This window comes from Aureimonas sp. AU40 (assembly GCF_001463785.1).
Taxonomy (GTDB): Bacteria; Pseudomonadota; Alphaproteobacteria; order Rhizobiales; family Rhizobiaceae; genus Aureimonas.
Genome location: NZ_BBWL01000056.1, coordinates 49,967 through 102,681 on the forward strand (window position 1 = coordinate 49,967; position 52,715 = coordinate 102,681).

The following is a 52,715-nucleotide window of genomic DNA, read 5'->3' on the forward strand; positions in this document are numbered from 1 at the left end:
GAGGTCGTCGGCATCGCGCCGAGCCGCCCGAAGTTCCCGATCTCCTGCAAGCGCGTCCACGACGGCAAGGGGTTCAAGTTCCCCGCCGCGAACGTCCTGAACGGGCTCGCCCTCGAGCCGCCCGTCGTCGCGCGCGCCGCCTGATCCATTCCAGACACGAAGGAGCCGCCCATGCGCGTCCACCTCGCTTCCATCACCCATCGTCACGGCACCAGCCAGTATGCCGGCAGCTCGCGCGAGGAGCTGATTGAGAAGCTCGGCGTCTACTGCCGGGAGAACGACGAGAACAAGCTCCTCGACCACGCGGTCAGCGACGAGGAGATCGTGTCCCGCTACTTCTCGGAGGAGAACTACGGCTCCAACGAGTATGTGGACTTCGCCGACGACGAGGAGATCACCGTCGACGTCTCGACCATGGTCCGCATGTTCGCCGCTCTCGGCAACCCCGGCATGGCGGAAGGTTCGGTGGATCTCCACGACGCGATCGCCAAGGCGACGCTGCTTTCCGAGCCGATGATCGACTACGAGGGCGCAGCCCGCGCGCAGGGATGGCAGCTTCTCGACATCGCGGGCGGCGGGCAGACGTTCCTGCGCGAGAGTCAGGTCGGCGGCGACACGCAGATGGACCGCTGCGCTCCCGACTGGTCGAGCCTATGCGGAAACCACGACATCGGCACCGATGATTTCGAGCAGCAGCCGACGGGCTTCTTCGCGATCTCGCAAGGGCTCGCCGACTGCCTGCCGCTGGAGGAGCGTGTCGTGCGCGACCTCGCCGGCATGATCATCTGGGCGCGCGCTGGGGAGACGGTTCGTGGTCTCGCGCGCTGACCTGGCGCCCCACGAGATCCACGTCGTCCTGACCGGGCGTGTCTACCACGACGCCGAGGCGAAGACGCTGAAGGATGGTCCGGTGGACACCTTCCACAGCGTCTACCTCGATCGGAAGATGGCGCTGAAAGCCTGCGTCATCCTCAAGCACGAGGACGAGATCAGCGGCGACAATTTCAGCCTCTACCGGGTCGCCGACGACGTGACCCAGACCGAGCTGCCCGAGCAAGACCCCGGCATGTGCCCGATGTCCGACGCGGAGCTCGAAGAAGCGATCCAGGAGCTCCTCTGATGGCCTTTCGTCTCAACCCACCCCGCATCCCGCTCGACAAGCTCGTCTGGGACGAGATCGGCGAAGACGACAACCCGCGCTCCCGGCTGCTTGCCCATATCGAGATTGGCCCGGTCAGCCTGCACCTCGAGGCGTGGGAGGTCACGGAGCGCGACGACGGCAACGGCAGCGAGCAGGTGGCCGTCGAAGGCTCCGCGCGCACCGACGACCTCGACCGGCTCCAGACCATGATGGACTGCGCCTTCACCACCCTCGACATGAACGGGCGCTCCTACGTGCTCGTCGCCACACCCTACGGAAGCTGACATGCGCGTTATCGAACTCCAGGCGCTCCTGCATCACCACGTCCAGGTCGATGCGTATCCGCACCAGTCGCCGGCCTACAACTCGGCGATCGCCACGCTGATTAACAAGGGCTTCATCGAGCGCGGGCCGGAAGGCATCACGACGTCCAAGGCCGGCGCCGCGTTCGTCGAGCAGCTCAAGGCGGTCGGCGAGCCGCAGACGCCGGCGCAGGCCGCGCTGTTTCCCGCACCCGAGATCACCAAGGCGCAGCTCCGGAAGGCTGACCAGGACGCGCGGTCGATGACGGTCGGCGAGGCCGTGATCGGGCTGTTCCGCATCATGGGCGGCACGCTCCTCGTCATCTTCGTCATCGTGGCCTTCATCTCATTTCTGCAATGGCTGCACCCATGAGAGAGAAGCCCGAAATCATCGTGGTCGGCGCCTGTTCGGTGCTGGGCCATCTGGAAGCCCTCCAAGCCCTCGTCGATCGAGGGACCGGCGTTGGCGTCATCGTCTGCGACCTGGAGATGACGCCTGACGAGGTCGCCGCGCGCTTCGGCCAGGAACACGAGCGCGTCAGCCATCCGCCGCTGCCTCCCGAGCCGGTTGAGATCGAGCTGAAGCCGCTTTACGATCCCGTTTTGTTCGATCGGCCGGCGCCGACCCATCCGACTTCACCGCGCGCATCATGGAGGCGCAGACGATGACCGACATCCTCATGTTCCGGCTTGGCGAACGCGACACGCAGCGCACGGCATCGGTCCACGACGAGATCCGCGAGAAGGGCACGTCCTGGGCCGCTGACGAGATCGCGCGCCTTCGCCTGCTCGAGGGTCCGCCGTCCTATCGGGACGTCGAGAGCGACCCGCAGACGCTCCGCTCCTACGTCTTCTACAAGCTGCGCACGTCCATGGCGATGCAGCGGCTTGTGGACCTGCTGCGGGAGAAGAACCTGTCGGCCGACGAGATCGTCGACCACGTCATCCACTCGGCGGGAGCGCGCGGGCTGTGAGCACGCCGCTCGCACGTCACCTCGACGCGATCCTCGAGATCGTCGCCAGCTCCGGCCAGGCCGAGCTATCGGACCAGCTCGCGGACTACCGGAGCCGCGGCGAACTCTACGACGACTTCCTGACCGACCTCGCCAACCTGATCAACGCCTCGAGCGCCGAGTGGGACGAGAGCATGAGAGGAGACCCGCATTGAGCCTGAAAGCTCGCCTGCGCTACCGAGGGTCTGAAGAGTCGATCGAGGTCAATCTCCACCTTCTCCCGCGGAAGGGGGACATCGTGCGCTACGACGGCATGGATCCGAACTTCATCCACAGCGTCGCCTATTTTTGGCACACTTTCACGGCGTCCGGACAGGAGGTCGATATTTTCCTGCTTAAGACGCCGAGGACGTGAGCATGAGGGGAGATCCGCGTTGACCCAGACGACTTCGAACGAGCTCCGCTACGCCCGCAAGCACGCCGTCCTCAAGGCGCTGCGCGAGCATGGGTTAGACACCGACGACGGCTCCAAGAACGACGACATCGCCAACGTCGTGGTCGATGCGCTCTTCCCGTCGGCCGGTCCCATCACGGGCGCCGAATACACGATCCAGGCCGGCGACACGCTGCGCGGGATCGCGGCACGCCTGCCGGCCGGCATCGACTGGACCTGGCTCTTCAAGCGCAACCGCGAGGTGCTCACGAAAGCCGCGAAGGAGCGCGGCTTCCGGGAGGCGGACTGGAACAAGATCTGGCCCGGCACGACGATCCGCGTCACTGCCTGACCAGGCGGATCGAGGCGCGCCGCTCCTGGCGCACCAGATAGGCTTCGGTCATCTTCATGGCGTCCTCGTAGAACTCCAGCTTGTCGACCGCCTCGCGCATGAGTGCGGCCGTCTCGGGCGAGGCATTGTGGGTGGCATCCTTCAGACGGTCGATCAGTTCCGGCCGGGCCATTCTTCTCTCCTTCAGTATCGCCGGACCATGCCTGGTCTGGGCTTCCATTGCGCCAGTGCCTCGCGCGGGAGGATGTCGAGGATGGCGTAGCGAACGTATCGGGAGAGCTTGCCGCAGGTGGTGCAGCGCCACCGGAGATCCTCGATCTCGGCGCCGCCCTGGATGTAGCCCATGAAGTCGTAGCAGCGGTAGATCACCTCTTTTCCGCAGCCGCGACACACGATCCGGATGCCGAGGTTCTTCCGTAGCCCCTCGTCGAAGCTTCTGACCCTCTGCACCACTGCGAATCTCTCCGTTCCGTTCGTAGGAGAACATACCCAGAACAAAACGGTTGCGGGAAGATCGCAGGAACAAATTCCTGTGGACGCACATCGACTCGCATCCCGACCAGGGGTCGTCTATATTCAGCATCAGGAGAGCAATCATGAGCGCAGAAGAGAAGCCAAACCTCGGGAACCGTCGTCGTGGCCGCATCGGCAATGAGATCACGGGTCCGCGTGGCGCCGCCGCGGTGATCGGCACCAAGGACGGCCAGGTTTCGCCGCGCACCTACGTCGTTGAGACGCGCGACCTCAATGCCGGCCCGCGCATCGTGGTTGAAGGGACGTCCCGTCACCTAGCGATGGACCCGTATCCGCCCGAGAAGATGGACCCGCAGTCCTCCAAGCTGATGGCCGCTATCTTCGGCGAGAAGGAAGCGCAGACCACGCAGCGCGTGGCGCGCGCCGATGACGACCAGGTGCGCTCGGCCGCGAAGCGCCTCCTCAAGAAGCGCATGGGCCTCATGACGGCGCTCGCCCACCGCTGATGATCTTCCTCACTGTCGAACAGGTCATCGGGGCTCACGACATGATCCTCGAGGCGACCGGCATAGGTGTGCCCGGCGTCAAGGATGCCAACACGCTCGCATCGGGCGTCGACCGGGCCGAGACCCGCGCCTATTACAACGAAAGCGCTGACGCGGCTTCCCTGGCCGCGGCAGTGTGCTTCGGCATTGCCAAGGCGCATGGATTCAACGACGCCAACAAGCGCACCGCGGCCTTCTGCTGCGAACTCTTCCTGAACCTCAATGGGCTGGATCTCGATCTCTCGGACAACCTGTTCGAGGACATGATCGTGAACCTCGCGGCCGGCGCGCTCAACGAGGAGGGCTTCGCCAACATGATCCGCCCGCTGCTACGGCCGGCGAGCGACGACCTGGAAGAGGTCGAGGATCACGCGCCCGGCCCGTGACCCCTCATAGGGTCCGTCGAAGAGATCGCCGATCGCCGCGCGCTTGAACCAGTTGAACCAGCGCCGGCGAATGTGCTCGGGCGCGTCGTGCAGCATGTGGCAGCGCTGGCAGAACGCGCGCAGGTTCGCCGGATCGTTGTTCGTCGGGTCGTGGTCCACATGGGCGCAGGCCAAGCGCACCGTGTAGGTCTTGGAGATCTCGGTGCCGTGCGCGACACCACAACCCTCGCAGCAGCCGCCCGCGCGCTTGAACCGAATGGCCCAGGAGAGCTGCGGCCAGTCGACGGGGTAGAGGTCGCGGTCTTCAGGACGGATCGGCATGTAAGAATCGTAGCGAGCGCGGGACTCGCCGTCGAGACCGCACGGTCAGCCAAGGCCGCTATGCCGTAGGACGATCTCGTAGATCACATCCATTGCTGCGAGCACTTTCGAGACCTCGATCACGATTGTCGCGAACTGGCGCCAGCGGTTCTTCTTGGGGGAGGGGTTCTCGGGCATCGACGGACTCCTTCATTGATGAAAAGGAGATCCGGTCCGGTCTGATGATGTGGGCCTATCGCGGAGGGCTTGTAAAGACCCTAAACTGCGGCTGGCACAGCCTGTGCTCCACCCGCGTTAAAACGATGGGGAGTTCTCGGGATAACCTGTTGATCTTGCAGGCACGTTAAGCGACCCGCGCTTCCAAAGTTTCACCCGCGAGTTGGGAAAGCAGGTGTCGTCAAGGGCTCTTTTGACCCCGACTCGCTCAATGGTGTCGAGCTGAAAGCCCGGCACGAGGCCGGGCTTTCCAAGTTTCAGGCGGCAATCAGCGCCATGTTGAGGACGTCGATCGTGCCGCCGATCGTCCTGCCGTTCAGCGCCCGCGCGCCGAGAATGATGCGGGGCGTTGCCGCCGTCAGCACGAAGGCCGGGGTCAGCATCAGGCCCGGCCCCACGCTCGCCGGCAGGTTGCCGGACGGGTTGTCGTTCGCCGAGCGGTCCGCCGCGTGGGCGTCGATGTAGCTCATATCCGCGACGCCGCCCGAATAGACGGACGTATTCGGGTTGATGCTCGGGCTGATCGCCTCGACGTTCTGGACGCCCGACCAGCCGTCGAACTCCACTGCGAGGCGCACCCGGTCGCCCACCGAGCGGCCGGAGAGGTTCATCAGGAGGAGTGCGAACTCGGCGTTCGACATCATCGTCCCGCCAAGCACGATGCGCTGGACCGGACGCCCGGTGTTCGGTCCCGTCACCTTCGAATAGGCGCGCGTGTGGCCTGTGTCCGCACCGTGGCCGCCGATCCATCCGGACGCGACCGTGCCGCTGCCTCCCGTGCCTGGCGTCCCGCCGCTCGAATCCAGCGCAGGGTTCGAACTTCGACTGCCGCTCGGATTGTAGACTGCATCGAAGCTGTCGGTGTTCGTCATAGCGGTGAGGCCAGCCGAGATTGGGAAGCGAGCCTGGAACACCGGGAGAAGACGAAGAGCGCGCTGATACGCGCCAAGGCCCGTTGTGTGCAGAGGCGCGGCCGCGACACCGCCCGCCCGGCTTGTCACCATACCATCGAGAGCGCGCCCATCGCCGGAAGCAGGGTTCGCATAGCCCGGCTCCATATCGACCACGCAGACGCCGGGCTTGCCTCGGTAGATCTCGCGCATAGCTCGACGGACGTGAAGACGGGCACGGTTCATGTTGGCGTTCGGAAAGACGCTGCCGCTGCTGTCACCGCCAGCCGAGGGGGTCTCCAGGATCAGAAACCGTCCTGCGGCGCGGCAGAGCTGATAGGCAGTTTCGATCGCCCCAAGTTCCTCGGATACGACGTTCGGATTGTTAGCGAGGAAGCCATTGATCGAGGACGGCATAACGATCGTATCGGCGTCGTCTTTTGCCAGAATGCCACGAAGGCGTGCAACGATCTCGGGCGTCTTCTGTCCGACGATGCCATAGTTGCCGGTGCCGTCGAAATCGAAGGACTGGTGCGTGAGGTAGCGCAACCAGTTGAGCTCCCCGACTACAAGATAGCGATTGCCGCTCCCTCCCGCCGCACGGTTCCAAACGCCGCTCCCGGACGAGAACGTGTGCCGGAACATGAAGCTGTCTCCGACAACAATCACTCGTCGGTTGCGGGCGGCGTCCAGCGCGAGTGAAGAGACGCCGCTACCGGAATTGCCGCCGATGAAAAGACCAGTGCCGATCATGTCAGCGGTTCCACGCCGGCCGCGGGCTCGCCACCTTGCGGAAGACGAGCGGCGAGACCTTGATCTGGAACGCCTTGGACGCCTCGCGGCGCCAGGACATCGCGAGGTTGAAGAGGTCCATGTAGGAGCTCACGCCCGTCGCAGCGTCGAGACCCTCCATCTTGTGCGGCAGGGTGCGCAGCAGGAGCTTCTCACCGTTGCGGAACGGGATCGGCACGCTGTTCTCCGCGCCCCGACGGTTGACGCCGCCCGTGACCGGCATCGTCAGCCCGCCGCGGTAGCGGAGCTGCAAGGACGCGCCGACGAAAATCGTCTCCTCGGACAGAAGCTCGACCTCGCAGAGCGCTTCCATCCAGTCGCCGGCGACGATCCCGAGGGCCGAGTAGCTCGGCATGACCGGCGTGAGCGACAGCGAGTTGACGCCAGCAGCCGGAGCGGCCGGGGTGATGGTGAAGACCTGCTTCTCGGCAACGCCGGCCTCGATCACCTCCTTCGAGGCGACGATCGCTTCGGTCTGGCCGGCACCGCGGTTCACCGTGACGCTCGTTGCGACGCTGCCGGTGATCCCGCCGTTCTTGGTGCCGTTGGTGCCGAGGAACCCGCCCGTCGCGAGCAGATTGCCGGCGCGCGAACGATCCACGAAATCGCCTGCCGTCACCATGGAGCGCAGCACGTCGAGGAGCATCCCCGGTTCGGAGTTGCGGATCCAGTGACCGACCGACGTCATGTGGATGCCGTCCTCGAGGATCGGCTGGCCGGACGCGATCGCGTCCCGGATGAGCTTGCGATCATCGACGACCTTCACGCCCTCGCGAGAGCCGAGCGTCGCGCACCAGGCGCCGAAGTTTTCGAGCGTCACATGGCGCGGATCGCCGACCTTCCAGTCGGTGCGCGGGGTCGGCATGAGGACCACGGCCCAGATGCCGGCATAGCGGAGCATGGTGAGGATGCGATCGAGCCGGAGCTTCAAGGTCTCGAGCGTGATCGGGGTCTTGCCGTCGGCCTGGCGCCGGCTGTTCACGTCGTTGGTGCCGATGTCCACGACCACGATGTCGGGCCGCATGTCGATCGTGCGCTTCAGGCGCTCGTAGCCGCCGTTGAGGTCGTCACCGCCCAGACCTGCCTGCGATCCGGCGAAGCCCTTGGCGTCGCCCGCGCGGTTCTGCGCATAGTCCTTATCGAACCAGGAGTTGACGTTGAAGCGCCCGTCCATGGACTGAAGAAGGCCCATGTCGCCGAACGCCGCGCCGGTGTTGATGTCGATGCGGTTGTGGAGCGCCGGCGGGACCGCGTTGCCGAAAGCGTAGCCCGAGCGCGCGATGAAGCTGTGGCCGAGACCCATGACCTTGGCGCCGGTCTTCAGTGGAAGAGCGGGAAGAGTGCGCGGGGTCGCGAAAGGAGCGCTGGTCGGCAGAACCTCTGCGGTGAGAGACGCGCCGTCGGGATCGGCGGGAAGGGTAAGCTTCCAGAAGCCGAACTCGTCGGCATGAATCGTTCCGGCGAGCGAGGCGCCGGCCTTGACCGTCACCGGCACGCCAGCACGCGCCCGGCCCGAGACGACGAACGTCTTGACGTCATAGGCGTCGATCGTGGGAACCGTATCAGCGGGGATCTTCGAGTAGGGACCGTATCCGGACATCGATCAGCCCTTCGTCACGATTGCGGAGCCCGGCAGACGCTTGGCGCGGGCATAGACGGTCTCGGTGGTGAGAGAGCCGAACGAGAAGGAGCGATGCGCGCCGGCGCCGACCGTATGGGCCTCGTCGTTCTGCGGATCGGGAAGCTCGCTATCGAGGCGAACGAGGATGTCGGTGCCCTCGCTCTCGACCAGGAGCTCCGAGACGCCAGAGGCAATCTCGGTCCACTCGTCGCGGGTGAGGTTGAAACGCTTGGTCGGCTGGAAAGCCATGATGAACTCCATTGGGAACAGGAGCCACCATCATAGCAAGTAAGCGCTTACTTAACCAAGGGGAACCATATGGAAAGAGGGAAGAAGGCAGGCTGCGCGGGCACCAGAATCAGGAGAGACCCGGTGAGCAAAGACCTGGACGAGTTCGATCGCCTTCTCGCGGCCTACACGGAAGCGGCCTACAAATACGGAGCTGCCGAGGAGAGCAAGAAGATCAAGCGCCTGGCGGACGCATCACAGGACAGGGGCCTGACACACAACGAGCTCCGGACATTCGTCGCCGATCGCCTCAAGAGGCTCGAGGAAGCAGAGCGCTACTAGCGCTTCGATTAAGGGCGATGGACCTTTACACAGAGGTCCAGTCCGACCCAGGCCAGGCTGACAAGCGTAAACCAGGCGGTTGACGCAAACCCTTGTGAGACTGGAAACGACCTTTACGCGAGCTTTACGCCCGGAGAACCTGAAACCTCGATTTCGGGAAAGACGTAAACGTCGACCCGATCGCGCGCACAGACCAAGAGAACAGACCAGCGCAGCGCAAAGAGCACCAGAAACGCACAGAGCAGCTCACCAGCGCGATCCAAGCGTCTGACGCGCACAGAGAGAGCGAAACACTCGGGAAGCTATTCAGCGACGAACCCTGACGATTTCGAGAAAACAGACCAAACGCATACCCCGCAGCATCGAAAACATATCCGAGATCATCACCCATAGAGAGCGACAGAGCACGCAGACCCATAAGAGACGCATGAGCACCGGAAAGCAGCACAGCACCCATAGAGAGGGACAAGCGCACGCTTCCGGCATGTGAGAGCAGAGAGCACGCATAGAGGGGCATAGGGGGAGATAGTGAGCTGGTCTGGTGGGGTTGGCGCCTCGCCACAAACAGCCTCGAACTTCCAGACCGACCACCTCAACCCGAACGCACGCGCCGTAAGCATCCGCTTTCAATCCACACGCGCTCATGAGACAAACGATCAACGACGCTTGCAGAGCTGGGCGAGCGTTCGTGTGTTGCTGACGGCAACGTCGAGGTCCACCAGCTACCAGCCGGTCTCCGGCTACCTGATCCGACAACGCCACAATTTCAGGGCTCGCTTGATCCTACGGGGTCGGCGAGCCTCTTTTTTGGCTGACGGAAAAATTAGGAACGGAGGCACTCCCCTGTAGGAGCATAGCCGTCACGGGGAACCCATGCCCCGCGTCCTTGGAACGCCGATCCCCACACGAGCCGGAGATCCATGGGTTTCCACGGCGCCCCGTGGTTTTCCGAGGAGGCCCGCGGGGTTTCCCGTGCCGGAGACGTCCGCCCCTAATCGCCTCTCGTCTACATTAGAAACCTGTCTAGTAGATAACTTACCTTTGTAGGTGAGTGGCATTTAGCTCCGGCGCGATCCTTTGCACGGAAACGCGCTCACGCACGACGGCTCCCGGCCCGCTCCTAAGTAATTCCTTCCGTATATCCGCCCGAAACGCGCCGACAAGACCCCGCGACTACACGCTTCAAGCCCATATCGTGATGCTTCATATTCACAATGCAAGCAACGAAGAAAACAAGAGCTTGCAAGCGATAGCAACGCACACACAAGGGTTTATCAAATGTCGAAGCGCACCGCGAAGAACACCGCCGCCCAGATCGAGAACGTCGTCCTCGAGGGCGAGATCATCGCTCCGGTCGTCGAGCAGATCACCGAGACCAACGAGCCCACGGAAGCCGAGCTCGACGCCATCGAGACCGCCGAGGTCCAGTCCGAAGCCTACCAGGCCCAGGCGTCCGAGATCGACGAGGTCAACCCGGACCAGGCACCGGCAGGCGACGAGCCCGAGCTCCTCACCGACGAGCCGGAGCAGAAGACGCTCGCCCAGATGATCGAGGGCATCGAGCGCGACCACGCCGTCGCCATGCAGCACCACATCGCCGCGGAGATCGACGACCGCATGGACTACGAGAGCGACAAGGGGAACGAGACGATCCAGCGCTCCTTGAAGAGCTCCCGCGCGAAGATGACCACCGACCTCCTCGCCGCCTACGCCTTTGCCGCGACGAGCGTCGACCCGTCGGTCTTCAACGTCGGACGCGCCTCGACGAACCGCTACAACGTCTACGCCATCGACAAGGTCGCGGACCTGGCGCGCTCGCTCGCCTCGGGGCACTTCATGAAGAACGCCATCAACCGCGCTGTGTGCCGCTCGCTCTTCACGTTCCGCCACTCCGGCGAGCGCTTCACGATGGAGATCGCCAAGGCAGCGTGCTCCGACAAGATCCGCGTGTCGCCGGCGATCTCGCGCCATCTGATCCGTCACACGGTCTCGGCGTCGACCGCGCCCACCCAGGCGTCGTCCACCATGCAGGCCCTCGAGACGCTCGGCATCGTCAAGAACGTCGGCACCGCCCGCGGCGCCGTCTACGAGCTGACCGACACGGCGCAGGCGCGCGCCCTCGAGGAGCTCTGCACGAAGGCAGCGTAAGGGAGAGGAGGGAAAGGTGCTTCGGCGCCTTTTCTTTGCGCCTGGCTCGCGGGGCGGTTTGGTATGGCTGGGACTAAATGGGAGCCGCCCTGTGTCGCGGGGTTTTTAGGAACGGGGCGCTCCCCTGTGTAGGCGAGGACACCGTCGGGCCGGCGCGGTAGACAGAGGAAAGCCGTGGGTGCCCACGGGAGCCGCCGAGCCGGAGGAATGCCATGGAACTGATCCTCGACATGCAGGCAGAGGAAGGGGAATCGCAGCAGGAGTTGGACGCTCTCATCACCCTGGCCTTCATTTACAAGCTGAAGGTCAAGACGGAAGGAGGCGGGAAAGCAGAGCGCCCCTTCGCACGGGTTCATGGGGTAATCGACCCTGCCGTCTTGCATCGGATCCTGTCGGAGATGCAGCCGGACCCGAAGCCTGAAAGCCCCTGAACAAGCGTCTGTGACCCCATAGCGAGCAATGCGACTCTCATCGTGTCAGCAACACGAGAGCGAGACATCGCCATGCAGATCGCACAAGCTCCCCAGACGCCCGCCGAGATCGCTGCCCTCCGGATCTCCCTCGACTTCCTGTCGTTCCAGCAGGGCCACTTCGAGCCCTACAACCCCAAGCGCGTCGCGCGCACCATCGGCGAGATCCGGCGCCGGCGCGCCCTCGAGCTCCAGACCCAGCGTGCCGCGCACCTCATCAAGCGAATGTGCATGGGACTGGTCCTAGTCCTGGCAGGCGCAGGCGTGGTCTCTCTCCTCTAGGCGCCTGTCACAACCTGCAGGCGCTCAACGCGGGCCAGGCGAGTCACCCAACAGCTCGACCTGGTCCGCACCCGTCCAGGCCCGTCCAGGTCCAGTAAGGCCAGGCACGGGTCTTTTCGCGTCAGGCTGCGCCCCGCGGGCCTCCTCGGCGGCTCCCGGCCGAGCTCTTCCCCACCAGACACCTCTCGACCGCGCTCAACGTGCCGTCGCTGCACGCTTATAGCCCGTAAGTCGCTGATTTATATTCATAATTGTCAGCAACACGAAACGAGAGAGTTTCACATGACCCGCACTGCTTCGCTCAACGCTTCCGCCTCGATCGTCGCTCGCTTCGCCGATGCCATCGAGCTTGCCGATGCGTTCAAGGTCGATCATGTGCCCGCCAACATCGACGCCGACCTGTTCAAGCGCTCGTCCGAGGGAACGCTGCGCTCCGCTGGCGACCGCTTCCGGCTCGCGATCCAGCATTCCGGACTGTCGCCCGACGACATGCCTGCTATTCGTGACCAGGGGATGCAGCTCGTCGAGGAGCGCAAGCGCATTCGCCGGGAAGAAGCCGCTCACCGTGCCGCCAAGCGTGAAGCCGCGCTCGCGAGCCGGGAAGAGCGCGAATACGCTTAGATCCAGCCTAGCGGAGAGCGTCGCGTCACAGCGGCGCTTTCTTGTGGGCTGGGCGAGCGGGACGGGTCGGGGCGGAGACGGATCAAGGGGGCGGGGAGGGGACGCGCCTGCCTCGAGGAATTTTGGAACGGCTGGGCTAAATGGGACTCGGGGAAACGACTGCGGGGCGTCGTTTCCCCTTGTTGCCGCCGGCCCACCTCCGACTGCCCCGTGGGTGCCCGCGGCGAATACCGTGCCAACGGAAATTAGGAACGGGGAGGAAAGGACGTGGGCGCCCAAGATCCGGACGGGGATGGGCCTATGCGGCGCCCCGAGGGCGCCCGCGGGGCGGGGGCGCGCGTAGGACGCCCCGCGACGGGGAGCAAATCACAAAACCGGGGCAACGCGTAGCTGACTACGGGTCAGTCGGGGCGCGCGACTAGGACGACGCGCGTCGGGGAGCAAGTCACGAAAGCGGGGCTCACAGGGGCGTGACGCAATTCATTTTCGTTCGTCGCGACTCATTCCTTTTCGTTTTTGCGTAAGTAAGCGCTTGCTTATTCATGTGCGTCGTATAAATTCATTTGTGTCGCACACAGACGACATCAGCAACACACAAAGAAAGACACTCACATGACGCAGATCGCTTCTAACGACTTCGCTGCTAAGCTCGCTGCATACGCTGACGCTGCTAAGCTCAACATCGTGACGCGCAAAGACAAAGTGTCTGACGCGAACGCTAAGCACTTCGATCGCTCGATCGCGATGCTTGCGAATGAGACGATCGCACAAGCTCTTATCGCTGCTGACGTCGATGCGTCGCGCTACACGTCGCAAGTCTATGCGTTCAAGAAAGAGAACGCTATTCTTGACTATCTCTTCAATAATAAGACGATGCAGAACTATATCGCAGAGATTTTTGTCAGCGCGTTTCGTAAGCATCACGTCAAGAACGCAGCGTTGACGAAGAGCGAAGCGAAGCTTGCGCTTAACAAGTCTGCGAAGCTTAGCGAAAGCGAAGCAACGTATATCGTGCAACAGTCGAAAATCATCGATGAAAGCACTGTGAACGCGCAGCATAAGACGACGCTAGACGCTTTCGTCAATCTGCGTATGTTCTCGCAAGTCTCGACGTTCGAAACGCGCGACGCTTACGCAATCAATCTCGAAAGCGACATGACGCAGCGCATGATTGCGCGTCTTAACATCGCTGATATGTTCGCTGCGTAAATCGACACAGACGCTCGCTGACGCGCTTCGATAGCGCGTCAGCTACTCGCGAAGCTCTCACGCTCAAACGCTCGCTCTTGAGCTTCTATGACGATCCCAGAGCGTGAGACACCCCAGCCACAGCGCGCGACACTCGCCCAATCCCTCCTCGCGCATCGCGTGACATCGGGGACACAGCCCCAGGGGACGACGTGTGCTGGGTGGACACACTCTGTTGCACGGGGACCATGTGGCGGGAAGGACACGAGGTCCTAGAAGCCCCGCCACAGGTCGAAGGGGATGCCTTTTGAGGGCGAGACACTCCCCGGCCTGGACCCTTAATCCTACATCGACTTAGAGTAGATCGGAGGGGCTGCGATGGATGGTTTGGCATCGCTGTTTAACACGCTGAAGACGCCGTCGTTTGCGGCTGGCTTGGTCTTCCTCATCGGAGGCATATTGGTTCGGTTCGGGATCTACCTCGGCGAGATCCAAGAGTCGGCATTCGATGGAAGCATCCGCACCTACGCCGGCATATCGATAGCCCTCGGAGCGACGATCTTCGCCGTTGCGCTCCTGCTCCGAGCCGCTCACTGGTTGCGAAAAGTGCCCGCGATCAGGGCAGCACGAGCGAAGAACATACGGGAGCGTGAGATCGTCCTGGAGGCCTCGCGCGCACTCAGCATGGACGCCACGACGATCCTCTACGGATTGCTGCGAAACGACAGTAGGACATCGCGCGGCTTCAGCGCGCCGGCGATGAACGAGCTTCAGCAGCTCGACATCATTCGCCCTGCCGGGGACTACAAATACAAGATTAACGAGTCCGTCATGATCGAGATCACCCCTCAAGTCTGGGATCAACGGGATCGGATCAAGCTGGAGCTCGTAGAAGCGCTCAAGGATTATACGGGTAATCCGCTCTTCGATGACGAGGCATACGAGATCCTCGTCGCTCAGCAGATCGCTGCCAGAGATCGGCAAGGCAGAGGTCGTCAGCATGACTGGATGGGGTTCTGATTGCGCTGGGAACGACGCTCTGGGGTAGGCGCCCCGATGCCCCGTGGATCTGACCCTTAATCCGCCGCTGCCGCGCGCCTGCGGCGCACGGAGCTCGAGGGCTACTGCGACAAGGGCATGTCACCGAGGAGCTGGTCGACCTTCTGGCGCGTCTCCATCCGCTTGGCGATGTCCTTTGCCACCTCGGCACAGTAGGCGTCCCTGATGCCGACGTCCTTGCCGAACTCGCCCTCGACGTATCGACGCGCGAAATCCCAGTGCTTCTTGAGATTGGGCTTGGTCAATGAAGCCGCAACGCGCTTGAAGGTGGTCTCCTTCTCAAACGTCATCATGGCGTCAGTGACGGACAGACCCTGCGAGTTACAGATCTGGCGCTGCTGGTAGAGGATGAGCTCCCTACCTTGCCATGAAGCTGGCATCTCCTGCGCGAGAACCGTCTCTGCAAGGAATGCGAGCACCAAGAGCGCCGCGATGGCGCCCAGCACGATCCGTTTGATCATTGCGGAAGCTCCCCGATTGCGGCCGGGAGTTCTTCCGACACCAGCCTCCTATCGATGAGCGATTGGGCGAACTCGGCGCAGCGCTCCTTCGGAGACTTCTCCTTGGCGTATTCGGTCTGGCTCGTCCTTGCGGTTTCGGCCCAAATTTTCTGTCGCTGCTCCTGCGAGAAGTTTGCGAAGAGCCGCTGCTGTGCATCGACGACCTTTCGACGCGACTCCTCGACCATTCCATCGGTGATCGAGAACTTGTCCGCGTTGCAGAGCCTCATCACCTGATAGGGCAGGAAGAGCTGACGCAGCATTTCATCGGAGAGCTCTTCGGCGAGCGCCGGGACAGTTCCGGCTAGAATCGCCAGCGCAGCGCCGGCGACCCTCATTTCATGTGCTCCTTCGCCCAAAGCTCGAGGCTCTGCTCGAGGATGTCCACCATGGGCACGCCCGTCGAGGCCGAGATCATCTTGTAGCGCTTGTGGAGCTCGGGCGTGACGCGGAACCCGAACGAGATCTTCGCCTCGGACGGACGGGTCATGTTGTCGGCGGGCGCCTGCGGGATCGACAGGTTCGCTATCGAGCCAGCGCGGGCCTTGGACGGGGGCTTGGGAATGCTCATGCTTGGTCGAGCTCCGGCATCAGGGAGGTGAGCTTCTTGGCGATCTCGTTGGCGACTTCGGTGGCCCGCTCGTTCAGCGTGCCGAACGTCGTCTCGGCTGCGGACCTGCCCTGGTTCTGGGCGAGCTGGTAGCCGGTCTTGGACGTCAGGTCCGTCTTCGCCACCTCGTAGCCGCCGCTCTCGAGGAAGGCGCGTGCTTCCTCCGTCGCCGACGTGCCAGGGGCGGTCTTGTTGATCACGAAGAGGATCTTGCGCTTATCGATGCCCTTGGCGACGAGCTCGTTGGCGAACATCACCTGGGGCTTGAGATCGTCGAAGGTGGTTCCGGTCGGGACCACGACGAGCCGGGATGCCTTCGCCAGCTCCAGCGAGGTCTGGTCAGAGTCCGGCCGGCCGTCCGCGACGATGAGGTCGTGCTTCTCGCGAGCCAGCGCGCGCACCGTCGAGAAGGCTTCCGCCTCGATCTCGGGCTCGATGCCGGCGGCTTTGCGGGACGCGGCCCAATCCACGGCCGTCAACTGCCGCACGTTGAAGTCGGCGATCTTCACGCTCCAGCCGCCCGCCGAGAACGTCTGGGCGATGAGGCGCGCGAAGGTGGACTTGCCGACCCCTCCCTTCTGGGAGAGGCAGGAGATCATGAGCTGGTCAGCCATCTAGATTTCCAGATTTCCAGGTTCCGCGATTTCGAGAAACCTAGACGGCAGGGCGGTTAATTTCCAGTGAACGGAAACGGAACGGTCATGCCTCCTGTATGCGATCTGCATGAGCCCGCTCGATTTTGGCGTTCCAGGTATCAGCCAGATCGTCCAAGAGGGCGTTCTCGTTTGGAGTGAGTTCTTCTCGGGCTTGGGCACGCAAATGGTCGGCCATCAAATGCGGACGCTCCCGAACAAGGATTGCGGCCTGCGCTCTGAACTGCTCGACCGTCAAAACATTCGTGCCAGTCAGCAGAGCAACGGCGACCATCCAGCCTACGCCCTTCATACTAAGCTCCGGCGGCATCTGTAGTGTTGCTATACAAATAGCCAAAAACAGAGTGCTGGTGGCGATCAATACGTAGACCATCGCGCCAACGTTCGCGAGAAGAAGCCGTGTGGGATTTCGATCGACCAACTCGAGCTGGATGCGAAGCGCAACGAGAAGCTTCTTCCTGTATCGCCTGTAGGGTGTGCCCTTGATCCTGCGGAATAGCTTAGGCGTGGCTGCGAACGCGAGACCTACCAAGACTCCCGCGAAGAGTGGCAGTCCTGTGAGGGACCGCTCTGCGGCAAGATAGCAGGAAACGATGCTGTCGCAGTTCATGGGTTCCCGTCCATTCGAGGTCAGAAACCACTAGCAGAGCGCGTTCTCGACCGCTATCAGGCCGCTTCCGCCCGGCGCATGTCCTCGCCGACCTGGTGCATGAGGTAGGCGACCTTCTGACGTAGATTGTGGAGCGCGTCCTGGGGCCGCAGGCCGTAGGCGAGGGCGTTGTTCTCGATCCGGTAGTCGACGATCGTCCGGTCGTAGTGGTCGAACTCGTAGGGGCTGTCGTCAGCGAGCGGGTTCACGACCTCGACGACGATCCCGCCATGGGCCTTGTAGTAGGCGCCCTGGTCGCGGCGCACCGAGCCGAAGGAGTAGCAGCGGTCGGGCGCAGTGTTCGCCTTGGCGACGGCCATCGCGGGGATGCCGTGCATTCCGAAAAGATCCTCGATCCGGTTGCCGATCTGGCCGAGGAGGTCGCGCACGACCCACTCCTTCCCGGCGATCGTCACCGTCTCGAGCTTGCCGGCCTGCGTGTAGACCTGGCGCTCGTCCAGGCCACAGTGGCGCATGGCGAAGTCCCGGATCGGGAAGCCGTCGTCGTAAGGGCGATAGTCGAACTCGGCCGAGAGGATGCGCTGCACCTCGCTCTTGCCGGCGCCGGGGTTGCCGCACAGCGCGATGAAACGAGGGCGGTGCTTGTGGGAAGAGAACATCGGGGCTCCGTTGCAAAGTAAGTGCTTACTTACTAGCGCAGCCCGCGAGCAGCGTCTATCGAGGAGACGCGCTCTGGAGGGTTAGTGGCTGGTCGTCGAGACGTCGCTGGGGAACATCGTCTTCTCGCCCGCCAGGAACTTCCCGATCTTATCGGCGAGGTCGAAGGCGAACGGCGAATGGAACGCCGCCTGGGGCCAGTCCGTCGGAATGAAGCCGTAGATCGCGTCGCTCTCGTCGGTGTCCCAGCGGCCGACAACGGTTCCGTCCTTTAGGATCACGTCGCCGCCGCCGACGCCCGTCTTGCCGAAGTCGATGAGGTTGACCGGATGACGAAGAGCCTGCTTTCGCATCAGTGGATCACTCCAGGGGTTTCGGCCCGGTCGGTCTGGCGGATACGCTCGGCCGCGGAGAGCAGCCGGCGCTTGAGCTCGCGGTTCTCCTCCTCGAGGCGCTCGCAGCGCTCGACCAGGTGCTCCTGCGTGAGCAGGTTCAGCCCGGCCGAGTTGAAGAAGTTGGCAGCGTCTCGTTGGCTCATGCAGCCAGATCCTTTCTCTCGAACTGCGACCAGTCGAAGTCCTGGCCGTCAGGCAGAATGTTCTCCGCGAAGCCGGGCGTGGCCTCGACGATGGCACGCCGCTGGCGCGAGTGATCGCCTAGCGACTTGTTGTTGGAGACCGAGTAGTCGGCGATGAACGCGACGTTCGGTCCAGACCGTTTGGCGCGCAGCCCGCGCCCGATCCGCTGGCGCAGCGAAATCTCGGCTTTGTAGCCGCCGGCGAGCTGCACCAGCCCAACAGAGGGCACGTCAACGCCGACGTCCAGGATGGTCGTGCCGATCACGACGTCGATTTCACCGCGGCCGAGCTGGCGAAGGGCCTTCTTGCGCGCGTCCTGGTCGTTCTCGCCACGGATGAACTCCACCCGCAAGCCCAGATGCTCCATTTTCGCTTTGAGCGTGTCCCCGTGCTCGGTGCGAACGATCAGGGTCATCACCGGCAGGCCGAAGCGCTTTGCCATCAGCGCGTCGCGGATGATGTCCTTGTGCATGAAGGGGTTCTTCATGTAGCCGAACTCGTAGGCACGCTGAAAAGGCGAGGTGCGCCGGAGCTTCTCATGCGGCTTCGATGTCACGAATTTGAACACCGGCCGGGCGAGCACGCCCCGCGCGATCAGCATCTCCTCCGTGATCTGGATCAGCACCGGGCCGAACGCGGCCATCAGCCGGAGATTGTCCTCGGCGTTCTGGCGCATGAAGGGCGTGGCCGTCAGCGCGACGCGGATGCGAGCCTTCTTGCAGTGGCGCAGGATCTCGTAATAGCTCGAGCCGCCGGCCTCGTGGGCTTCCTCGCCGATCACGACCTCGACCATGGACAGGAACTCGATCGCCTGGCTCCGGCGCTTCAGCTTGCGGTCGTAGACGACCTGCGCCTTCTTCGCGGCGATCTCGCGCTGCTTCTCGGGCGCGACGCTCTCGTCGTAGCCCTTGGCGATCACTTTCCGGATCTCCTTGTCGAGCGAGGGCTCCTCGAGCCGCTTCACGAAGGTCTGCACCATCCCGAGGTTCACGCCGCGCACCAGCTTGAACTCGCCGTCGCCGATCTGGCCGGAGTTCATGCCGATCTCGTTGAGCTGGTCCTGCATCTGGTAGAGCAGCACGCCCCGCGTCGTCAGGAAGAGCGTCGGGCGCCGGTAGCGCGCCATGATGAGCTTGGCGATCTTCGACTTTCCGCCGCCTGTCGCGACCTGGATGATGCCGGCGCCGTGCTTTTCGACCTGCCGCAGCGCCTTGAGCTGGAAATCGTAGCGCGGATCGTCGTTTCCGAACTCGTCCACGATCGGACTCTCGGGTCCGAGCGGCTGGGGCAGGGGATCGCGCACCAGATGGACCTTGCGGCCGGCCTTCACGAGGTTGGCGCGCACGACGTTCACGAAGCCGGCCGGGAACGTGCCGTTCTCGTGGCTGTAGAACGACGACTTGCCCGACCAGGTGCCGGTCTGGAAGGCGTGCATGAACTCGTGCCCCTCGACCGTATAGGACAGGAGGTCGGAGACGATGTTGTCCACCTCGCGGTCGCGATCGACCAGCTTTGCGACGGTGGCGTTATGAGCGAGGCGGATATTCTGCATGAAGCCTAGTGGATCTCGTTTGGAACTGTGATAAGTAAATGGTTACTTACCACAGGGATGCCTCATGACGAAGCCGCAATTCCTGGAGCTCCCGGTGGGCGATCTCGCTCCGAACCCCTGGAACTCCAACTTCCTCACCCCGGACGCTGAAGCCCGGCTCGACGAGAGCCTGAAGCGTTTCGGAACCTTCAAGCCGATCGTCGTTCGCGAGTTCAACGGCGGATACGAGATCCTCGGCGGCAAGCACCGCTGGGAAAGCGCAGGCCGCATCGGCCTCGCGACCGTGCCGGTGATGAACCTCGGACCCTTGGACGACAAGCGCGCCAAGGAAATCTCGCTGGTCGACAACTACCGCTTCGGCACAGATGACGCGCAGGCGCTCGCCGAGCTGGTCAAGTCGATTGGCGAAGAAGAGATCCAGATTTACCTCCCGATCGATGAGGACGATTTGTCGATCATCATGTCTACTGCGCATATAGCGGTGGACGATCTCGATATTGACGAGAATTTCGACAAAGACGTCGATCCGCAGTCCGAAAGCGACGACGACGAGAAGCCCGAGCGCGTGCCCAAGACGCACACGCACATGCGCTTCAAGCTGACGCTGGCCGACGCCGAGACGCTCACGCGCATCATCGCGGACACCAAGCGCGCCCAGGGCTTCACCGAAGAAGACGACCTCACGAACGCCGGCGACGCGCTCATGCACCTGCTCGTCTCCGGACATAAGCAAACGGTTACTTCATCCGCTCCGCGGCCCGAGCCGCAGACCGAAGAAGACGTCGAGGCGGCGCTCGCCCGGCTCGATGACATCGACGACGGCGATCTCTGATGCCGGCCGTCTTCGACCCCAAGCCGAAGTTCCGGGACTGCCGGAGCTGCACCTTCTTCAAGCGCGGCAACACCGCGCCCGAGTGCGGCCTCTGCGACTCCGGCGAATTTTACGAACGCAAGCGCTCCGTCCGCGAGATCCGCGAGATGAACGACAGCGAAGCGATGACCTTCCTCCGAAATGAGATGACCTACGATGACTAAGATCCCGCAGGTCGAGCTTCGCGATGTTTCCGAGCTCGTCCCCTACGAGAAGAACGCCAAGAAGCACTCCGAAGCCCAGGTCGGGAAGCTCGTGAAGCTGATCCTCAAGGTCGGCTGGACGCAGCCCATCATCACCGACGGCGACATGGTGATCATCGCCGGCCACGGCCGGCGCCTGGCCGCGCTCGAGATCGCGCGCCAGACGGGCGTCTCCAAGATCCCGGTCGTGGTCCGCTCGGACCTCACCAAGGAGGAGGCCGACGCGCTGCGCCTCGCCGACAACCGCGTCACGTCCACCGAATACGACATGGGCATGATCGAGGAGGAGCTCCGGCGCCTGGCCGCGGCCGACTTCGACATCGACATCATCGGCTTCGACGCGGCCGAGATCGAGTTCACGACGGCTGACCTTGCCGCCTTCGACGAGAGCGCCTTCGTCGAGGACGTGTCCTCGGCCGTCGAGAGCCAGCAGGAGGGCAACAAGGCCGCGGCCGAGAAGGTCGACGAGACGGCCGCGCCCGTCGTCGACGCCCTCGGCTTCAAGCGCATCACGATCGCCGAGAGCCGGCAGCTCCGCGACCTCGTCGGCCGCATGGAGACGCGCACCGGCAAGCAGGGCATCGCCGCTCTTCTCGAGCACCTGGGAGCAACCGTCTGATGAGCGACGACCGCAAGATCATCTCGCTCCGCTCGCGCGAGCCCCTGAAGATCCTGTCCGACGAGGAGTCGGCCGCGCGCGTCCAGAAGGACATCGACGAGCGGCGCCAGCTCACCATCAAGGCCGAGCTCGCCGCGATCGACGCGCTCCGGCTCCAGGTCGAGAAGGGCGACGCCACGGGCATCGTGCTCGTCGCGCGCCACACCCCGACGGGTCTCTTCCACACGCACCTGGTCCCGGACTTCGCCGACCAGCCGGAGGACACGACCGCCCAGACGGCCTCGCTCTACGCCGGCGTCTTCACGATGATGCGCGACGAGCTCCTGAACATGGCCTCGGTCGATCCGATCATCCACTTCGAGGAGGACGGCTCCTACAAGGAGATCTATCCGCTCGGCGGCGGGGAGATGGAGGACGGCGATGACTGAATACGTCGTCGATCGTCACTTCACCTCGTCCGTCGAGCGCACGGCGCGCGTCCTGGACCTGGCCGAAGGCTTCGGCCTCGGTCTCTCGGACAAGCGCTTCACGGTCTACGACAACCTCAAGATCGAGGTGCGCGACACGGATGTCGTCTACATCACCGGCCAGTCGGGCTCGGGCAAGTCGCTGCTTCTCAAGGATCTGATCGGCCAGATGCGGGCCGGCGGCAAGCTCGTCGCCGATCTCAACGAGATCGAGCTCGAGGAGCGCCCGGTCATCGACCTCGTCGGCCAGACCATCAACCAGGCGACCGAGCTCCTCGGTCTCGCGGGGATCTCCGACGCCTATATCTACCTCCGGAAGCCCTCCGAGCTCTCGGACGGCCAGCGCTACCGCGTGAAGCTCGCCAAGGTGCTGGAAAGCCCCGCTGACGTCTGGGTCGCCGACGAGTTCGGCGCCGTGCTCGATCGCGAGACCGCGAAGGTGATCGCCTTCAACGTCCAGAAGGTCGCCCGGCGCATGGGCAAGACGCTCATGGTCGCAACGACCCATACCGATCTCGGCGAGGAGCTCGGGCCGGACCTCACCGTCACCAAGCGCTTCTCCGAGCGCGTGGACGTGAAGGTGAAGGAGCGCGTGTCGTGAGCGGCGGGTGGATCGGCGTCGATCTCGACGGCACGCTCGCGCACTACGACGGCTGGAAGGGCATCGACCACATCGGCGCGCCGGTGCCGGCGATGATGAAGCGCGTGCGCGGCTGGCTCGCGGCCGGCAAGACGGTGAAGATCATGACGGCGCGCGTCTGCTCGGCCGCGCCCGACCGCGGCATGGCTCGCTGGCACATCCAGAACTGGTTCGAGCGCCAGGGCCTTCCCCGGCTCGAGGTCGTGTCCGAGAAGGATTTCGGCATGGTGCAGCTCTGGGACGACCGGGCGATCCGCGTCGAGGAGAACACCGGACGCTACTACGACCAGATCTCGGGGTGTTCGCGATGAGCCGCGGCCTGATCCTCGCGCTCTGCGCGCTCCTGTCGTGCTGCACACCGCTCGCACCCGTCTTTGCGAGCGCTGTGACGCTTGCGGAAAGCGTCTCACATTGACCAGGATGCTCACCAGCGCTGATTTCGAGTTCCCGACGCACACGACGAGCGTCGAGCGCGTGGACGCGCCCAGCGCCCGTTTCTCGCTGATGGACGATATGTTCGTCGAGCGCGGCACCAAGGCAGATTGGGAGCTGCTGCACCATCTCCACTACAAGGCCGAGAAGCTGCCGATGGGCGCGCGCTTCTGGCGCCTCGATCTCCACGGCGAGTCGATCGGCGTTCTCGTGACCGGATGTCCGAAGGGCCTCCTCAAGGAGCGCCACATCGCGTTCCCGGCGATCAAGCCGACGGGCGGGGACACCAAGCTGACGAACACGAACCGCTACAAGTGGATCAACGCCAACATGCGCGTCGTCTCCCGCTTCGTGGTCGACACGATGTTCCGCGGCATCGGCGCCGGCTACCGGATGATGAACCTCGTCTCGCGCCTCGAGGGCGCGCCCATCATGGAGATCCAGAGCTCCATGTCGAAGTTCAACATTTTCGGGCAGAAGGCCGGCTTCCGGTTCGTCACGCCCCAGAACGCCAACAAGTTCGAGGCGGGGCTCCGGTTCTTCCGGTCGAACTTCGAGGCGAGCCCGCAGGACTTCGAGGCGATCGTCGCCGAGATCGATGCCATGCCGGAGAGCCAGCGCCAGGCCACGATCGTCAGGTGCAAGGACTTCTACCTGCGCAACTCGGCGCTCGAGAACACGGGCAAGACGCGCGAGCGCGGCGCATCCCGCGTGGACGCCATGACGGCGCGCGACACCATCAAGGCGATCCAGCAGATGAGCCTGGCCTCGCCCATGTATGGCGTCTGGCGCAATCCGGACGCGGGCCGGGAGATGCCTGCCCGCCTGCCGCTGCGCGCGTTCGACTGGCAGGCGCCGACCGCGCCGATGGTGTTCCAGGGCGGGTTCGTCGAGCCGGGCGCATCCGTGCCGAGGATCGTCTGATGGGCAAGCCTGCAAGGACGGACAAGCAGCGCGAGATCGTCGGCGTGATCCTCGCCGCGGCCGACAAGGGCGAGCACCTGACGGTCGGCGAGATCATGAGCCGGTTGAGCTACAAGCCGAGCCGGCCGGCGTTCTCGTGCTCGCTTCGCTATCTCGAGGGCAACGGCATCATCAGCCGGGAAGGCTGGAACGGGAAGCGCATCGTGAAGCCGACCGGAGATGCCTACGCCTGGTTCCGATCGACGCCCCTGACCGGAGGCAGCTAATTGCCTCCGATCTACATTAGAATCTAACTCTAAGAGATAGATATAATTTCTAATGTAGGTGAGAGGCAATTAGCTCTCCGGCCCGGAACGCCTGGGTTGCATAATAAGTAAGCACTTACTAAAATGACGAGCATGAGCGCAGACGAAGAGGACATCACCGGCCCGGAGAACGAGGTCGAGGAGGAAGAGGAGGTCGAGACCGAGGAGTCCCGGTCTGCCGGCTCGCGCCTGTCCGAGGAAACCTGGGCCGAAATCGAGAACGCCTACGAGCTCGGCACGAAGAAGATGCCCGAGCTCTCCAAGGAGTATGGCGTCTCCCGGCAGTCCATCTCGCGCCGCTTCAAGACCCGGAATATCTCCTTCGGCACGCGCGCCCATGAGCTGCGCCAGGCGCAGGCCAACGGCGTGAAGGCTGCGGCCGCGTCCAAGGCCGGCCAGGCTGCGATCCAAGCTGCCGAGAGCTTCGCCGACCAGCGCCGCGAATGGGTCGAGGAGAGCCGGGTCGACGGCTACAAGTCGCTGCACCAGGTCCAGCTCATCGCCAAGAAGCAGGTCGCCGAGGCGATCCGCAACAACCGGCCGATGGCCTCGATCGACGACGACCTGAAGGCGGTCGCCCGCTACCAGAAGATCCTCATCGACAACGTGAACACACGCCTTGGCATCCTCAACGCCGATGCGATCGTGGACGAGGCGTCGCTGCCGGAGCTGCTCATCCGCGACATCACGGACGAGGAGATCCACGCGATCCAGACCAACGCCGACCAGGACGACGACGACGGCGAGATCATCGACGAGGTGATCGACGCCTCGCTGCGCGACGCATGAGCGACCTGATCGTCCATAACGGCCAGAAGGAGGTTCTGAACCACAAGGCCCGCTACAAGGTCATCGTCGCCGGCCGGCGCTGGGGCAAGACGCTCTGCGCGCGCACCGCGCTCATGAAGGCCGCGACGCGCGCCCCGCGCCAGCGCGTCTGGTATGTCGCGCCGACCTACGGCCAGGCCCGCCAGAATATGTGGGACGTCCTGAAGGAGTCGATCCCGCGCGAGTGGATGCGCGGCGAGCCCAACGAGACCCGGATGGAGATCCGGCTGATCAACGGCTCGGTGATCTCGCTCAAGGGCGCCGACCAGCCCGATCGCCTGCGCGGCGTCGCGCTCCACTACGTCGTTCTGGACGAGGTCCAGGACATGAAGCCGGAGACCTGGGAGAAGATCCTTCAGCCGACGCTGACCTCGACGCGCGGCGGCGCGATGTTCATCGGCACGCCCAAGGCGTTCAACTGGTTCTACGACCTCTACATGAAGGGCCAGCGCGGGCCGACCTATCGCGCTGACGACGGCTCACTGCGCCGCAACCCCTACATGAGCTGGCAATACCCGACGATGATGTCGCCCTTCATCCCGAAGAGCGAAATCCTCGAGGCGATGGAGAACACGGACGAGAAGACGTTCAACCAGGAATACAACGCCCGGTTCGAGACGATGTCGGGCCGCGTCTATCACGCCTTCGACCGCAACGAGCACGTCGGCCGCTACGAGTTCAACCCCAAGCTCCCGATCTACATCGGCCAGGACTTCAACATCGACCCGATGTCGTCGGTGATCATGCAGATCCAGCCGAACGGCGAGATCTGGTGCGTGGACGAGGCGATCCTCTTCGGCTCGAACACCCAGGAGGTCGCGGACGAGATCTCGAGGCGCTACCACCGGCAGATGAAGCAGATCAGCTTCTACCCCGATCCGGCCGGCGCCAACCGCACGCAGGCGCGCGGCGAGTCCGATCTCGACATCCTGCGCGAGGCGGGCTTCCGACGCATCCTCTACAAGAAGAAGCACCCCGCGGTCGCCGACCGCATCAACTCGGTGAACCGTCTCCTGCGCTCGGCCGACGGCCAGGTGCGTTTTCGCGTGGATCAGCGCTGCCGGCACCTCATCAAGGGCCTCGAGCAGACGATCTACAAGGAGGGCTCGCGCGAGGTCGACAAGACCATGGGCGTCGAACACCCGTGCGACGCGCTCGGCTATTTCACGGACTTCGAGTTCCCGGTGCGCAAGGTCCAGATCCTCGGTCTGTCGATTTGAGGTTGCAGATAAGTAATCGGTTACTTATCATGCGGGGATGAACACGGAATGGGTCAAAGCATGAGCGGAACATCAAATCAGGACGTGCTGACGGCTTTCATTGCACGTCGCCATCCCGATTACGCCGTGATGCTTCCCCATTGGGAGTTCCTCCAGGCAACCTACCGCGGTGGCCGGGCCTGGTTCACCGAGAACATCTTCAAGTTCTTCAAGGAGGGCACGGACGAGTTCCGTGACCGCCTCAACCGCGCATATCGCTTCAACCACACGCGCGAGACCGTCGATCTCGTCACCAAGTATCTCTTCAAGGCCAAGGTCGAGCGCAACGACAACAGCGCCACCGAGGCCGTGAAGCGCTTCTGGAAGCGCTCGACCAAGTCGGGCATGACGATCGACCAGTTCGCCAAGCACCTCGCCATGTCGACGTCGGTGTTCGGCCAGGTCGGCGTCGTCGTGGACTCCAAGCCTGTCGACGGCGCGGTCTCGGTCGCCGACGAGAAGAAGGCGCCGAACCCCATCTACGCCTACATCGTGAAGCCGATGGACATCCTCGACTTCGCGCTTGAGGACGACACCGACGGCAAGCTCCTGTGGATCCTCATCCGCGAGTGGGTGCGCGACGACGAAGACCCGCTGCTCGGCACGGGCCAGCTCAAGCCTCGCTTCCGCCTGTGGCGCCCGCACGAGTGGGTGCTCTACGAGGAGGTCGACGCCGGCCGGCGCGGCAAGGTCGTGCGCGAGATCTCCCGCGGCGACAACCCGATCGGCGAGATCCCTGTCGTCTTCGCGCGCCACACGATCGGCGAGAGCCACTATTCGGCGCCCGCCCTTATCGACGACACGGCCTATCTCGATCGCGCGGTCGCCAACTACCTGTCGAACCTCGACGCGATCATCCAGGACCAGACCTTCTCCCAGCTCGTCATGCCGGCGCAGGGCATCCTGCCGGGCGACGACAAATACAAGCAGCTCGTCGAGGCGGGCACCAAGCGCATGTTCACCTACGACGGCAGTCAGGGTGGGGCAGGGCCGGAATACATTTCGCCCGACGCCGCGCAGGCGCACGTCATCATCGCGGTCGTCGAGAAGATCATCAACGAGATCTACCACACGATCGGCCTGGCTGGTGAGCGCACCAAGCAGGACAACGCCATGGGCATCGACAACTCGTCGGGCGTCGCCAAGGCATACGATTTCGAGCGCGTGAACTCGCTGCTCAACGCGAAGGGCGAGGCCCTGGAGAACGCCGAGAACGAGATCGTGCGTCTCGTCTCGCTCTACGCCAGCGAGCCTGTGCCGGCCGACCGTCTCGTGAACTACCCCGAGACCTTCGACGTCGCGACCCTCACCAACGAGCTCGATACCGCCGAGCGTCTCGCCAAGATCCAGGCGCCCAAGGAGCTGCGCCGCGAGCACGCCAAGCGGATCGTCGAGAAGCTGTTCCCGACGCTGAAGGAGGATCTGAAGAAGACCGTCCTCGAGGGTGTCGGCAAGTGGCTCGAGGCCGAGCCCTCCCAGCCTGGCGCACCAGGCGCACCGAAATCTCCCGCTCTCCGGCCGACCAACACGAACCCGCGTCAGGGTCAGGTCACGCCGCAGACCGGGACATAAGCCGAGCCGAGTGACTGGCTCACGCAACACGAAGGCCGAGAGACTGGCCGAAAGGAAGACCACATGACCGAACTTCTGAACCGCCTGACCAAGACGTCCGGCTCGATCGCATCCATCGCTTCCTTCGGGACGGGCTTCGGCCTTCGCTTCCCGCAGATCGCGTTCGCTCCGGAAGGTGGGGCGGGCTCGGGCGGCGGCTCGGATGAGGGCGAGGCTGACGAGGGCGACGACGAGGACGAAGACGACGCCGGCAACGAAGGCGGCTCGGACGAGGGACAGTCCGACGACGACGACGCTGGCAACGAGGGCACTGACAAGAAGCCGACGGATCGTGAGGCCAAGCTCCTGAAGGAGTCGCTGTCGCGCAAGAAGGCGCTCAAGGATGCCCAGAAGGCGCTCGCCACCGCGAACGCAGCCCTGAAGGCGTTCGAGGGGATCGACCCCGCGAAGGTCCGCAAGCTGATGAAGGACCAGCAGACGGCGGAAGCCAATGCTGCCGAGGCGCGTGGCGAATACGAGGAGTCCAAGCGCATCCTCCAGGAAGCGCACACCGAGGAGCTGAACGCCAAGGACGTGCTGCTCGCCGAGAGCAACACGACGATCAAGGGTCTCCAGGACCGGATCAACGAGCTGACGATCGGCGCCAAGTTCACGAGCTCCAAGTTCGTGAGCGAGGAGCTGGTGCTGACGCCGACCAAGGCGCGCCAGGTCTACGGTGCGAACTTCGAGATCGCCGAGGACGGCACGCTGACGGCCTACGACCGGCCGGCCAGCCAGGAGGGACGCAAGAAGCTCCTGAACAAGAAGAGCGGCGAGCCGGCGACGTTCGACGACGCCATGCGCCAGCTCATCGACGCCGACTCGGATCGCGATCATCTCCTGCGCTCCAAGACCAAGGGTGGTGCCGGCTCCGGCACCAAGGAAAACGGCGGCAAGACCCCGGCGAAGGCACCCGACACGTTCGGTCTGTCCCGCATCGAGGCCGCGCTTGCCGCTTCGCGGAAGAAGTAAGTAAGCGATTACTCACTTTTTCCTTTGTTGATCGCCGCCTGCGGGTTATACTGCCCAACAGATTTTCGCAGTCCCGCAGGCGGGCACAGAAAGGAAGAAATCGACCATGCCTCTTCTCGTTGAAGAAGCCGAAAAGCTCTCCGAGATCGACCTCGTCCGCGGCGTCATCGAAGAGATCATCCACAAGGACGAGCTGTTCGCTCTCCTCCCCTGGGTTCGCACCGAGGGCAAGTCCTACGACTACGTCCGCGAGCTGACCATCTCCGAGGGCGAGTTCCTGTCGGCCTACGAGGACGTGCCCGAGGGCGCTGCCACGTTCGACGAGGTCTCGACCAAGTGCAAGGTGCTGGCAGGCCAGATCCTGCTCGACAACTTCACGACCGAGTCCATGTCGGACCTCAACCCGCAGCTCGGCATCCAGATCCGCTCGAAGGCCAAGGGCCTGGGCATCAAGTTCCGGCGCACGCTCGTCAACGGCGACTCCAGCCAGAACAAGAAGTCCTTCGACGGCATCAAGACGCTGACGCCGGCCGGTCAGACGCTCGTCGCGGGCGCCAACGGTGGTGCGGTTTCGCTCGAGGCTCTCGACGAGCTGAAGGACGCGGTCCTGCTCGGCGCTGACGCCTTCATGATGCGCGAGGGCACCTGGCGCGGCCTGAAGTCGATCCTGCGCACCTTCGGCGGCAACACCGCGCCGATGATGATGATCGAGAACTTCGGCATGGTGCCGGCGATCGACGGTATGCCCGTCATCATCAACGACTTCATCCGCGCGGACGAGGTCCAGGGCACCAACGACAAGACGACCTCGATCTACGCGCTGCGTCTGAACGAGGCCGACGGCTTCCACGGCCTCTGGGCCGGCGCGCAGGCGGGTATCCGCTACGAGCATCTCGGCACCTCGCACGTCAAGGACGCCGACCTGCACCGCCTCAAGTGGTATTGCGGCACGGCCCTCAAGGCCACGCACGCTCTGGCCCGTCTCAAGGGCGTCACCAACATTTAAGCTTGGTGATAAGTAACGACTTACTTTAGAATGGGGCAGGGCAATCCTGCCCCTTTCTGTTTGAGAAGGTCATGAGCCGCATTATCGAGATCTACGGCCGCAGCAATTGCGGCTTCTGCGCACGAGCCAAGGAGCTCGTCGCATCGGAGGGCCTGGCCTTCCGCTACCATGACGTCGCCGACCCCGCCTTGAAGGCCGAGATGGACCGGCGCGCGCCAGGCGCCCGAACCGTGCCGCAGATCTTCGCGGCCGGCGAATACATCGGCGGGTTCGATGATCTCGAAGTCCTGCACCTGACCGGCACCCTCCCGATCACCGACAAGGAAATCTGATCATGAAGCCTATGCTTCTGCGCCTGAAGAGCGGCGCTTTCACCGGCTACAACGGCCATCTCGGCAACGCCTTCTTCCAGGACGGGACGTCCGTGGACGTCGTGGCGCCGGCCGTCGCCAACCAGATCGCCGGCATCATGGAAGCCGTGCATGTGGACGAGGACGGCGTCGAGCACCCGGCCGGCCGTCAGCACCAGGTCATCAACGGCGTCGCGATCCGCGTGGCCGAGACCGCACCGCTCGCACGCCAGACCGACGCCGAACGCGAAGCCGAAGAGCGCGCCGAGCGCCTGCGCACGGCCAAGGCCGATAGCGTCACGCTGCGCACCAAGGACGAGCTCGACGCCCTCGCCGACAAGGGCGGCATCAAGGCCGTGCGCGTCGTCGCCGAGGAGTGGGGTCTCAAGGGACGGTCGATCCCTGCCCTGATCGAGTCCATCCTCACCGCGCAGGCCGAGTTCGTCGAGGCGCGCAACGCTTCCGGCGCGACGCAGATCGAGGCCCCGGTCGATCCGGTCAAGCCGGAAGGCGAGGGCGCCGAGGAGACGTCGGTGGATGACGACGACCTCGCGGCCAAGATCGCGGCGGCAGCGGCCCGCGGCATCGCCGACGCCATCAACGCCGAGACGGCCGACACCGACGAGACCGGCACGGGCGGCGAGGGCGGCACCGAGGCCACCGGCGAGGGCCAGGAAGGCACGCAGGAGAGCGAGGACGCTTCGGGCGAGGGCGAGAGCACCGACGAGACCGAAGACGCTCCCACGGGCTCTGGTGAGGGCGAGGGCACCGGCGAAGGTCAGGGCGAGAGCGACGAGGGTCGCGAGTAACCCATGCAGATCTTCCCCGAGAACTACGTCGTCACCTACGACGTCCCGCTGCACGACCTGAACGACAAGCCCGTCGAGGTGACGGGTGCGAGCGTCTCTGTCACCGACGAGCGTCGCCGGCCGCTGGGCGCGATCGACGCGGTTCTCGGGGAGACGCTGCGCGTCGTGGTGCCGGCCGAGCTGAACGCGCTCCAGGCGGGCACGAGTGGAATGGAAGGCCGTGTCGTCACGGTCGTCCTTCACACGCCGGGCGGCGACATCACGCGCCAGCTCGTCTACGCCGTCCAGGGCACGGACTCGCTCGCCGTCCCGAACAACTCCTTCCAGACGATCCACGAGGCGCGCATCAAGGCGTTCGACCTGCCGGGCCTCAAGATGGTTCACGGCGCGTCCGATCGCGACCTGCGCGCCGCGCTGATCGAAGCCTACGCGCGCCTGACGCGCATCTCCCTCAAGATCATCGACAGCTACGACCGCGAGACGCTGATCCTACCCGAGGTCAACTACCGGACCCGCTTCACCTACATCGACCAGCAGCACTGGCACGAGATGGATGTCGCGACCTTCGACGACTTCCCGGCCTACTTCACGGATCGGCTGAAGCGCGCGCAGATCATCGAGGCCGACGAGATCCTGACCGGCGACATCATCGGCGACAAGCGCCGGGCCGGCGTCCTGTCGGAGTCGATCGGCGAGAGCTCGATGATGTTCCGCAACGGCGTTCTCGACATGGGCGTCACGCGCGCAGCGCTCGAGGCGCTGACCGGGCTCGTCCACTACCAGTTCCGGATCACCCGCTGATGTTCATCCCGAACCGCAACGGCTCGCTGGCACGCTCGACCGGCTACGACTTCCACGCCCAGCCGTCGTTCGGTCGGGATGAGGACGTGCGCTACGCCTCGATCCACATCAACCAGATCCTCTCCTCGACAACCGTGCGCGCGGACTCCTCCGCGTCGCGCGGAGCCGCTGACGAGATCGTCGCCAAGGCGACGGTGCTCTTCCCGGCCAAGGTCGAGCCGAACGTCAACGATCGCTTCCGCGACCGCGACTTCCCGCAGCTCTTCCGCGTCACCAAGGTCGAGCCCCGCTACAACGTCGCCGGTCAGATCGACCATTGGCAGTGCGACCTCGAGCCCTTCGAGGTCGAGGCATGATCGGGTCGCGGGTGAGGGGAGCCGAGGCGCTCGCCGTGGAGCTGCGCCAGATCGCCGAGCGCGTGGCCGACACCTCGCGCAAGCAGCTCCGGCGCGGCGCCGACGAGATCGTCAAGGAAGCGCGCCTCAACGCGCCGGTCGACGAGGGCAACCTCGAGGAGTCGATCCGCATCGAGCGCGAATACGAGCCCGGCCGCGGGCGCCTCAAGATCGATGTCGTCGCGGGCGGCGAGGTCAACGGCGTGAACGTCGAGCAATACGCCCTCTACGTCCACGAGAACTACTCCTCGATGCAGCCGGGTCCGAAGACGCTCGCCAAGCAGCAGGCCAATCCCTCGCGCATCGTCGGGGAGAAGTTCCTCGAGCGTGCGGCCGAGGCCGAGTTTCAACGCCGCTTTCGCGCTCGCATGATCGCGGCCATCATGAGGGAAGTCCCGTGATCTTCGACATCCTGCGCGACAAGCTCGTCGCGGCCGAGCTGGGCATTCCCGGCAAGACGCTGTTCCTCAACGCCATGCCGGGCGACGTCGCGATCGGCATCATGCTCAAGAGCCCGATCCAGGGCATCCGCATCGACCACGAGCTGCCCGGCTACTACGACCCGAGCCTTCAGGTGATCGTGCGTCACGGCGATCCTGTGAAGGGCGCGGCGCTCGCCGACCAGGTGCAGCGCTGCCTGACGGTCGATAAGCGCGAGCGTCACGATGCAACGGCCGAGCGGGGCGCCGTCCAGATCAACCAGTTCCTCCCCGCCCACACGCCCATCCAGTTCCCGCGGATGAACGGTGGCGGGATCGAATGGTCGCTGAACTTCCGAACGAGCTTCGCGATCGCCTGAAACACCTTGCCACGCCGCGTTACGGCGCGGTATGATAAGTAAACGCTTACTCATTCTGCCAACGAGAGGAAATCCATGGCATCCGATACCCAGAACGTGAAGCTCGGCGTGTGCCGGCTTTTCTTCGACGACAAGGATCTCGGCTTCACCAAGGGCGGCGTCGAAGCCGCGGTGGAGACGTCGACCCAGGAAATCACCGTCGACCAGCTCGGTAACTCGCCGATCGGCGAGCGCATCACGGGCCGCACCTGCACCGTGACCGCGCCGCTGGCCGAGACCACGCTCGAGAACCTCGTCGCGATCATGCCGGGCGCCCAGCTCGTCACCGACAGCCAGGATCCGACCAAGAAGAAGGTCGTCGTCCCGGCCGGCGTCGGCATCGACCTCCTCGAGATCGCCAAGAAGCTCCGGCTGCACCCGAAGGAGAACGCGGACGACGACACGTCCGAGGACTTCATCGTGCCGCGCGCGGCGACCGCGGGCGCTGCGACCTTCGCCTACAAGCTCGACGAGCAGCGCGTCTTCAACGTGGTCTTCAAGGCGTATCCGGACGCCGAGACCGAGACGCTCTTCGTCGTCGGCGACGAAACCGCCAAGGCGTAATCCTTCCAACCAAAGAAATAAGTAAGCCCCTACTCACGGAGTAGGGGCCTCTGCTTCCCAGGAGACCACCCGCATGTCCGATACCAATGTGAAGTTCCTCGACCTCGACGAAGTCGCCCCGAAGGTCGGGTTCGCGATCAAGCTCAAGGGCCAGCGCTACGACGGCAAGGAAGCCACCGTCGAGGACTTCATCAACAACACGCTCGACATCCAGGCGCTCGGCACGAAGACGACCGCGAAGGAAGAGTTCGACATCACCGTCAAGATGCTGATGCGCGCATTCCCCGGCCTGCCCGAGACCGACATTCGCAACCTGACGCTCTCCCAGATCCAGGCGTTCGTGCAGTTCGCGCAGCAGAACAACGGCCAGGACGAGGTCACGAAGAGCGCCGGCGACGACGCCAAGGCCGAGGCCGCGTCCGAGGGAAACGCTCCGGGGGCCTGAAGGCCCTCGACTTCGGCTTCCTCTTCACCCGCGTCCACCGCTTTTACGGCTACGCGAACCGCAACGCTCTCCTTGGGGAGTCGGCTCGATACTTTTGGCATCTCCACAAGAGCATCGACCGCATCCTCGCCGAAGACAGCCTTCGCCAGATCAACGCGATCGCTTCGGCCACCTCTGAAAAGGGGTTCGAGAGCTTCACCAACGCCATGACCAAGCAGATCGGCACGGTCGCCGAGTTCGATGCTGCCGAGGTCGCACAGGAGGAAAAACTTGATCGAGCGGGCCTCGCGGCCCTGAAAGGCAAAGGCAGACTGAAATGAAGGGTATCACGGTAGAGCTGGAGCTGGCTGACGGCTCCTTCACGACGCGGATGCTGCGAGCCGGCCAGACCGTCCAGCAGTTCAACCGGGTCGCGGCCGGCTCGAACCAGATGCTCCAGCGCCTTGCCGCCTCCAACCAGTCGGTGATCTCCTCGATCGCGATCGCCGACCGCAACACGAAGGGGTTCGTCGCCACGCTGCGCGACGTCTCCATCGTGACCGGCGCCGTCACCTTCGCCATGTCCGCCATGACGAGCGTCGCCCACGGCTGGGTCGGCGCGATCCTCGAGGTCAACGCCGAGTTCGAGCGTCTCACGCACCTCATGGCCGGCATGTCGAAGTCGGAGAACCCCTTCGCCGAGGCGTCCAACAACGTCGAAGTCCTCATCAAGAAGGCCAAGGAGGTGCCGTTCACCCTGAAGTCGGTGACGGACAACTTCGTGAAGCTGAAGGCCACCGGCACGGACCCGTTCAACGGCTCGCTCGATGCCATCATGGACGGCATCGCGGCCTTTGGTGGCTCGGATCAGCACTTCAACCGCGCAACCGTCGCCATCTCGCAGATGATGGGTAAGGGCGTCATCCAGATGGAAGAGCTGCGCCAGCAGCTCGGCGAGTCCGTCCCGTCGGCGATCGCGCTCATGGCGCGCTCCATGGGCCTCTCCATGGGTCAGCTCATCAAGGCGGTCGGCACCGGCACCGTGGAGTCCAAGCGCGCGCTGGAGATGCTCTACGCCGAGATGGATCGCACGTTCGGTGGGCGTGCGAACGCCATGATGGACACGTTCATGGGTCAGCTCAAGCAGACCGAGACGCTGTTCCAGACGCTCGCGCGCACGACGGGCGATGCCGGCTTCATGGACGAGATGAAGAAGCAGCTTCTCGACCTGAACCAGGTGCTCGGCTCCTCGATCGGCACGTCGATGGCGCAGACGCTCGGCCGCGGCCTGACGACGATCGTCCAGGGCTTCCGGTCGGTGATCGACAACGCCATCGAGTTCCGCGGCTCGATCGAGCGCCTGGGCAAGGCTCTCCTGACCGTGTTCGGCGCCAAGCTCGTCTTCGCCGGCATCGGGCAGATCACCACGGCGTTCGGCGCCCTGCGCGCTTCGCTGACCGCGACCGGCGTCCAGTTCGGCGTCGCGAGCCAGCAGATCTACCTCTACAACGTCGCGGTGAACTCCGGCGCGGCCGCAACGACGCTGATGGCGCGCGGAACGCAGGTGCTCCTCGCTGGCGTGTCGGGCCTTGCGATGGGCATCACGGCCGTCATGCCGTGGCTGACGGCGCTCGGCTTCGCGGTCTACGCCGTCGGCGAGTATTTCGACCTCTTCGGCAACAAGGCCAAGGACGCCTACAAGGAGCTCGAGCAGTTCGGCGCGCGCTCGCGCGAGGCGTTCAACATCGCCGCGACTGCGGCCGACGCGCAGGTCGGCAAGCTTGAGAAGCAGATCGCCGCCATCAACAAGGCGTTCAATGCCAAGGATCGCGACGAGGTCGCCGCGAACTGGATGGAGCGCTACGGCTCGATCGGCGATCCGGAAGCTGCCAAGCAGGCACTCGACCGGATGCTCGCCAACTACGACGCCCAGATCGACCCGATCAAGAAGAAGATCGAGGAGATCCGCGGCGTCATGTCGAAGGGCGAGACGCAGCTCCTCGAGGACGAGGAGCGCGCGAACCTCCAAGCCTTCCAGACGATGCTCGACAAGGAGATCACCTCCTACAAGGCCGCATACGACAAGCGGGCGGTCCAGATCTCCGAGGAGTCCGACGCGCAGATCCAGTCGGCCAACGAGACCGGCCGCACGCTCCAGGCGATCACCAAGGAGCGCCAGGAGAAGACGCTCGCCAACCAGCTCGGCCTCTACAAGCGCGAGGAGGACTTCCTGCGCGCCAAGATCGCCGAGGAAGCCAAGATCATCACGGAGTCGGCCGACGAGGTCGCCAAGGATCTGGCGCAGAAGCGCACGGCCGCGCTGAACGCCCGGCTCGTCGAGACCCTTGCGGCCGCAGACCGCGCCAAGGGCATCGATTGGGGCGCGCCCATGGTCGATAACGTCGACGATGGTCAGAAGGCATACGATCGCGGCCAGAAGCGCCTCGAGAACCTGAAGGCCGAGATCTCCGGCATGAAGGCCGAGCTCAAGGGCGCGAACGCCGAGGTCGTCGAGCTCCAGACGCGCATCGCCACCGGCCAGTATGGCAACATGGGTCTCGAGGAGGTCCAGAAGCTCACGGACGAGCTCGTCCAGGCGCAGGCCGAGAAGGAAGCGCTGGACGAGCTGATGAAGGGCTCGCGCGCTCTCGACGCCGACATCACGAGCGCCCGCGTGCGCCTCGCCAACGAGGAAGCCGACCTCAAGACCAAGCTGCGCGGCGAGGAGCTCTCGGAGGCCGACAAGATCCGCAACAAGTGGATCGAGGGCGGCTACCAGGGCCTCGGGCCGAACTCGCCGATGCAGGTGGGTCTGCGCGACATCACCACGCTCCTGAACACGACCGGCACCGTGACGGACGGCGTGGGCAACGCGCTGCGCAACAATGCCTTCGGCGAGCAGACGGCCGGCCGCATCACGACGATCACCGATCAGCTCCGCGAGATGGGGAACCTTCTCGGGATCATCTCGACCAACGCGAACGGGATCTCCTTCGGGGATGTCGCGCGCGGCGGCGCGGGCTTCCGCACGCTCTCCGGTCCGCTCGGCGCCGGGATGCGCGACCTCATCGGCTACGCGGAAGGCACCGACAAGGGCCGGGGCTACAACGAGACGCTCGGCTACGGCGCCTACACGGGCGGCGATCGCAACCTCGTCGGCATGACGCTGAACGAGATCCTTCAGCTCCAGAAGCAGATGCTCGCCCATCCGGCGAACGGCTACAACTCGTCGGCGCTCGGCCGCTACCAGATCGTCTCCAAGACCCTCAAGGGTCTCATGGAAGAGATGGGCCTGTCGGGCGGCGAGCTCTTCAACGAGCAGATGCAGGACGCGATGGCCGACCGGCTGATCGCGCGCCGCGCCGGCCAGGGCGTCGACGGCTATCGCAACGAGTGGGAGGGCCTGCGCCGGATCGACCCGCAGACGATCCTCGCTGCGCTGTCGGGTCAGAACCGTCCGGGCGCCCCGACGATCGAGAACGCCAAGCGTCTGGAAGCGGGCGGCAACGTCCCGTCGTTCTCTGCCGGCGTCGTCGCGACGGCCGAGCAGGCCGCGCAGCGCGTCGCCGACGACAAGGCGGCGCTCGAGAAGATGCTCACCCCGATCGTCGAGGCCGAGGCGCGCAACAAGGGCCTCAAGGGCGAGGTCGCGATCAAGAACTTCGTCGATGGTCAGATCAACGAGATCGAGAAGATCAAGGAGGAGATGGGCGGCACGGCCAAGCGCCTGGCCGCGACCCAGAAGGCGATCCGCGACGGCAAGATCATCGGCGACAACCGTGATCCGGAGAGCGCCGTCTACAAGGAGATCATCGAGAACGCGAAGAAGCTGGACGCGGTCGAGGCCGAGAACGCCGCGAAGAAGAAGTCGCGCCGGCAGATCGAGCGTGCCGAGGCCAAGTTCGAGCAGCAGGAGGAGGAGATCCGTCGTCGCGCCGAGGAGGCGTCGATCCGGATGCAGGATCCTCTCGAGAAGAAGTCCTCGAACGAGTTCCGCCAGCTCCAGGCCCAGCTTGCGCAGCACATGAAGGAGATGGAGACCTTCTACGGGAAGGACTCGGCCGAATACGCTGCCGCGCTCGAGCGCAAGAAGGCGCTCCTGCGCGAGTTCACCAACCTCGAGGTCTCCGAGCAGGCCGCGGGATGGACGACGCGCGCCCAGGAGATCCGCCGCTCGCTGATGACCGAAAAGCAGGCCCGGCAGGTCGCGCTCCAGGAGGAGATCGGCCGCATCGACAAGATGCTCGCGGACTACGTCGGCTCGGAAGAGGAGAAGGTCCAGGTCGTGAAGGCCGCGGAGGAGCTCAAGGCGCAGCTCCGCGCGCAGTATTCGGCCGACGATCCGATCTCCAAGAAGTTCCGCGAGTGGGGCGATCTCCAGGACAACCTGGCGAACGCCACGACCGGCTGGATGGACTCGGTCGCGGGCGGCATCGCCGGCCTCATTACCGGCACCGGCGACTTCCGCTCGATCGTGAACGGCATGATCAACGACATCGCCAACATGGGCGTGAAGTATCTGATGTCGTCCATCATGGGCGGCGGGGACAAGGGCACCAAGGGCACCGCGAAGGGCGTCCTCAAGAAGGGCGCGACCAAGGGGATCGGCACGGCACACACGGGCGGCATCATCGGCTCGTCGAACCTCGCCCGCTCCTTTGTGTCCTCGAGCCTGTTCGCGACCGCTCCGAAGTTCCACACGGGCGGCGTCATCGGTGGCCGGTCGCTGACCTCGGACGAGGTGCCGATCATCGCCAAGAAGGGCGAGGGCGTCTTCACGCCGGAGCAGATGAAGGCTCTCGGCGGGCTGAACGGCGGCGCGGGACCGAGCGTCAGCCTGTCGTCCAGCGTGACCGTCAACGCATCGGGAGGCTCGGCCGAGCAGAACGACGACCTGGCGAAGAAGATCGGCCGCGAGGTCGAGAACCACACCCGAACGATTGTAGTCGAGGAAATGCGCCGGCAGATGCGTCCGGGCGGCATCCTCCCAGGACGAGGACGCTAAGATGGCACTACGAACCTTCAGGCCGGCGAAGCCGCCGGCCGGCCCGACGATGATGAAGCCGAAGTTCAACATCAAGAAGGCCGAGTTCGGCGACGGCTACACGCAGACGACGCCCAACGGGCTGAACCACATGCGCTACACGCTGACGCTCCAGTGGGACACGCTTCTCCCGTTCGAGGCCCGGCTCATCATCGCCTTCCTCGAGGAGCACCAGGGGACGATCCCGTTCCACTACCAGCCGGTGAACTCGGACAAGGCGCGCAAGTGGACCTGCGAGGACTGGCAGGACTCGGCCGAGCCGGGCGGGTTCCGCAAGCTGTCGGCGACCTTCGTCGAAAGCTTCGACCTTCGCCGCTGAAACGGCTGGCGTTTAAGTAAGCAATTACTTATCATGTCGGGATGGCATCCATCACCCCGACACTCCAGAACCTGACGCCTGGCGCGAAGATTTCGCTCTACCGCATCGACACGCGCAAGGTCGGCGGCGGGGAGTATTTCTTCTGCCAGGCGTCGCAGTCCGACCAGGCCGTGAAGTTCGGCGGCGTCGTCTATTCGCCCGTCGACATCGAGGTCGAGGGCTTCGAGGTCACGGCCGGCGGATCGCTACCGACGCCCACACTCCGGATCGCGAACTCGGATCTCACCGTCCAGGCGCTCGTGAACACGTTCGGCGACCTTCTCGGCTGCGAGGTCCAGCGCGTCCGCACCTTCCACCATCACCTCGACGGCCAGATGGCCGCGGACCCGACCGCCTATCTCGGGCCGGACACCTTCGAGATCGAGCGCAAGACCGACGAGAACTACGCCTACATCGAGTGGGAGCTCTCGGCCGCGATCGACCAGGACGACGCACTCCTGCCCAAGCGCACGGTGATCCGCGACACCTGCCTCTTCCGCTACCGCAACTTCAACCCGAACACCGGCCGCTTCGACTACTCGAAGTGCCTCTGCCCCTATGCGGGCGGCGCCATGTTCGACCGCAACGACAACCCGACGAGCGATCCGACCAAGGACGAGTGCTCGCGGCGCGTGGGCGGCTGCAAGCTGCGCTTCGGCGCGAACAATCCGCTGCCCTTCGGCGGCTTCACCGGCGCGTCGAGGGTCCGCTGATGCTTGGGTCCGAGATCACCAAGGCCGCGCAGGCGCACGCCATCGCCGAGTTCCCGCGCGAGAGCGTCGGCTTCGTCGTCGCCGGCCGCTACGTGCCCCTGGAAAACGTCCACGAGAGCCCGACCGAGCACTTCCGCATCGATCCCGCGGAGGAAGCGCGCGCGGCCGTCTCCGGCACGGTGGAGTGGGTCATCCATTCGCACCCGAACGGGCCGAACTCGCCGAGCCAGGCCGACATGGTCGCGCAGCGCTCCTGGGGCATCCCTTGGGCAATCATCGTGACGGACGGCGAGAGCGCGTCCGATCCGATCATGTGGGGCGACCAGCTCCCCATGGCACCGCTTCTCGGCCGCGAGTTCGTCCATGGCCTGCACGATTGCTACGCGCTGATCCGAGACACCTACCGGGTCGGCCGCGAGGGCATGGCCGCGCAAGGGCTGTCCGAGAACTGGCCGTTCCCCGCGATCGAGCTGCCGGAAGTTCCGCGCGGCGACGGCTGGTGGAGCGAGGGTCAGGATCTCTACGTCGACCATTTCCGGAAATTTGGATTTCGCGAAATCTCGATCCGCGAGGCGCAGCCCGGCGACGTGTTCCTCGGGACCGTCAGCCATCCGTCGGCACCGACCGACAAGATCAACCACGGTGGTCTCCTCGTCGAGGACGACCTGATTTTCCACCACCTCCCCAAGCGCCTGTCGCGCCGCGAGCCGTCCTCGATCTGGGCGCGCAGCGCGAAGCTGTGGATCCGATATGAAGGAGACGGGTCGGATGCGTAAGATCCACCTGCACGGTCATCTCGCCAAGTATGGCAAGACGTTCGAGCTCGACGTGCTGACGGCCGGCGAGGCCATCCGCGCGCTCAACGCCAACTTCCCGCGCTTCCGCGAGGATCTCGAGATCGGCCACTACCGCCTGGTGCGCGGCGACGAGAAGACGGGCTTTGCGATCGACCTCGAGGAGGTCAACGACTACCGGCTCGGCAACGCGGACCTGCACATCATCCCGGTCGCCGAAGGCGCCAAGCGCGGCGGTATCCTGAAGGCCATTCTCGGCGTCGCGCTCGTCGGCGCGGCCCTGTTCTTCTCGGGCGGCACGCTGGCCGGCGCGATCGGCGCGTCTGGCACGCTTCTCGGATCGGTCTCCTGGGCGTCCGTCGCCTTCATCGGTCTCGGCCTCGCGATCGCCGGCGCCTCGAGCCTGATCTCGGACCCCGACAAGAAGGGCGAGGACGAGAAGAAGACCAGCCATTCGCTCTCGGGGCCGACCAACACCTACGAGCAGGGCAACCCCGTGCCGCTGGTCTACGGCGAGGTCATCACGGGCGGTCAGGTCATCTCGGCCGGCATCGACATCGAGCAGCAGCTCAACCATGCGTAACGCCGCTCTCCCCATCGAACGCATCCTCGAAGGCTCGGGCGGCTCCATGAAGGGCGGCTCGGGCAAGGCCGCGAAGGAGGCGTCGGATACGCTGCGCTCCAACGCGATTGCGCGCATCGCCGAGCTGATCTGCGAAGGCGAGATCGAAGGTATCGTCGGAGGCCCGCAGGGCGTCTACTTCGACCAGACGCCGCTCATGAACGCCGACGGCACCCTGAATTTCACGGGCGTCGAGTTCGAGCAGCGCGTCGGCACGCCCGATCAGGATCACGTTCCCGGCCTCGTTCAGGTCGAGACGCCCTACGACGTGTCGGTCGAGGTGAAGCAGGCCACCGGCCCGGTCACGCGCACGATCGTCGACCAGGGCGCCGACGCCGTCCGTGTCATCATCAACATCCCGGCGCTCGTCCAATACACGGACAAGGGCGACATCAACGGCACGCACCTCGTCTACGGCATCGATGTCCGCCCCTCGGGCGGCTCCTGGGGCCGCGCGGTCCACAAGACGCTCGTCAACGAGAAGACCACGTCCGGCGTCCAGATCGACCATGTGATCGAGCTGCGCGGCACCGGCCCGTGGGATCTGCGCGTCGTGCGCGAGTGGCCGGACTCGACGAGCTCCAAGCTGTCGAACTCGCTGATCTGGGGCGCCTACTCGGTGATCCAGCGCGGCAAGTTCACCTACCCCTATTCGGCCTACGCCTACCTCGTCATCAACGCCGAGCAGTTCGGCTCGTCGATCCCCGCGCGCAACTACAAGGTCCGCGGTCTCAAGATCCAGGTGCCGACGAACTACGACCCCTACACGCGCACCTACTCGGGCATGTGGGACGGCCGCTTCAAGATCGCCTGGACGAACAACCCGGCGTGGATCTTCTACGACCTCCTGACCAACAACCGCTATGGCCTGGGCGAGTTCATCGACGCGCAGCGCATCGACAAGTGGTCGCTCTACCAGATCGGGCGCTACTGCGACGAGGTCGTGCCGTCGGGCTTCAAGAACCAGCAGGGCGGCGATCTCCACGAGCACCGCTTCACGTTCAACGGCGTGATCAACACGCGCACCGAAGCCTACACGGTGCTGAAGAACATCACGAACACGTTCCGGGGCATGGCCTTCTGGGCGGTCGGGCAGGTGTATGCGGTCGCCGACATGCCGACCGACCCGAAGATGACCGTCGCGCCGGCCAACGTCATCGAGGGGCGCTTCTCCTACTCGGGCACCAGCCGCAAGTCCCGGCACTCGGTCGCGCAGGTCTCCTGGAACGACCCGGCCGACTTCGGCAAGTCCGCAGTGGAAGCCGTCATCAACGACGAGGCGCTGCGCAAGTTCGGCTGGCGCGAGACGCGCGTCCAGGCACACGGCTGCACCTCGCGCGGCCAGGCGCACCGCTACGGCAAGTGGATCCTCGACACCGAGCTCCACGAGACGGAGACGGTCGCGTTCTCGGCCGGCTGGGACATGGCCGACCTCAAGCCCTTCGAGATCATCAACGTCCACGACCCGGCGAAGATGAGCGCGCGCACGGCCGGCCGCATCGTCGAGATCTCGGCGAACCTGCGCACCGTCACGCTCGACGCTGCGTTCGAGCCGGAGAACCAGTTCGCCTATCACCTGTCGGTCGCCATGCCGTCGGGCGTGATGGAGTCGGTGAAAATCCAGAGCTGGTCGAACGACGGGCGCACCGTCGTCCTCGAGCGCGCCCTGTCGGCCCAGCCGGTCGACCAGACGATCTACGGGCTGTTCTCGTCCTATCTGAACCCGCGGCCCTTCCGCGTGCTGACGATCAAGGAGAACGACGGCATCTTCCAGGTGACGGCGCTCCTGCACGACCCGACGAAGTATGCCCGCGTCGAGCGCGACATCCTGCTCGACCCGATCAACTACACGCGCCCGCCGTCCACGACCGAGGCGCCGATCGCGGCCGAGGCCGTCGAGACGCAGTTCCTCGAGAACGGCACGCCGGTCTCGCGCATCCTCCTGTCCTGGACGCCCGGCTCGCCGCTGGCCGTCCGGCACATGGTCGAGGTCGCCGGGCCGCGCGGGCGCGCGACCTTCAACAACATCGAGGTGCCCTACCAGGAGATCGAGAACGTCGTGGCCGGCCGCTACACGTTCAAGATCACCTCGTTCGGCATCACGGGCATTCCCTCGAAGCCCTTCACCTACGAATACGACGCAAAGGGCTGGGGCGAAGCGGCCATGCCGCAGGTCATCGACCTGCACATGCCCGGCGGGCCGGTGTTCAACCGTCCCGACGCCGAGATCGCCTGGACGAACGTCCTCGCCGCGCCGCAGTTCTATCTGCGCAACACGGTCCAGGTCTGGGATGCCGAGACCTCGACGCTCCTGCGCAGCGAAGTCGTGCAGGGCGAGCGCTACGTCTACACTCTGGAGCGCAACAGGATCGACAATCGCGCACAGGGACGCTCACCAGCGCGCAAACTGCGCTTCGTCGTCACTCTGCAAGATACGCTTGAGCGAACGAGCCCTGAAGCTTCCCTGGCCGTCGAGAACCCGGTTCCGGACACGCCGGCGCCCGAGGTCTATCCGGGCGTCAACCAGATCTTCCTGAACTGGACGAACCCGGCCGACCTCGATTTCGCCGGCACGCTCGTCTGGGTGACGGAAACGCCGAACTTCGATCCCGAGGTCGAGGCGCCCGTGGTCGACACGACGTCCTCGATCCTGTCCTACCCGATCTACAGCGGCCGGACCCAATACATCCGGATCGCCTGCTACGACACGTTCGGCAAGACGGGTCTCAAGTTCTCGCCGCAGTTCCAGGTGACGCCGCTCGTCTCCGACGTGGACGTCGACCCGCCCATCCGGCCGACCGGCTTCAAGGGCGAGTCCACGCTCACCGAGGACGGCCGCGCGCGCATCCTGTTCACCTGGGACGAGAACACCGAGGACACGGACCTCGCGGGCTTCCAGATCTCGATCCGCGAGGTGCTCTCGGACGGGACGCGCTCGAACTACGTGCCGTATCCGGTCTCCGACAACCAATTCGAGTTCGTCACGATCCCCGGCCTTCGCGTCGAGGCGATCCTGCGCGCCTACGATCGCCGCTTCAACTACTCGGTGGCGACCGATCCGATCATCGTGGACGCGGCTCGCGACCTCGTGGCGCCGGACGCACCGACGGGTCTGATCGTGCGCCCGACCATCAAGGCGCTATGGCTCACCTGGGCTCCGAACGAGGAGCGGGACGTCTCGCACTACGAGGTCTATGTCGGTGAGACGCTGGACGTCCTGCCGAACGCGATCGTCAAGGACAGCGCCTCGACGTCCTTCATCTACTACCCCGAAGGCGCGACGACCAAAGAGACCTACTACATGCGCGTTCGCGCGGTGGACGTCTCCGGCAACGCGAGCGACTGGTCGGGCGCGGTCTCTGCCTCGACGCTCGACACGTCCTCGATCATCGACGACCTCGAGTTCGACCTCGAGAGCCTCAACGGGCAGATCGACGGCACGCAGATCGACAACCTGTCGATCTCGACCCCGCATCTGCGCACCAACGCCGTGGACGCGCGCCATATCCGCGCCTTCGCGATCCGGGCCGTGCATCTCGCGACCGAGGAGCTGATCACCAACCGCGCGCAGATCGGCGATGCGGTGATCGACAGCGCGCACATCATCGAACTGGACGCGGCGAAGCTCCGGGCAGGGACGGCGCTCGCCGGCTCGATCGTCGTGGGCAACCAGACGCTCGCGCAGATCCAGGCGAACTCGCAGGCCGATCCGGTCGATCGGATCAATCGCGGCGCGACCTTCATCGATCCGGGCAAGATCCGCATCAAGGGCGCCTCGACGCTCACGAGCTGGATCATGGGCGGCGACTCCACCGAGATCAACGGCGGGGCGATCGCGGCCAACACCGTTAAGACCAACTCGCTCGAGGTCGGTCAGCGCGGCATCGCGATCGAGGGCGTGGAGTTCGAGCACAACAAGCCCTCGCTCAACTACGTCTCGTGGACGGCCGGCACGATCCGCTACATCACCGACGAGGGGATGCTCGCGAGCGTGTCGATCCCGGCCGGCCAGGCGCAATACACGGGCCAGCCGCTCTACCTCGTCTACATCGCCGGCACGGCCGGGGTGAGCTTCTCGACGTCGGTCGCCTACTCGGTCTCGGGCGGGGCGCAGAGCTGCATCACGCTCGCCTGCTACCGCGGCAACCTCGACCTCGTGACGAATTGGGGCCGCACGGTCATCGACGGGTCGAAGATCAAGACGGGCACGGTCGACACCGACCAGCTCGCCGCGCGCTCGGTGAAGGCCAACAACATCGACGTCGGCGCCGTCAACGCCGGCCATATCCAGTCGCGCCAGATCACGTCCGACAAGGCCGCGATCGGCTTCCTCCTGGCCGAGCACATCAAGGCCAAGCAGGTGAATGCCGAGCATATCAACGTGGGCTCGCTGTCGGCGATCTCGGCCAACATCGGCGACATCACGGCCGGCGTCGCGCGTTCGGCCAACGGCAAGTTCCGGATCGAGTTCGACAACGCGCGCATCCTGGTCTGGGACGAGAACAACGTCCTGCGCGTTCGCCTTGGGTTCCTGGGCTGATGGCCGCGTTCGGACTTCAGGTGTGGGACGCCCAAGGGCGTCTCACCGTCAACACCGATCGCCGGCTTGTCTCGATCCTGGGCTACACCGACGTCGGCAACGACGGCTTCCTCGACCATGGCGGGTTCTTGCGTGGCACGCCCGCCTGGTTCGTGCAGCCGCTTCCCAACGGCCAACCCTTCAACTTCTCGATGACGCCGCGGATCTGGATGGAAGGCGCGACGCGCCTGCGCTGGGCCTACCAGGGCTCGCCAGCGCTCGGCCAGGCGCGCGCGCATCGCATCATCTTTGGAACGCGCTGATGAGCTATGGCCTTGCAGTCACCAACGACCATGGCACGATCCAGATCGACCAGGACTTCTCGAACCTGGCGCTGCGCGCGTCAGGGCAGGCGGTCCTCACCGAGCAAGCCGTCGGCGGCACCGGCTACAACGTCTGGGCCGCGGAGATCGTCTGGCACGGCGAGTTCCCGATCATCTTCTGGCAGAGCTCGCACAACCTCGTTCTCCTGCGCACGCAGATCAACGGATCGGAGCACCGCTTCCTGATCGCCGGCCCGCGCGACGGGGCGAACTACCACGTCTTCAACTGGTTCATCTACGATCGGCCTCCTCCGAGCGGCGAGCGCTTCGGGCTCCAGATTTGGGACGGCGTCGGGCGGCAGGTGTTCGACAGCGCGCACCGCTACCTCGAGATCGTCCATCTGGCCGAGATCGGGCAGTCGTCTCAAGCGGACGCCGGCAACAACCACGACGTCGGGCCTGGCAACTGGATCGTGACCAACGGCTCTTTCCAGTGGTCGCTGGGCTCGATCCCGGTTCCCCAGCAAGGCGGAAACGGCGGAACGCAGATCGGCGGCTATATCTACTACTGGCGAGCGCACGGCATCCGAAACACCGGCATGGGGCTCAACGTGCGCGATATGTTCATCTGGCAGTCTGGCGGGCCGGTGAACTATCAGAACGTCGGCGGCGGGCCGATGTATGCGATGATCGCGCGAGCGCCGGAATAATCGATCGACGCGCCTACCGGCGTGCGGTAGGATAAGCAAACGCTTACTTATTTCCGCACGCCTTGAGGGACCATGACTACATTCTCCGACGCCCAGGGCTCGATCCTCGACTCGATCAAGGATCGGGCCGAGACCTCGACCACGTCGGCCGAGGAGCTCTCCTACCTCACGCAGGCTCTCAAGCAGATCGGCGGCACGGGCAAGCCGTCCAGTCAGGACATCGCCGCGACCCAGACCGCGCTCCTTGAGCGCATCCGCGCGCGCGCCGCGGAAGCGGGCGTGAAGTCCGAGGATCTGAACAACCTGGGCTCGGCGCTGCGCTACATCGGCATCGAGACCTCGCTGTCCGAGTTCCGGCTCCTCGTCTCGAAGGCGCTCACCGACCTCAACACGCTCGGCTCGGGCTCCGTCCAGGAGATCACCGATCTCGTCGTCGACGGCACGCTCGCGATCACGCAGCTCCGCGACCAGACCATCTCGCGCGTCGAGGCCGTCCGGCTCGACACCGAGGATTGGGACTCGCGCATGTCGGCCAACCGACAGGACGCGATCGACGCCGCATCCCGCGCGGCCAGCAGCGAGGCAAGCGTTAAAGCGGATGCCGACCGCGCCTCGACTGCTGCGACCAACGCCGGCACCAGCGAGAAGAACGCCAAGACGTCGGAGACCAACGCGGCGAGCTCGGCCTCGAAGGCAAAAACCTCCGAGATCAACGCCAAGAGCTCCGAGAGCAAGGCCGCGACGTCGGCGACGAACGCCAAGACGAGCGAGACGAACGCAGCCTCGAGTGCCGGCACCGCTGCGACCGATGCCGGCCGGGCCGAAGCTGCGGCGACGCGCGCCGAGGGCGCCGACATTTCGGGCCACGGGGCCAACACCAACAACCCGCACAAGGTCACGGCCGCGCAGGTCGGCGCCTACTCCAAGGAGGAAGCCGACACCCGAACCGGCGAGCTCGCCTACACCAAGACCGCGGCCGACGGGCGCTTCTACACCAAGGAGGAGATCGACGCGGTCAAGACGGCCTGGGACAAGGCGCTCTCGGACCATACGGCCAACAAGTCGAACCCGCACGCCGTCACCAAGGCGCAGGTGGGTCTGGGCAACGCCGACAACACGTCGGACGCCAACAAGCCCGTCTCGAGCGCTGCGCAGACCGCTCTGAACGCCAAGGAGGACGACCTTTCCCGGCGCTCGCAGGTCAACATCGCCGGCAACGTCGCTTCGGCCGGGCGCCGCGCGGTCACGCTCTATGGTGGAGCGAACGCGACGGGCTACGGCGAGATCGCGCGCGGGTCCGGCTCAAACGGCAACATGAATATCGTGAACACCGGGTCGGGCGACATCGTGCTTCAGCCGCAGACCGGCATCATCACGATCAACAACCAAGCCGTGATGTTCAAGCCGAACCAGCCGCGCTGCATCGGGCACCGCGCGCAGGGCCGCTTCGAGGACTTCAGCGGAAACACGTCCTACGGCATTCTGGGCGGCTTCGAGCTGAACGTGGGCGGCTTCTACTCGGGCGGTGCCATCGGGCCGAGCGGACAGGCGCTCCATGTCCCGACGACCGGCCTCTACCTCATCATCCACAAGGTCTATTTCGGCGACAACCAGCAAGCCCGGCGCCTGAACGTCCTCGTCAACAACTCGGTTTCGGTCGGCTTCTGTCACAACGTCGGCGCTTCGGGCGGAACCTCGACGTCCGTCTCGATGCGCGCTCTGAACGCTGGAGACTACCTCTGCTACCGGCCCGATCAGAACCCGGTGAACGTCTACACCGGGGCCAATCACACCGAAGTTCAACTCTACCTCCTGGGATAATCGATGCTCATCGAAATCACCGATGCGGAGATGCGCGCGCTCGAATACGAGATCGCTGACCCCGCCTTCCTCTACACCTCGCAGATCCAGGGCCGCGCCAAGGCGCTCGCCGACCAGATCGTCGCGCTTGAGGTCGACCGCTGCCGCAAGAACGGCATCGCGATCCCGTCGAGCGACGAGGCGATCGTCGTTCAGGCATACGAGGCCGGCACCGTGAAGACAGCCGAGCGGCGCCTTGCCGACGAGCTCGCCACGCAGCCGCCCATCGACGCGCCGGCCGAGCCTGGCACCCTCAAGGCGATCTCGCGCAAGCAGTTCGCGCTCGCGGTCTGCCAGGACGGGGTGATCAGCTTCGACGAGGCGCTCGCATGGGCGACTGTCGGCACGCTGCCGAAGATCCTGGCCGGCGTCCTCGACATGATCCCGGACGACCAGGTGCGCCAGGAGGCGATCATGCACCTGGCCGCGTCCACGCAGTTCGAGCGTTCGCACCCGCTCACTCCCTTCGTCGCCTACCTCCTGTCGAGCGACGAGAAGACCTACGACAGCGCCGCGCTCGATGAGCTGTGGGCGCGCGCTGCCACCCTCTGACCACAGCCACCGAAAGGAAATCACCATGGCCGACACCCCGAAGATGAACATCGCCAACTTCGCAGCCGACACCCTCAACGACCGCGTGACCGTCACGGTCATCAGCGAAGGGTCGGGCGGGCATAACCTCGCGATCTACGCGCCCTTCGCCGAGAGCGCCAAGGGCAGCGTCAAGGAGCAGGTGAAGGCGTCCGCGCTCGCCTATCTCGACCAGGTGCGCGCCGTCATCGCTGCCGCCTGATGAGCGTCTACACCGAGCCAGGTCTCCGGCTCGATTTCTTCGACGGGCAGGGGAGGGACGCCAAGCTCCTCGAGCCCATCGAATACGAGCGGGAGCACAAGGGATCGGGCCGATGGGTCATCGTCCCGGTCGGCTTCGTCACCGACGGCGCCACGGTCCCGCGCTGCCTGTGGTGGTTCCTGCCGCCGTGGGGCACGAGGGAGTCGAAGGCCGCGGTCGTCCACGACTTCCTTCTGTCGATGGGCGTCGAGTGGCGCGAGGCGGCGAGGGAGCTGCGCACGGCGCTGATCGCGATCGGCGTCAGTCCGGTGCGCGCGGAGATCGTCTATCGGGGCGTCCTCGCCAAGCGTCACATCGACGTATGGGTATCGTTCGCCTCCCGCTTCTGTTAGGATAAGTAATTGCTTACTTACCTGCTGGAAGGTCTCTCTAAATGTCGGTTCCCAAGGAAGGCTTCGCGCTCGCTCCGCGGCACCTGACGTATGCAGCGACCCTGATCGGTCTGTTCCTCGCGTTCTGGAACGGCACTGGATACCTGTCGAACCTCGAATACCGCGTCGCGACCGCCGAGAAGGAGATCGTGACGCTCAAGGCGGACAACAAGGAACTCCGCGTCGACATCGCCGGCAAGGTTGAGAAGCTCTCCACCCAGATTCACGGGCTCACGATCGCCATCACCGGCCTCGAAGCCCGTCAGCCGGAGAAGCGCTGATGTTCCGTTCCACCAAGCCTTTCCGGACGAGCGACGAGATCGTTCGTCCGGCCATCATGGCATTCTGCTCCTTCGTCCTGATCCTGACGGCCCAGCATCTTGGGCACCAACTCGCCGGTGCAGCGCAAGCCGCTCCAGAGCCGCATTCGCTCGCGCTGGCGTCTAAGTAAGAGGTTACTTTTTCACCATGAAGACCGTAGACCAGATGATCGCCGACATCATCCGTCGGGAAGGCGGATACGTCGACGACAAGAACGACAACGGCGGGGCGACCAATCACGGCGTCTCGCTGCGCTATGCCAAGGGCAAGCCCGAGCTGGACCTCAACGGCGACGGCGTGATCGACGCCAAGGACATCCGGCTCGTCACGCCCGAGATCGCAGCGGAGCTCTACAAGCAGGACTTCTTCGTCCAGCCGAACATTCACCGTCTGCCGCTGAAGCTTCAGCCGCAGGTGTTCGACATGAGCGTGAACGCCGGCGCCAAGCGCGCGGTGATCCTCCTCCAGAACACGATCTCGCAGCTCGGCATCCGCATCAACATCGACGGCGCGATCGGTCCCGTGACGATCCGGCTCGCAGAGCAGGCGATCGCCCGCTTCGGCTTCAAGCGCGTCAACAACGGCTACGTCACCAACCGGATCGCCTTCTACGAGCGCCTGGTCGCGAACGACGCCAAGCAGGGTCGCTTCCTCAAGGGCTGGAAGAACCGAGCCAACGAGTTCCGCCTGTGAGCCAGAAGCCGCGGGCCGGAGACGACAACTGGACGATCAGGCGACGGGTCATGCTCGTCGTCCTCGGCTGGCTGCTCGGCAACGCCCAATACATCATCCTTTGGGGCAACGAGAGCGCGCTGCACGAGCAGGCATTCCTCGCCCTCATGGGTGTCATCGTGTCGATCGTCGGCTGCTACGTCTTCGGAGCCGCCTACGACGACAATTCCAAGCGCAAGCATCGCCGCCCGTTCCCGCGATCGCCCTTCGGCGACGACGACGAGCCGCGTCTTGCCCGTCCTCGAGTGGATCCCGAATTTTGACCGTCGTTCTCACCTGGTTGGCCGGGAAGCTTCGCAAGCTCCCCGGTCGAGTCATTTTCACCCTCCTGTTCGTCGTAGCGCTCTGCCTGGGCGCGTTCGTCGGTGCGATGCACCTGCGCGACCTGAAAGCGACGATCGCGCGTCAGGCGGCTTCTCTGGCCGTCGAGCGCATCGCCAAGGATCTCGCCGAGCAGGCGAACAAGGAGCTCGAGCTCCTGATCGAGGACCAGACCTGGCGCCTCGAGAAGCTCCAGGACGCCAACCGCACCATCACGGAAGGCATGGGTCCGCTGAAGAAGCAGATCGAGGAGCTCACCCGCAAGCCGGCGCCGGTCCCGACCAACCGCCCCAACACCCCGACCCAGACCGAAAGCGCGCCCGATGCGAACCGCAGCCTTCCTGACCGCCTCAATGCTCTGCATGGCGACCTTAACCGGATGCTTAAGCAGTCGAGCCGGTAACGAACCCCTGGCGCGTCCGCGCGCCGAGCTCTTCCACCCGGCTCTCCCCGATCCGGTGGATCTGTCGATCGAGCGCTACGAGCTCTGCCCGCACGAAGACCCGGACGAGTTCGTCTGCCAGACCCCGGAGAACGCGCAGACCGCGCTCCGGAACAAGGCGGAACTGCTCCGGCACATGCAGCAGAGCCGCGCGCTGATCGACTACTACCAGACCGCAAGACCCACGAACTAAAAGCCTTCGATCTACATTAGAACTAAACAATATATCTTAGATATAAGCTCTAATGTAGATCGACGGATCTTCCGGCTCGAAACCACGATCCCCCGCATAGCTGACCGGCTCGCACGAATTTTTCCGTCTTGCGTCGTTCTAGGCGCCATGCAAGATAAATAAGCGCTTACTCTGTCGCTATGTTTCACCCATCGACTACCCAACGCATCTGGAGCCCTACGATGCCCAAGCTCAACGCCACCCGGAACCGTCAGCAGGAACGTCGCGATCGTCGCCAGGATCGCATCCTCGCTCGCC

General features: G+C 64.6%; 75 protein-coding genes (2 of these 75 running past the window's edge). 59 read left to right on the forward strand and 16 right to left on the reverse strand.

Annotated elements, in window-relative coordinates; all coding sequences use genetic code 11:
* The 10 genes in view from AUL32_RS22730 to AUL32_RS22775 are tightly spaced (at most 27 nt apart) and all read left to right on the forward strand, a layout consistent with a single transcriptional unit that may run on beyond the window.
* A protein-coding gene (locus AUL32_RS22730; protein ID WP_062120399.1) for a hypothetical protein crosses the window boundary here: on the forward strand, positions 1–144 show its final stretch. 267 nt of this gene lie to the left of the window's left edge; the window shows 144 of its 411 coding nt (coding positions 268–411); its start codon lies off the left edge, out of view; its stop codon occupies positions 142–144.
* Between the two features lie 27 nt (positions 145–171).
* Entirely contained in the window at positions 172–828 is a 657-nt protein-coding gene (locus AUL32_RS22735; protein ID WP_062120402.1) for a hypothetical protein, read from the forward strand.
* Positions 812–1,120, forward strand: coding sequence for a hypothetical protein (locus tag AUL32_RS22740; RefSeq protein WP_062120404.1), 309 nt, complete (start codon positions 812–814; stop codon positions 1,118–1,120). The genes AUL32_RS22735 and AUL32_RS22740 overlap by 17 nt, the downstream gene beginning before the upstream one ends.
* A complete protein-coding gene (locus AUL32_RS22745) occupies positions 1,120–1,425 on the forward strand; it encodes a hypothetical protein (protein WP_062120406.1) in 306 nt (101 codons plus the stop codon). Before AUL32_RS22740 ends, AUL32_RS22745 begins: the two co-directional genes overlap by 1 nt.
* 1 nt (position 1,426) lies before the next feature.
* The gene (locus tag AUL32_RS22750; RefSeq protein WP_062120408.1) at positions 1,427–1,816 is read left to right on the forward strand and encodes a hypothetical protein; all 390 of its coding nucleotides are present in this window, start codon (positions 1,427–1,429) and stop codon (positions 1,814–1,816) included.
* Positions 1,813–2,112: a hypothetical protein gene (locus AUL32_RS22755; RefSeq protein ID WP_062120410.1), complete on the forward strand. Its 300-nt coding sequence runs from the start codon at positions 1,813–1,815 to the stop codon at positions 2,110–2,112. The genes AUL32_RS22750 and AUL32_RS22755 overlap by 4 nt, the downstream gene beginning before the upstream one ends.
* Positions 2,109–2,417 (forward strand): hypothetical protein, encoded by a 309-nt coding sequence (locus AUL32_RS22760; protein WP_062120412.1) that lies wholly within the window; start codon positions 2,109–2,111, stop codon positions 2,415–2,417. The genes AUL32_RS22755 and AUL32_RS22760 overlap by 4 nt, the downstream gene beginning before the upstream one ends.
* Positions 2,414–2,611: a hypothetical protein gene (locus AUL32_RS22765; protein ID WP_062120413.1), complete on the forward strand. Its 198-nt coding sequence runs from the start codon at positions 2,414–2,416 to the stop codon at positions 2,609–2,611. Before AUL32_RS22760 ends, AUL32_RS22765 begins: the two co-directional genes overlap by 4 nt.
* The gene (locus AUL32_RS25715) at positions 2,608–2,811 is read left to right on the forward strand and encodes a hypothetical protein (RefSeq protein ID WP_062120415.1); all 204 of its coding nucleotides are present in this window, start codon (positions 2,608–2,610) and stop codon (positions 2,809–2,811) included. The genes AUL32_RS22765 and AUL32_RS25715 overlap by 4 nt, the downstream gene beginning before the upstream one ends.
* Before the next feature lie 19 nt (positions 2,812–2,830).
* Complete coding sequence (locus tag AUL32_RS22775; RefSeq protein WP_062120418.1) at positions 2,831–3,181, forward strand: LysM peptidoglycan-binding domain-containing protein; 351 nt, start codon at positions 2,831–2,833, stop codon at positions 3,179–3,181.
* Here AUL32_RS22775 and AUL32_RS22780 read toward each other — a convergent pair.
* Positions 3,171–3,353 carry a hypothetical protein gene (locus AUL32_RS22780; RefSeq protein ID WP_062120421.1) on the reverse strand — a complete coding sequence of 61 codons (183 nt, stop codon included), beginning with the start codon at positions 3,351–3,353 and terminating at the stop codon, positions 3,171–3,173. The two genes, AUL32_RS22775 and AUL32_RS22780, sit on opposite strands and share 11 nt — an antisense overlap.
* Before the next feature lie 11 nt (positions 3,354–3,364).
* The gene (locus tag AUL32_RS22785; protein ID WP_156421584.1) at positions 3,365–3,631 is read right to left on the reverse strand and encodes a hypothetical protein; all 267 of its coding nucleotides are present in this window, start codon (positions 3,629–3,631) and stop codon (positions 3,365–3,367) included.
* A gap of 146 nt (positions 3,632–3,777) precedes the next feature.
* Here AUL32_RS22785 and AUL32_RS22790 point away from each other — a divergent pair, with 146 nt between their 5' ends.
* Together AUL32_RS22790 and AUL32_RS22795 are read left to right on the forward strand one after the other, a co-directional pair.
* A complete protein-coding gene (locus AUL32_RS22790; protein ID WP_062120427.1) occupies positions 3,778–4,161 on the forward strand; it encodes a hypothetical protein in 384 nt (127 codons plus the stop codon).
* The gene (locus AUL32_RS22795) at positions 4,161–4,586 is read left to right on the forward strand and encodes a type II toxin-antitoxin system death-on-curing family toxin (protein WP_062120430.1); all 426 of its coding nucleotides are present in this window, start codon (positions 4,161–4,163) and stop codon (positions 4,584–4,586) included. Before AUL32_RS22790 ends, AUL32_RS22795 begins: the two co-directional genes overlap by 1 nt.
* On the opposite strand, the gene AUL32_RS22800 is transcribed toward AUL32_RS22795, so the two are convergent.
* The 5 genes from AUL32_RS22800 to AUL32_RS22815 form a co-directional block, all read right to left on the reverse strand.
* Entirely contained in the window at positions 4,530–4,907 is a 378-nt protein-coding gene (locus tag AUL32_RS22800; RefSeq protein WP_062120433.1) for a hypothetical protein, read from the reverse strand. The genes AUL32_RS22795 and AUL32_RS22800 overlap by 57 nt on opposite strands.
* Before the next feature lie 45 nt (positions 4,908–4,952).
* Positions 4,953–5,084: a hypothetical protein gene (locus AUL32_RS26330; protein ID WP_280137599.1), complete on the reverse strand. Its 132-nt coding sequence runs from the start codon at positions 5,082–5,084 to the stop codon at positions 4,953–4,955.
* A gap of 296 nt (positions 5,085–5,380) precedes the next feature.
* Positions 5,381–6,766 (reverse strand): hypothetical protein, encoded by a 1,386-nt coding sequence (locus AUL32_RS22805; RefSeq protein ID WP_062120437.1) that lies wholly within the window; start codon positions 6,764–6,766, stop codon positions 5,381–5,383.
* A 1-nt stretch (position 6,767) separates the two neighbouring features.
* The gene (locus tag AUL32_RS22810; protein WP_062120440.1) at positions 6,768–8,405 is read right to left on the reverse strand and encodes an SGNH/GDSL hydrolase family protein; all 1,638 of its coding nucleotides are present in this window, start codon (positions 8,403–8,405) and stop codon (positions 6,768–6,770) included.
* A gap of 3 nt (positions 8,406–8,408) precedes the next feature.
* A complete protein-coding gene (locus AUL32_RS22815; protein WP_156421585.1) occupies positions 8,409–8,675 on the reverse strand; it encodes a hypothetical protein in 267 nt (88 codons plus the stop codon).
* Positions 8,676–8,798: 123 nt separating this feature from the next.
* Between AUL32_RS22815 and AUL32_RS22820 the strand changes: the two genes are divergently transcribed.
* The 7 genes from AUL32_RS22820 (at position 8,799) to AUL32_RS22850 (ending at position 14,725) form a co-directional block, all read left to right on the forward strand.
* Positions 8,799–8,996 carry a hypothetical protein gene (locus AUL32_RS22820; protein WP_062120446.1) on the forward strand — a complete coding sequence of 66 codons (198 nt, stop codon included), beginning with the start codon at positions 8,799–8,801 and terminating at the stop codon, positions 8,994–8,996.
* A 1,278-nt stretch (positions 8,997–10,274) separates the two neighbouring features.
* Entirely contained in the window at positions 10,275–11,144 is an 870-nt protein-coding gene (locus AUL32_RS22825) for a hypothetical protein (RefSeq protein ID WP_062120449.1), read from the forward strand.
* A gap of 212 nt (positions 11,145–11,356) precedes the next feature.
* The gene (locus AUL32_RS22830) at positions 11,357–11,575 is read left to right on the forward strand and encodes a hypothetical protein (RefSeq protein ID WP_062120451.1); all 219 of its coding nucleotides are present in this window, start codon (positions 11,357–11,359) and stop codon (positions 11,573–11,575) included.
* Between the two features lie 72 nt (positions 11,576–11,647).
* Entirely contained in the window at positions 11,648–11,896 is a 249-nt protein-coding gene (locus tag AUL32_RS22835; RefSeq protein WP_062120453.1) for a hypothetical protein, read from the forward strand.
* A gap of 282 nt (positions 11,897–12,178) precedes the next feature.
* Positions 12,179–12,517: a hypothetical protein gene (locus AUL32_RS22840; protein WP_062120455.1), complete on the forward strand. Its 339-nt coding sequence runs from the start codon at positions 12,179–12,181 to the stop codon at positions 12,515–12,517.
* Between the two features lie 612 nt (positions 12,518–13,129).
* Complete coding sequence (locus tag AUL32_RS22845) at positions 13,130–13,726, forward strand: hypothetical protein (protein ID WP_062120457.1); 597 nt, start codon at positions 13,130–13,132, stop codon at positions 13,724–13,726.
* Positions 13,727–14,083: 357 nt separating this feature from the next.
* Complete coding sequence (locus tag AUL32_RS22850) at positions 14,084–14,725, forward strand: hypothetical protein (protein ID WP_062120459.1); 642 nt, start codon at positions 14,084–14,086, stop codon at positions 14,723–14,725.
* A 101-nt stretch (positions 14,726–14,826) separates the two neighbouring features.
* On the opposite strand, the gene AUL32_RS22855 is transcribed toward AUL32_RS22850, so the two are convergent.
* The 9 genes from AUL32_RS22855 to AUL32_RS22895 all read right to left on the reverse strand — a co-directional run bounded on the left by AUL32_RS22855 (position 14,827) and on the right by AUL32_RS22895 (position 19,924).
* Positions 14,827–15,225, reverse strand: a complete 399-nt coding sequence (locus tag AUL32_RS22855) for a hypothetical protein (RefSeq protein ID WP_062120461.1) — start codon at positions 15,223–15,225, stop codon at positions 14,827–14,829.
* The gene (locus AUL32_RS22860; protein WP_062120464.1) at positions 15,222–15,602 is read right to left on the reverse strand and encodes a hypothetical protein; all 381 of its coding nucleotides are present in this window, start codon (positions 15,600–15,602) and stop codon (positions 15,222–15,224) included. The genes AUL32_RS22855 and AUL32_RS22860 overlap by 4 nt, the downstream gene beginning before the upstream one ends.
* The gene (locus AUL32_RS22865) at positions 15,599–15,835 is read right to left on the reverse strand and encodes a ribbon-helix-helix domain-containing protein (RefSeq protein ID WP_062120466.1); all 237 of its coding nucleotides are present in this window, start codon (positions 15,833–15,835) and stop codon (positions 15,599–15,601) included. The genes AUL32_RS22860 and AUL32_RS22865 overlap by 4 nt, the downstream gene beginning before the upstream one ends.
* Positions 15,832–16,488 (reverse strand): ParA family protein, encoded by a 657-nt coding sequence (locus tag AUL32_RS22870; protein WP_062120469.1) that lies wholly within the window; start codon positions 16,486–16,488, stop codon positions 15,832–15,834. Before AUL32_RS22870 ends, AUL32_RS22865 begins: the two co-directional genes overlap by 4 nt.
* A gap of 85 nt (positions 16,489–16,573) precedes the next feature.
* Positions 16,574–17,137, reverse strand: coding sequence for a hypothetical protein (locus tag AUL32_RS22875; RefSeq protein ID WP_062120471.1), 564 nt, complete (start codon positions 17,135–17,137; stop codon positions 16,574–16,576).
* A 56-nt stretch (positions 17,138–17,193) separates the two neighbouring features.
* Positions 17,194–17,796 carry a hypothetical protein gene (locus AUL32_RS22880; protein WP_062120474.1) on the reverse strand — a complete coding sequence of 201 codons (603 nt, stop codon included), beginning with the start codon at positions 17,794–17,796 and terminating at the stop codon, positions 17,194–17,196.
* Between the two features lie 81 nt (positions 17,797–17,877).
* Positions 17,878–18,147, reverse strand: coding sequence for a hypothetical protein (locus AUL32_RS22885; protein WP_062120477.1), 270 nt, complete (start codon positions 18,145–18,147; stop codon positions 17,878–17,880).
* Entirely contained in the window at positions 18,147–18,332 is a 186-nt protein-coding gene (locus AUL32_RS22890) for a hypothetical protein (protein WP_062120480.1), read from the reverse strand. Before AUL32_RS22890 ends, AUL32_RS22885 begins: the two co-directional genes overlap by 1 nt.
* Positions 18,329–19,924, reverse strand: coding sequence for a DEAD/DEAH box helicase (locus tag AUL32_RS22895; protein ID WP_062120483.1), 1,596 nt, complete (start codon positions 19,922–19,924; stop codon positions 18,329–18,331). Before AUL32_RS22895 ends, AUL32_RS22890 begins: the two co-directional genes overlap by 4 nt.
* Before the next feature lie 64 nt (positions 19,925–19,988).
* Here AUL32_RS22895 and AUL32_RS22900 point away from each other — a divergent pair, with 64 nt between their 5' ends.
* From AUL32_RS22900 to AUL32_RS23085, 40 genes are all read left to right on the forward strand, one after another.
* Positions 19,989–20,756: a ParB/RepB/Spo0J family partition protein gene (locus tag AUL32_RS22900; RefSeq protein WP_082660039.1), complete on the forward strand. Its 768-nt coding sequence runs from the start codon at positions 19,989–19,991 to the stop codon at positions 20,754–20,756.
* On the forward strand, positions 20,756–20,959 hold the full coding sequence (locus AUL32_RS22905; protein WP_062120486.1) for a hypothetical protein: 204 nt from the start codon (positions 20,756–20,758) through the stop codon (positions 20,957–20,959). Before AUL32_RS22900 ends, AUL32_RS22905 begins: the two co-directional genes overlap by 1 nt.
* Positions 20,952–21,617, forward strand: a complete 666-nt coding sequence (locus AUL32_RS22910; RefSeq protein ID WP_062120489.1) for a ParB/Srx family N-terminal domain-containing protein — start codon at positions 20,952–20,954, stop codon at positions 21,615–21,617. The genes AUL32_RS22905 and AUL32_RS22910 overlap by 8 nt, the downstream gene beginning before the upstream one ends.
* Positions 21,617–22,045, forward strand: a complete 429-nt coding sequence (locus tag AUL32_RS22915) for a hypothetical protein (RefSeq protein ID WP_062120492.1) — start codon at positions 21,617–21,619, stop codon at positions 22,043–22,045. The genes AUL32_RS22910 and AUL32_RS22915 overlap by 1 nt, the downstream gene beginning before the upstream one ends.
* A complete protein-coding gene (locus AUL32_RS22920; RefSeq protein WP_062120495.1) occupies positions 22,038–22,685 on the forward strand; it encodes an ATP-binding cassette domain-containing protein in 648 nt (215 codons plus the stop codon). Before AUL32_RS22915 ends, AUL32_RS22920 begins: the two co-directional genes overlap by 8 nt.
* Complete coding sequence (locus AUL32_RS22925; RefSeq protein WP_062120497.1) at positions 22,682–23,035, forward strand: hypothetical protein; 354 nt, start codon at positions 22,682–22,684, stop codon at positions 23,033–23,035. Before AUL32_RS22920 ends, AUL32_RS22925 begins: the two co-directional genes overlap by 4 nt.
* A 109-nt stretch (positions 23,036–23,144) precedes the next feature.
* Entirely contained in the window at positions 23,145–24,080 is a 936-nt protein-coding gene (locus AUL32_RS22930) for a hypothetical protein (protein WP_062120500.1), read from the forward strand.
* A complete protein-coding gene (locus tag AUL32_RS22935; RefSeq protein ID WP_062120503.1) occupies positions 24,080–24,346 on the forward strand; it encodes a hypothetical protein in 267 nt (88 codons plus the stop codon). Before AUL32_RS22930 ends, AUL32_RS22935 begins: the two co-directional genes overlap by 1 nt.
* A gap of 132 nt (positions 24,347–24,478) precedes the next feature.
* Positions 24,479–25,174 (forward strand): hypothetical protein, encoded by a 696-nt coding sequence (locus AUL32_RS22940; protein ID WP_156421586.1) that lies wholly within the window; start codon positions 24,479–24,481, stop codon positions 25,172–25,174.
* Complete coding sequence (locus AUL32_RS22945; protein ID WP_062120509.1) at positions 25,171–26,433, forward strand: phage terminase large subunit; 1,263 nt, start codon at positions 25,171–25,173, stop codon at positions 26,431–26,433. The genes AUL32_RS22940 and AUL32_RS22945 overlap by 4 nt, the downstream gene beginning before the upstream one ends.
* Before the next feature lie 60 nt (positions 26,434–26,493).
* Positions 26,494–28,044, forward strand: a complete 1,551-nt coding sequence (locus AUL32_RS22950; RefSeq protein ID WP_156421587.1) for a hypothetical protein — start codon at positions 26,494–26,496, stop codon at positions 28,042–28,044.
* 63 nt (positions 28,045–28,107) lie between these two features.
* Entirely contained in the window at positions 28,108–29,055 is a 948-nt protein-coding gene (locus AUL32_RS22955; RefSeq protein WP_062120514.1) for a DUF6651 domain-containing protein, read from the forward strand.
* A 106-nt stretch (positions 29,056–29,161) separates the two neighbouring features.
* A complete protein-coding gene (locus AUL32_RS22960) occupies positions 29,162–30,061 on the forward strand; it encodes a major capsid protein (RefSeq protein ID WP_062120516.1) in 900 nt (299 codons plus the stop codon).
* Positions 30,062–30,132: 71 nt separating this feature from the next.
* Positions 30,133–30,393, forward strand: coding sequence for a glutaredoxin domain-containing protein (locus AUL32_RS22965; protein WP_062120519.1), 261 nt, complete (start codon positions 30,133–30,135; stop codon positions 30,391–30,393).
* A gap of 2 nt (positions 30,394–30,395) precedes the next feature.
* A complete protein-coding gene (locus AUL32_RS22970; RefSeq protein WP_062120522.1) occupies positions 30,396–31,220 on the forward strand; it encodes a hypothetical protein in 825 nt (274 codons plus the stop codon).
* 3 nt (positions 31,221–31,223) lie between these two features.
* Entirely contained in the window at positions 31,224–32,021 is a 798-nt protein-coding gene (locus tag AUL32_RS22975) for a hypothetical protein (protein ID WP_062120525.1), read from the forward strand.
* Entirely contained in the window at positions 32,021–32,377 is a 357-nt protein-coding gene (locus AUL32_RS22980) for a hypothetical protein (protein WP_062120529.1), read from the forward strand. Before AUL32_RS22975 ends, AUL32_RS22980 begins: the two co-directional genes overlap by 1 nt.
* A complete protein-coding gene (locus tag AUL32_RS22985; protein ID WP_062120532.1) occupies positions 32,374–32,817 on the forward strand; it encodes an HK97 gp10 family phage protein in 444 nt (147 codons plus the stop codon). Before AUL32_RS22980 ends, AUL32_RS22985 begins: the two co-directional genes overlap by 4 nt.
* Positions 32,814–33,215, forward strand: coding sequence for a minor capsid protein (locus tag AUL32_RS22990; protein WP_062120534.1), 402 nt, complete (start codon positions 32,814–32,816; stop codon positions 33,213–33,215). Before AUL32_RS22985 ends, AUL32_RS22990 begins: the two co-directional genes overlap by 4 nt.
* Positions 33,216–33,290: 75 nt before the next feature.
* The gene (locus AUL32_RS22995; RefSeq protein WP_062120536.1) at positions 33,291–33,818 is read left to right on the forward strand and encodes a hypothetical protein; all 528 of its coding nucleotides are present in this window, start codon (positions 33,291–33,293) and stop codon (positions 33,816–33,818) included.
* A 73-nt stretch (positions 33,819–33,891) separates the two neighbouring features.
* Positions 33,892–34,263, forward strand: a complete 372-nt coding sequence (locus tag AUL32_RS23000; RefSeq protein ID WP_062120538.1) for a hypothetical protein — start codon at positions 33,892–33,894, stop codon at positions 34,261–34,263.
* 316 nt (positions 34,264–34,579) lie between these two features.
* Positions 34,580–39,247 (forward strand): tape measure protein, encoded by a 4,668-nt coding sequence (locus tag AUL32_RS23005; RefSeq protein ID WP_062120540.1) that lies wholly within the window; start codon positions 34,580–34,582, stop codon positions 39,245–39,247.
* Between the two features lies 1 nt (position 39,248).
* Positions 39,249–39,605: a phage tail protein gene (locus tag AUL32_RS23010; protein ID WP_062120541.1), complete on the forward strand. Its 357-nt coding sequence runs from the start codon at positions 39,249–39,251 to the stop codon at positions 39,603–39,605.
* Positions 39,606–39,646: 41 nt separating this feature from the next.
* Entirely contained in the window at positions 39,647–40,357 is a 711-nt protein-coding gene (locus AUL32_RS23015; RefSeq protein WP_062120544.1) for a phage minor tail protein L, read from the forward strand.
* Positions 40,357–41,133 (forward strand): C40 family peptidase, encoded by a 777-nt coding sequence (locus tag AUL32_RS23020; protein WP_062120547.1) that lies wholly within the window; start codon positions 40,357–40,359, stop codon positions 41,131–41,133. Before AUL32_RS23015 ends, AUL32_RS23020 begins: the two co-directional genes overlap by 1 nt.
* Positions 41,126–41,734 (forward strand): tail assembly protein, encoded by a 609-nt coding sequence (locus AUL32_RS23025; protein WP_062120550.1) that lies wholly within the window; start codon positions 41,126–41,128, stop codon positions 41,732–41,734. Before AUL32_RS23020 ends, AUL32_RS23025 begins: the two co-directional genes overlap by 8 nt.
* Entirely contained in the window at positions 41,727–46,313 is a 4,587-nt protein-coding gene (gene gpJ, locus AUL32_RS23030) for a TipJ family phage tail tip protein (protein ID WP_062120553.1), read from the forward strand. Before AUL32_RS23025 ends, gpJ begins: the two co-directional genes overlap by 8 nt.
* Complete coding sequence (locus AUL32_RS23035) at positions 46,313–46,615, forward strand: hypothetical protein (protein WP_062120555.1); 303 nt, start codon at positions 46,313–46,315, stop codon at positions 46,613–46,615. The genes gpJ and AUL32_RS23035 overlap by 1 nt, the downstream gene beginning before the upstream one ends.
* Complete coding sequence (locus AUL32_RS23040) at positions 46,615–47,325, forward strand: hypothetical protein (RefSeq protein WP_062120558.1); 711 nt, start codon at positions 46,615–46,617, stop codon at positions 47,323–47,325. The genes AUL32_RS23035 and AUL32_RS23040 overlap by 1 nt, the downstream gene beginning before the upstream one ends.
* A gap of 72 nt (positions 47,326–47,397) precedes the next feature.
* A complete protein-coding gene (locus AUL32_RS23045) occupies positions 47,398–49,146 on the forward strand; it encodes a hypothetical protein (protein ID WP_062120560.1) in 1,749 nt (582 codons plus the stop codon).
* A 3-nt stretch (positions 49,147–49,149) separates the two neighbouring features.
* Positions 49,150–49,737: a hypothetical protein gene (locus AUL32_RS23050; RefSeq protein WP_062120563.1), complete on the forward strand. Its 588-nt coding sequence runs from the start codon at positions 49,150–49,152 to the stop codon at positions 49,735–49,737.
* A gap of 25 nt (positions 49,738–49,762) precedes the next feature.
* Entirely contained in the window at positions 49,763–49,978 is a 216-nt protein-coding gene (locus tag AUL32_RS23055) for a hypothetical protein (protein ID WP_062120566.1), read from the forward strand.
* A complete protein-coding gene (locus AUL32_RS23060) occupies positions 49,978–50,370 on the forward strand; it encodes a DUF1353 domain-containing protein (protein WP_062120568.1) in 393 nt (130 codons plus the stop codon). Before AUL32_RS23055 ends, AUL32_RS23060 begins: the two co-directional genes overlap by 1 nt.
* A 41-nt stretch (positions 50,371–50,411) precedes the next feature.
* Positions 50,412–50,690, forward strand: coding sequence for a hypothetical protein (locus AUL32_RS23065; RefSeq protein ID WP_062120571.1), 279 nt, complete (start codon positions 50,412–50,414; stop codon positions 50,688–50,690).
* Positions 50,690–50,860 (forward strand): hypothetical protein, encoded by a 171-nt coding sequence (locus AUL32_RS25385; protein WP_156421588.1) that lies wholly within the window; start codon positions 50,690–50,692, stop codon positions 50,858–50,860. The genes AUL32_RS23065 and AUL32_RS25385 overlap by 1 nt, the downstream gene beginning before the upstream one ends.
* 17 nt (positions 50,861–50,877) lie before the next feature.
* Positions 50,878–51,423 carry a glycoside hydrolase family 108 protein gene (locus AUL32_RS23070; protein WP_082660041.1) on the forward strand — a complete coding sequence of 182 codons (546 nt, stop codon included), beginning with the start codon at positions 50,878–50,880 and terminating at the stop codon, positions 51,421–51,423.
* A complete protein-coding gene (locus AUL32_RS23075; RefSeq protein ID WP_156421589.1) occupies positions 51,420–51,725 on the forward strand; it encodes a hypothetical protein in 306 nt (101 codons plus the stop codon). Before AUL32_RS23070 ends, AUL32_RS23075 begins: the two co-directional genes overlap by 4 nt.
* Positions 51,722–52,186, forward strand: coding sequence for a hypothetical protein (locus AUL32_RS23080; RefSeq protein WP_062120581.1), 465 nt, complete (start codon positions 51,722–51,724; stop codon positions 52,184–52,186). The genes AUL32_RS23075 and AUL32_RS23080 overlap by 4 nt, the downstream gene beginning before the upstream one ends.
* Positions 52,187–52,241: 55 nt before the next feature.
* Complete coding sequence (locus tag AUL32_RS25390) at positions 52,242–52,418, forward strand: hypothetical protein (protein WP_156421590.1); 177 nt, start codon at positions 52,242–52,244, stop codon at positions 52,416–52,418.
* 221 nt (positions 52,419–52,639) lie between these two features.
* On the forward strand, positions 52,640–52,715 hold the 5' end (the start) of the coding sequence (locus tag AUL32_RS23085) for a PhoH family protein (RefSeq protein WP_062120584.1). It continues 746 nt past the right edge of the window; only the first 76 of its 822 coding nucleotides appear in the window; it begins with the start codon at positions 52,640–52,642; the stop codon falls past the right edge of the window.

Coding starts and splice junctions, on each gene's coding strand:
- AUL32_RS22735 (WP_062120402.1), top strand. CDS start 172: ATGCGCGTCCACCTCGCTTCCATCACCCATCGTCACGGCACCAGCCAG.
- AUL32_RS22745 (WP_062120406.1), top strand. CDS start 1,120: ATGGCCTTTCGTCTCAACCCACCCCGCATCCCGCTCGACAAGCTCGTC.
- AUL32_RS22750 (WP_062120408.1), top strand. CDS start 1,427: ATGCGCGTTATCGAACTCCAGGCGCTCCTGCATCACCACGTCCAGGTC.
- AUL32_RS22755 (WP_062120410.1), top strand. CDS start 1,813: ATGAGAGAGAAGCCCGAAATCATCGTGGTCGGCGCCTGTTCGGTGCTG.
- AUL32_RS22760 (WP_062120412.1), top strand. CDS start 2,109: ATGACCGACATCCTCATGTTCCGGCTTGGCGAACGCGACACGCAGCGC.
- AUL32_RS22780 (WP_062120421.1), bottom strand. CDS start 3,353: ATGGCCCGGCCGGAACTGATCGACCGTCTGAAGGATGCCACCCACAAT.
- AUL32_RS22790 (WP_062120427.1), top strand. CDS start 3,778: ATGAGCGCAGAAGAGAAGCCAAACCTCGGGAACCGTCGTCGTGGCCGC.
- AUL32_RS22795 (WP_062120430.1), top strand. CDS start 4,161: ATGATCTTCCTCACTGTCGAACAGGTCATCGGGGCTCACGACATGATC.
- AUL32_RS22800 (WP_062120433.1), bottom strand. CDS start 4,907: ATGCCGATCCGTCCTGAAGACCGCGACCTCTACCCCGTCGACTGGCCG.
- AUL32_RS26330 (WP_280137599.1), bottom strand. CDS start 5,084: ATGCCCGAGAACCCCTCCCCCAAGAAGAACCGCTGGCGCCAGTTCGCG.
- AUL32_RS22805 (WP_062120437.1), bottom strand. CDS start 6,766: ATGATCGGCACTGGTCTTTTCATCGGCGGCAATTCCGGTAGCGGCGTC.
- AUL32_RS22810 (WP_062120440.1), bottom strand. CDS start 8,405: ATGTCCGGATACGGTCCCTACTCGAAGATCCCCGCTGATACGGTTCCC.
- AUL32_RS22815 (WP_156421585.1), bottom strand. CDS start 8,675: ATGGCTTTCCAGCCGACCAAGCGTTTCAACCTCACCCGCGACGAGTGG.
- AUL32_RS22825 (WP_062120449.1), top strand. CDS start 10,275: ATGTCGAAGCGCACCGCGAAGAACACCGCCGCCCAGATCGAGAACGTC.
- AUL32_RS22830 (WP_062120451.1), top strand. CDS start 11,357: ATGGAACTGATCCTCGACATGCAGGCAGAGGAAGGGGAATCGCAGCAG.
- AUL32_RS22835 (WP_062120453.1), top strand. CDS start 11,648: ATGCAGATCGCACAAGCTCCCCAGACGCCCGCCGAGATCGCTGCCCTC.
- AUL32_RS22840 (WP_062120455.1), top strand. CDS start 12,179: ATGACCCGCACTGCTTCGCTCAACGCTTCCGCCTCGATCGTCGCTCGC.
- AUL32_RS22845 (WP_062120457.1), top strand. CDS start 13,130: ATGACGCAGATCGCTTCTAACGACTTCGCTGCTAAGCTCGCTGCATAC.
- AUL32_RS22850 (WP_062120459.1), top strand. CDS start 14,084: ATGGATGGTTTGGCATCGCTGTTTAACACGCTGAAGACGCCGTCGTTT.
- AUL32_RS22855 (WP_062120461.1), bottom strand. CDS start 15,225: ATGATCAAACGGATCGTGCTGGGCGCCATCGCGGCGCTCTTGGTGCTC.
- AUL32_RS22860 (WP_062120464.1), bottom strand. CDS start 15,602: ATGAGGGTCGCCGGCGCTGCGCTGGCGATTCTAGCCGGAACTGTCCCG.
- AUL32_RS22865 (WP_062120466.1), bottom strand. CDS start 15,835: ATGAGCATTCCCAAGCCCCCGTCCAAGGCCCGCGCTGGCTCGATAGCG.
- AUL32_RS22870 (WP_062120469.1), bottom strand. CDS start 16,488: ATGGCTGACCAGCTCATGATCTCCTGCCTCTCCCAGAAGGGAGGGGTC.
- AUL32_RS22875 (WP_062120471.1), bottom strand. CDS start 17,137: ATGAACTGCGACAGCATCGTTTCCTGCTATCTTGCCGCAGAGCGGTCC.
- AUL32_RS22880 (WP_062120474.1), bottom strand. CDS start 17,796: ATGTTCTCTTCCCACAAGCACCGCCCTCGTTTCATCGCGCTGTGCGGC.
- AUL32_RS22885 (WP_062120477.1), bottom strand. CDS start 18,147: ATGCGAAAGCAGGCTCTTCGTCATCCGGTCAACCTCATCGACTTCGGC.
- AUL32_RS22890 (WP_062120480.1), bottom strand. CDS start 18,332: ATGAGCCAACGAGACGCTGCCAACTTCTTCAACTCGGCCGGGCTGAAC.
- AUL32_RS22895 (WP_062120483.1), bottom strand. CDS start 19,924: ATGCAGAATATCCGCCTCGCTCATAACGCCACCGTCGCAAAGCTGGTC.
- AUL32_RS22900 (WP_082660039.1), top strand. CDS start 19,989: ATGACGAAGCCGCAATTCCTGGAGCTCCCGGTGGGCGATCTCGCTCCG.
- AUL32_RS22905 (WP_062120486.1), top strand. CDS start 20,756: ATGCCGGCCGTCTTCGACCCCAAGCCGAAGTTCCGGGACTGCCGGAGC.
- AUL32_RS22910 (WP_062120489.1), top strand. CDS start 20,952: ATGACTAAGATCCCGCAGGTCGAGCTTCGCGATGTTTCCGAGCTCGTC.
- AUL32_RS22915 (WP_062120492.1), top strand. CDS start 21,617: ATGAGCGACGACCGCAAGATCATCTCGCTCCGCTCGCGCGAGCCCCTG.
- AUL32_RS22920 (WP_062120495.1), top strand. CDS start 22,038: ATGACTGAATACGTCGTCGATCGTCACTTCACCTCGTCCGTCGAGCGC.
- AUL32_RS22930 (WP_062120500.1), top strand. CDS start 23,145: ATGCTCACCAGCGCTGATTTCGAGTTCCCGACGCACACGACGAGCGTC.
- AUL32_RS22935 (WP_062120503.1), top strand. CDS start 24,080: ATGGGCAAGCCTGCAAGGACGGACAAGCAGCGCGAGATCGTCGGCGTG.
- AUL32_RS22940 (WP_156421586.1), top strand. CDS start 24,479: ATGAGCGCAGACGAAGAGGACATCACCGGCCCGGAGAACGAGGTCGAG.
- AUL32_RS22945 (WP_062120509.1), top strand. CDS start 25,171: ATGAGCGACCTGATCGTCCATAACGGCCAGAAGGAGGTTCTGAACCAC.
- AUL32_RS22950 (WP_156421587.1), top strand. CDS start 26,494: ATGAGCGGAACATCAAATCAGGACGTGCTGACGGCTTTCATTGCACGT.
- AUL32_RS22955 (WP_062120514.1), top strand. CDS start 28,108: ATGACCGAACTTCTGAACCGCCTGACCAAGACGTCCGGCTCGATCGCA.
- AUL32_RS22960 (WP_062120516.1), top strand. CDS start 29,162: ATGCCTCTTCTCGTTGAAGAAGCCGAAAAGCTCTCCGAGATCGACCTC.
- AUL32_RS22965 (WP_062120519.1), top strand. CDS start 30,133: ATGAGCCGCATTATCGAGATCTACGGCCGCAGCAATTGCGGCTTCTGC.
- AUL32_RS22970 (WP_062120522.1), top strand. CDS start 30,396: ATGAAGCCTATGCTTCTGCGCCTGAAGAGCGGCGCTTTCACCGGCTAC.
- AUL32_RS22975 (WP_062120525.1), top strand. CDS start 31,224: ATGCAGATCTTCCCCGAGAACTACGTCGTCACCTACGACGTCCCGCTG.
- AUL32_RS22980 (WP_062120529.1), top strand. CDS start 32,021: ATGTTCATCCCGAACCGCAACGGCTCGCTGGCACGCTCGACCGGCTAC.
- AUL32_RS22985 (WP_062120532.1), top strand. CDS start 32,374: ATGATCGGGTCGCGGGTGAGGGGAGCCGAGGCGCTCGCCGTGGAGCTG.
- AUL32_RS22995 (WP_062120536.1), top strand. CDS start 33,291: ATGGCATCCGATACCCAGAACGTGAAGCTCGGCGTGTGCCGGCTTTTC.
- AUL32_RS23000 (WP_062120538.1), top strand. CDS start 33,892: ATGTCCGATACCAATGTGAAGTTCCTCGACCTCGACGAAGTCGCCCCG.
- AUL32_RS23005 (WP_062120540.1), top strand. CDS start 34,580: ATGAAGGGTATCACGGTAGAGCTGGAGCTGGCTGACGGCTCCTTCACG.
- AUL32_RS23010 (WP_062120541.1), top strand. CDS start 39,249: ATGGCACTACGAACCTTCAGGCCGGCGAAGCCGCCGGCCGGCCCGACG.
- AUL32_RS23015 (WP_062120544.1), top strand. CDS start 39,647: ATGGCATCCATCACCCCGACACTCCAGAACCTGACGCCTGGCGCGAAG.
- AUL32_RS23020 (WP_062120547.1), top strand. CDS start 40,357: ATGCTTGGGTCCGAGATCACCAAGGCCGCGCAGGCGCACGCCATCGCC.
- AUL32_RS23025 (WP_062120550.1), top strand. CDS start 41,126: ATGCGTAAGATCCACCTGCACGGTCATCTCGCCAAGTATGGCAAGACG.
- gpJ (WP_062120553.1), top strand. CDS start 41,727: ATGCGTAACGCCGCTCTCCCCATCGAACGCATCCTCGAAGGCTCGGGC.
- AUL32_RS23035 (WP_062120555.1), top strand. CDS start 46,313: ATGGCCGCGTTCGGACTTCAGGTGTGGGACGCCCAAGGGCGTCTCACC.
- AUL32_RS23040 (WP_062120558.1), top strand. CDS start 46,615: ATGAGCTATGGCCTTGCAGTCACCAACGACCATGGCACGATCCAGATC.
- AUL32_RS23045 (WP_062120560.1), top strand. CDS start 47,398: ATGACTACATTCTCCGACGCCCAGGGCTCGATCCTCGACTCGATCAAG.
- AUL32_RS23050 (WP_062120563.1), top strand. CDS start 49,150: ATGCTCATCGAAATCACCGATGCGGAGATGCGCGCGCTCGAATACGAG.
- AUL32_RS23055 (WP_062120566.1), top strand. CDS start 49,763: ATGGCCGACACCCCGAAGATGAACATCGCCAACTTCGCAGCCGACACC.
- AUL32_RS23060 (WP_062120568.1), top strand. CDS start 49,978: ATGAGCGTCTACACCGAGCCAGGTCTCCGGCTCGATTTCTTCGACGGG.
- AUL32_RS23065 (WP_062120571.1), top strand. CDS start 50,412: ATGTCGGTTCCCAAGGAAGGCTTCGCGCTCGCTCCGCGGCACCTGACG.
- AUL32_RS25385 (WP_156421588.1), top strand. CDS start 50,690: ATGTTCCGTTCCACCAAGCCTTTCCGGACGAGCGACGAGATCGTTCGT.
- AUL32_RS23070 (WP_082660041.1), top strand. CDS start 50,878: ATGAAGACCGTAGACCAGATGATCGCCGACATCATCCGTCGGGAAGGC.